Here is a 55,321-nt window from a genome sequence, read left to right as displayed (position 1 = left end):
GAAGGAGGTCCGCAAACATAGCCCTATATCGTTGGCCCATGCTAAGCAGTTCAAACGGCTTAATGAAGACCATGGCTTCACTCAAGCCGACATGGCACAGCGCGTCGAATGCCCGCTCAGGGCCATAGAGGTCCGCGAAGTATTGGAATATGGGCACGCCCTCGGGAAGAGGAACCAATGTGCGAGATTGTCGTAAACTAGGTCCTTCCGTGGCCGCTCTGGTCAGCCCCGGTGCCATTTTCGCGTTGGAAAGAGCTTGCAGGAGAACCGACTTTCCTGCACCGCTGGCGCCCGTGATCAAGGACACCGTTCCCCGGGACAGTGAGATATCAGCTGGTCCAACTAATCTCATCGAGATCTTATTTGCCTCGATTCCAAAGCTATCCATTATCAGCCGAACGTAGGGAGTAAGTGGTATCTTGTAATTGACCGAGACCTCAATCCCCTTATAGTCCAGGGAATCCGGGATTGCCGCATTCAGTTTTCCGATTTTCCTCTTAAGCGCACTTTTCGATTTATTTTCCGTCTGTGCACTTAGCCCATCGAGTATATAGGCATCTGACTCCTGATCCAAGCCGCCCAAGAAATAGGGAATTGGAAAGCGCAGAATTTGCCGAAATGCGAGCCATTCGTCTGATGCCATCTCTGAGCGCGGATCTTCGGCGCTCAACAACTCAGAGAGGACAAGTCGAGCCTCGCTGAAGCTGCGACCCGTTTTTTCGCAGTATGCTGTAAAGGCAGCGTGATACTTCCGCTGCAAACTCATTATCCCCGACTTCCCGCTTGCGCCATTCTCAATGCTACGCAGATCCTTCGCGATTCGCTGGAGATTCCCTTCAGTATGGCCAATGAAGTGAAGGCCCGCGCGGGAAACAAAGTCCATATAGCGCAACATTTCTGCCGAGATTTCGAGAAAGAGGGGGCGGGCTCCCCCGATGTGCCACCTTTCTGCGCAGAATTTCTTCGCCTCCTCTACAAGAATTGTAGACAGGCCAATCCCCCTAAATTCAGGGTCTACTACCACCCTGGCGATCCGCGCAATCCGATTGACATGCTGTTGCCCATCTCCGAGCCAAGTTTTCCAGCTTACGCCCTTGGCTATATTTTCGAACGGACGTGAAAAGAGGTCGTGCCTCGGTTTGCACATCAGCAAGGGCATTTGGATTTCGATGTAGCCAACGGCTCTTGAGACTCCATTCTTGCTGAACAACGCCAGAATAATTGCTTTCCTGCCCCCAGTACCTTTAAGGCTAGCGTCCTTGGATTCGCCCGCCTGCAGGTCCACCCCCTTGTAGTGAAACTGCCCAAGCCTTTGGTACTCGCGTAGTTCGGCTTCGTTGCTAATCTCAGTGAAGAGTAGGCTCAAACGATCCGCCCCGAATCGCATCTCGCGATGGCTCTCGAACCGTGGAAGTACAATGATTTCGTCGGTGGTCGACTTCGGACGGACAGTGAGCTTGGGGCTGGCCGGAGCACCCGCAATATGTATGTCGTCTCCGGGCCCGAGCATGGCAAATCGGTGCACTGCCAGCGAGGACACCGTTCCTTGTCTGTTGGTGAGCACGAGGTGCTTCCGGCACTCTCGCACGCTCGTCGCTCGTATCTCGTAAACCGCCATAGCATGAACTTCTCGTTTTTTCATGCGCGATTGTACCTGCCGCCCTCAGAGGGCGTCCAGGCGACCCTACTTCATGCGCGCGTTGGGATGCGGCCAAGTCCGGGTCGGCGAGCTGAGCAACTTGAGCTGCGTCCGCACACTTTCTGCTCGGCCTAGACAGGGTGGCGATTTGGGCGAATGGCGTAGCTACGTACGTAATCGCGTCCAGCCTGCAGGTGCAGCGCCAGACCGGGACCTAGTGCTAGGCACTTTCTTCTTCTTCGCCTCGAACGCGATACTTGGAAATTTCGCACTGACATCTCCTCCAAAGAGCGGGGATGGCGGATTAAAAAAAGGAAAAGGGCTCGTGGGAAAAAAGATTGCGGCTTTGATGTTCGCCTCGTGCTTTATGCACCCGATAAGCTGATCCAAAGAATTTCGACACCGCTCCACTACCCGGGCGTCAAAATACCCGGATCCATCGGCTAATTATGACGCACCTTTCGACTCGTCAGAGATACATCGCACTGCGCCTGCAGACACATTCATCTCCGTCAAGCCGCACGTCGAAGCGAATTTATCAACAGATTCTATCAATCCGTGATAGTCAACATCGAGCAGTTTTAATGGCCATTGAGGGTGAAACGTAAACATTTGATTCATTGATGTCAGTATCTGAGTCAAATCAATTAATCGACCGACCGGACGATTGATAATTTTAGGCTAGATTAATCAAACCGATTGAATGATCTTACCTTCAGTCTACGCGAATTGATTCATTTCAATGAACACGGCGAACGTTTATTGGCGAAAATCAATCTGTTCGAACTGACTTACACGTCAGATATTTCCCAAAACTATTGGGGTCTCCTACAGCCGTCAGATTGACTGCCCCTGCCTTCCTGCCCGTAATTCGGCGAAGTGCTCAAAAAAAACCGACCCTTGTAGGCCGGCCTTTTAGTTATGCGATGCGCGCCCAGCGAAGGTGATCCTGCATGTTCCTTCGCTACGCTAGCAGGCGTCAAACATCAATATTCCGAGCCACCAACGCATTACTCTCAATAAAATTCCTACGCGGCTCAACCTCATCCCCCATCAGCGTAGTAAAGATCTGATCCGCCGCAATAGCATCCTCAATCTGCACCTTCAGCAGTCGGCGCTGGGTTACGTCCAGAGTAGTCTCAAACAGCTGCTCAGGATTCATCTCCCCCAGCCCCTTATAGCGCTGACGAGACACCCCACGCTCGGCCTCAGACAACAACCACTGCATGGCAGCATGGAAGTCATTCACCGTCTGGTCGCGCATCTTCTCGCCCTCGCCACGGCGCACCTTGGTGCCTTCCGCGATCAGGCCCTGGAAGGTCTTGGCGGCCAGCGACAGCGCGGCGTAGTCCGCGCCGTGGACAAAATCTGCGTCCAGGTGAGACAGGCGCACATTGCCATGATGCCGGCGGGCGATCATCAGGCGGTGCTTGTCCGTCTTCTCGTCAAACTGCGCATAGACATCGGCCGTGCCGTCGTCATTCACGGCGGCGCCCAGCAGGGTCTTGGCGTGCATTTCCGACAGCTTGGCCTTGAGCGCGGTGGCTGAGGCTTCGGCGGCGGCGGCGCTGTCCAGGTCCAGCTCGATGCCGTCGGCAATGGCGCGCAGGGCGTCGCTGTCCACGATGCGGGCCAGGCGGCCGATCACGGCTTCGGCCAGCTGGTACTGGCGGGCCAGCTCGGTCAGGGCGTCGCCGGCGACTTCGCTGCCGTCGGGGTTGACCAGGGCGGCCTTTTCCATGGCCAGGCGCAGCAGGTAGGCGTTGAGCTCGTTGTCGTCCTTGATATAGCGCTCTTCCTTGCCGTGCTTGATCTTGTACAGCGGCGGTTGGGCGATATACACGTGGCCGCGCTCGATGATGTCGGGCATCTGGCGGTAGAAGAACGTGAGCAGCAGCGTGCGGATGTGGGAGCCGTCCACGTCCGCGTCGGTCATGATGATGATGCGGTGGTAGCGCAGCTTGTCGAGGTTGTAGTCGTCCTTGCCGATGCCGGTGCCCAGCGCCGTAATCAGCGTGAGCACTTCCTGGCTGGAGAGCATCTTGTCGAAGCGGGCGCGTTCCACGTTCAGGATCTTGCCCTTGAGCGGCAGGATGGCCTGGAACTTACGGTCGCGGCCTTGCTTGGCGGAGCCGCCTGCGGAGTCACCCTCCACCAGGAAGAGTTCGGACTGGGCCGGATCCTTCTCTTGGCAGTCGGCGAGCTTGCCGGGCAGGCCCATGCCGTCGAGCACGCCTTTGCGGCGGGTCATTTCGCGGGCCTTGCGGGCGGCTTCGCGGGCGCGGGCGGCGTCGACGATCTTGCCGCAGATGATCTTGGCGTCTACCGGGGTCTCGAGCAGGAAATCGCCGAGGGCCTTGGCGACGAGTTCTTCCACGGGCAGGCGCACTTCGGAGGAGACGAGCTTGTCCTTGGTCTGCGAGCTGAACTTGGGCTCGGGCACCTTGACGGAGAGCACGCAGGCGAGGCCTTCGCGCATGTCGTCGCCGGTGGTTTCTACCTTGGCCTTTTTGGCGATCTCGTTTTCTTCGATGTACTTGTTCATCACGCGCGTCATGGCGGCGCGCAACCCGGTCAGGTGGGTGCCGCCGTCACGCTGCGGGATGTTGTTGGTGAAGCAGAGGACTTGTTCGTTGTAGCCGTCGTTCCACTGCATGGACACTTCTACGGCGATACCGTCTTTTTCGGTGTTGGCGTAGAAGATGTTGGGGTGCAGGGTGCTCTTGCCGCGGTTGATGTACTCAACGAAGCCTTTGACGCCGCCGGAGAAGGCGAAGTCTTCTTCCTTGCCGGTGCGTTGGTCGGCCAGGCGGATGTGCACGCCGTTGTTCAGGAACGAGAGCTCGCGGATGCGCTTGGCGAGTATCTCGTAGTGGAACTCGACGTTGGTGAAGATTTCTTCGTCGGCGAGGAAGTGGACTTCGGTGCCGCGCTTGTCGGTGGGGCCGATCACCTTCATCGGCGAGACTTCCACCGGCTGGCCGTCGGGGCCGGTCACGGTTTCCACCAGGCGGTTCTGCACGGCGCCTTGGGCGAACTCGAGCAGGTGGGCCTGGCCGTCGCGGCGCACGGTCAGGCGCAGCCACTTGGAGAGGGCGTTGACGCAGGACACGCCTACGCCGTGCAGGCCGCCGGAGACCTTGTAGCTGTTCTGGTTGAACTTGCCGCCGGCGTGCAGCTCGGTCATGGCGATTTCTGCCGCGCTGCGCTTGGGTTCGTGCTTGTCGTCGAACTTGACGAGCGGGGGAATGCCGCGGCCGTTGTCGGTGATGGAGATCGAGTTGTCGCTGTGGATGGTGACGGTGATTTCCGTGCACCAGCCGGCCAGGGCTTCGTCGATGGAGTTGTCCAGCACTTCAAATACGAGGTGGTGCAGGCCGGTGCCGTCGGACGTGTCGCCGATGTACATGCCCGGACGCTTGCGCACCGCCTCCAGGCCTTCCAGGATCTGGATCGAGCCTGCGCCGTAGCTGTCTTGCTGTTGCGGTTGCGATTGCGGTTGTTGCTCTTCGGTCATGTTCTCTTACTCACGGCGAATGCGGCGATCTCTCGTCACGCCCGGATGGGCGCGCCCGGATCGGGCCGCATAGCGGGTTACATAAAAACGGCAAAAGGGGCGGATCTCGACGATCCGGCCCCTGGTGCGGCGGGTCTTGCGCGGGGCCCCTGGGGCTGCTGCGCAAGCCGTGGTGTGCCGTTAGATGCTCCGGTTTTGCGTATCTTGTGGTCCTTGTTACCGGCTCATCAAATGCGCATCGGCATGACGACGTACTTGAAGTTGTCGTCTTCCGGCACGGTGATCAGCGCGCTCGAATTGGAGTCGCCGAGGCTGACCTGGACTTGCTCGCTCTTGAGGTTGGCGAGCACGTCCAGCAAATAGGTGACGTTGAACCCGATGTCGAGCGCGTCGCCCGAGTAGTCGAGTTCGAGCTCTTCCTGCGCTTCTTCCTGATCCGCGTTGGTGGAGCTGATCTTGAGTACGTGCGTATCCAGGATGCAGCGCACGCCCTTGAACTTGTCGGTGGTCAGGATGGCGGTGCGTTGCAGGGCTTGCTGCAGCTTGACGCGGTCGATGGCGAAGGCGTTCTTGTAGCCCTTGGGGATCACGCGCTGGAAGTCCGGGAACTTGCCTTCGACCAGCTTGGAGATCAGCTCGATATTGGCGAAGGTGAACTTGACCTGGTTGGCGGCCAGTTGCACTTGCACGGGATCGTCGTTGTCTTCCAGCAGGCGCTGCAGCTCAAGAATGGTCTTGCGCGGGATGATCACTTCCTGGCGCGACGGGGCGCCTTCGCCACTGGTGGCTTCGGTGTCCAGCTCCACGCCGCAGTAGGCCAGGCGGTGGCCGTCGGTGGCGACTGCCATGACCTTCTTGCCGTCCACCACCAGCAGCATGCCGTTGAGGTAGTAGCGGATGTCTTGCTGGGCCATGGCGAAGTGAACCATGGCGAGCAGGTGCTTGAAGGTCTTTTGCGGCAGGCTGACGGACGCGCCGAACTCGCTGGCTTCGGCGACCGTGGGGAATTCTTCGGCGGCCAGGGTCTGCAGCGCGAAGCGGCTCTTGCCGGACTGCACGGTCATGCGCTTGTCGTTGAGCGACAGGGCGACTTCGCCGTCGGGCATGGCGCGCAGGATGTCGAGCAGCTTGCGGGCGGCCACGGTGGTGGCCACGGTGTCGCTGCCCACACCGCATTCGGCGTGCGTGGTGATCTGGATCTCGATGTCGGTCGAGAGGAAGGATACGTTGGACCCGGACTTGCGAATCAGCAGGTTGGCCAGGATCGGGAGTGTGTGGCGGCGCTCCACGATGCCGCTCACGATTTGCAGCGGACGCAGCAGATTGTCTCGCGAGGTTTTGACCAATTGCATTGAATTTATCCTTCGTCGTTTGTAGTAAGCGACCGCGGGTGCGCACTGACTGGCACTAACTTGCTGCGCAGTTTCCAGAACTGCTTCCAAAACGCTTTGGAATCAACAAGTTAATTCGCCATTGTACCAAGGATAAGCCGCTGCGGTGAAGCGGGAGAAGCGCGATCGGAGGATGAAATTGTGCGCAAAGCGACACAAATTCAGACTTCTTCGGTGGCTGGCGACTGTTGTCGCTGGCCGCCCCCTCCGCCCGCTCGTCCCGACTCACCGCAAAGCCTTAGCCCAGGCCGTTTTCATGGCAATGTTCCGCAATGCCCCGGTGTTGCTTTCCGATTGATTCATGCGCCGGATCCTGCCCGGCGCGTACCCTACAGTATGCCAGCCCCGCGTGACGGGGCTGGCAAATGCTGCTTCATTGCTGCTTCACTACTGTTTCACTACGATTTGACGCTCGGGGTCAGCCCTTGAGCGTCTGTTCCAGCACGTGCAGCTCGTGGTTGAGCTGCGCGTCCTTGCTGCGCTCATCGGCGATCTTGCGTACCGCGTGCAGCACGGTGGTGTGATCGCGCCCGCCGAACAACTCGCCGATTTCCGGCAGGCTTTTCTGCGTGAGTTCCTTGGCCAGGTACATGGCAATCTGGCGGGGCCGCGCGATATTGGCGGGCCGCTTCTTGCTGTACATGTCCGCGACCTTGATGTTGTAGAAATCCGCGCAGGTTTTCTGGATGTTCTCGACAGAGATCTGGCGGTTCTGCACCGTCAGCAGGTCCTTCAGCGCTTCACGGGTGACATCGATGGTGATGTCCTTGCCGTGGAAGTTGGAGAAGGCGAGGATCTTGCGCAGCGCGCCTTCCAGCTCGCGCACGTTCGATCGCAAATGCTTGGCGACGAAGAAGGCGACTTCCTCGGGCACGCTCACGTTCTCGGCGGCGGCTTTCTTCATCAGGATGGCGACGCGCATCTCCAGCTCGGGCGGCTCGATGGCAACCGTGAGGCCGGAATCGAAGCGCGAGATCAGGCGATCGTCGATGCCGCTGATTTCCTTGGGGTAGGTATCGCTGGTGATGATCACCTGCGCCCGGTTGGCGATCAGGGCTTCGAAGGCGTAGAAGAACTCTTCCTGCGTGCGGTTCTTGCCGGAGAAGAATTGAATATCGTCGATCAGCAGCAGGTCGAGCGAGTGGTAGTAGCGCTTGAACTCGTCGAAGGCTTTGCGCTGGTAGGCCTTGACCACGTCGGAGACATATTGCTCGGCGTGGATGTAGCGGATGCGGGCGCGCGGGTTCTCCAGCAACATGAAGTTGCCGATAGCGTGGATCAAGTGGGTCTTGCCCAGGCCTACGCCGCCATACAGATAGAGCGGGTTGTAGGATTTACCCGGGTTGTTGGCCACCTGGATGGCGGCGGCGCGCGCGAGCTGGTTGGCCTTACCGGTGACGAAGTTGTCGAAGGTGAGGATGTGGTTCAGGCGCGAGCGCTCGTGCACCGAGTCGTTCTGCTGCTGGCCGCCATGCTGGTTGCCGGGGTGGCCTTGGTGGCCTTGTTGGCCCGGATGACCTTGATTGCCCTGATGCCCTTGATGGCCGCCCTGGTTACCGGGGTGGCCGCCCTGCATGGGCTGCTGCGACGGCTGCACGCGGTAGGAGCGGGCGCTGGCTTCGGCCGGGTCCAGCTGCGGCACGTCGATATCGACGATCTCGCCACCCATGCCGCCCATATTGCTTTGGTTGGCGCTGCCGGGGTAGTTGCCGCCGTTGCTGCCGTTGCCGCCAATACCCGGGTTGCCAGGGTAGGGCGCTTGCCCGCCGCGCTGGCCGCCTTGGTTCATGGGGCCGTAGCCCTGGCCGCCCTGGCCCGGCTGCATGCCGGGCTGGCCGAAGTTTTGCGACAGCGGCTGGCCGGACGGATAGCCGGGGCCGGCGTGCTGGGGCGCCATGCCGGGCTGGCCCGGCTGGCCAGCCTGCTGCGGGTAGCCAGCGGCAGCCCGGCCCGAGGCGGCGGGGTCCAGGACAAAGTGAACGCTGACGTTGGCTTCCCAGTATTCGCAGGCGAGCGCGGTGATGCGGCCGGAAAACTGGCTTTTTACCCAATCGAGCTTGAAGCGGTTGGGCGCGGCGATCCGCAGCGCGTGCGCGTCCTCGTCGAAGGCGACAGGCGCCAACGGCTTGATCCAGGTCTTGAACTGTTGCGGCGTCAGTTCGCGCTCGAGTTGCGCGGCTGCTGCCTGCCAGAAATCTTGCATTGTTTTGTTGTTCGGTGTTCGCCACGGTGCATGGACGGCCCGGCCGAATGGACGACAGGCAAGGATCGGTGAGGCATCCCTGCCGTGAGTTCATGCAACCAGAACGCGATCGCTAAGCGATCCGCAAATGACCCCGCAGCCCGGGCCCCATGGTGATCGACGCGACAAGCGGGAGCCGCTGACGAGCGAGGCGACGAAATCGTCGCTTGCCCGTTGCGCGTCCGTTGTCCGGCATGCCAGGGGTGTTGCCCGGGTTGCGCTTGCGCCACGCAGCCCGTGTGGTGTTTGGACCCGGATTGTACCCCCCGCCCCAAGTTATCCACAAAGGATAAGTCTGTGGATAAGTTGTGAAAAAGCAGTGGATTGTTGTGCACAACCCTAGTTCTGGCGCGGGTTTCCGGGTAGCCAAAACACGGGAAAACCTAGTCGAAACAGTGACTTCGCTCACCTTGGCCAACCCCGGGTGGCACCCCCGAAGAAAAAAAACTTACCCACTGGCGATTGTGGACAATGAAATACAACGGCCTGTTGCGTGTTTTTGAGGCAGGGGTGCCTCACAAGGCTCTAATCCATCTGTAGTCTTGACACGTCGCGCGAAACTCAGTTAAATGGCGGGTTCTGCGATGCCGCAGGGGATCACGTATGCGCATCGCCGGGTCTGACCTGTTCCGTGCAAGACTGGTGCGAATCCTTGGTGTTTGACTAAGCTGAGACGCGCCGGAAACAGCTGGATTGGCCGGAACAGGCAGCGGGCCGGGCAGGCTGATGGGGTTGGAACGGATGGGTTGGTTTTACGCTTCCGCTCCGGCAAGATTCCCTCCCACAACTGCTTCGCGCGGCGTCGATGTCCGATTCGTCGGTGCCATCGATTCGCGAGATACACGGCCGGCAGCAAGATCACCATAGCAGTCGGCAACACCGCAAACCGCGGCAGCCCCATGCGAACCATACGCGGCGGCGCCCGGCTTAACGCCGGAAGCCGGGCGAGCCCAGATCAACCAGAGAGTGCAACATGAAACGTACATACCAACCTTCCGTTACCCGCCGCAAGCGTACCCATGGTTTCCGCGTGCGCATGAAGACCCGCGGCGGCCGTGCCGTCATCAACGCGCGTCGCGCCAAGGGCCGCAAGCGCCTGGCAGTCTAAGGGCCTGGCGACCGGCCACGGCGGTGCAGCAGCTTGCGCCGCCTTGGCCACTCGCCTCGCCTTTTGGACGGCCGGTAGCCAGCAGCCAAGCACAGCTTTTCCGCTCGCTTTGCCTAGCGTGACTACCTTTGCCTACCCTAAAGCCGCGAGGCTCACAAAAACGGATGAGTTTTCATCCGTTTTTGCATTGCGTCCGCGCCGACGCAGCCAGCATTTCGTGCTGTACGTGGGCGAGAACGGCCTGCCGCAAGCCCGCCTGGGTGTCGTGGTTGGCAAGAAGTTCGCAGCGCGTGCCGCCGAGCGCAACCTGGTCAAGCGCATGGTGCGGGAACTGTTCCGCCAGCGGCAGGACAAACTCGCGGGCCGCGATGTGTTGCTGCGCCTGCAAGCCAAGTTTCCGCGCGCGGATTTCGCCAGCCGCACCGCCATACGCCGGGTGTGCCTGGCCGAGCTGACCGGCTTGTTCGAGGTAGCGGTGAAGCCGCTTGCCCCGCGCCCTGCTGCCCCTTCCGGGGTGTCGCCGCCAACGTCCGCCGAGGCTGCGCCCACGGAAGTCCCGCCCTCGGGCGCTCCTGCCTGACACCGGCCCGCTGCCATGAAGCGAATCCTGCTTGCCCTGCTGCGTATCTACAAGATCGCCCTGAGCCCGTTTTTTGGCTCGCAGTGCCGCTTCCTGCCTACCTGTTCCGATTACGCCCGCGAAGCGATCCTGTGCCATGGCGCAGGGCGCGGCAGCTGGCTGGCCGCTTGCCGGCTATGCCGTTGCCATCCGTTCACGGATGGCGGGTATGATCCGGTGCCACCGGCATCGGCAACAAAGCAAGACCGGGCTCGCCCCGCGACTGGCCATCCAGTCACGATCCGGCTACCCCGCCCCTGATTTCCCCCGACCACAGCGAGACATGGATATCAAACGCACCATACTCTGGGTCATCTTCTCGATGGCCCTCGTGCTGCTCTACGACAACTGGCAGCGCGCCAACGGTCACCAGTCGATGTTCTTCCCGAGCGCGACGCAGCAGGCTCCGGCAACCGCAGGCGGCGCTTCGGCCCCGCAAGGCGATGTGCCCAAGGCCAATGCAACGGCCGGCACCGCCGCAGGCGCTCCGGCGTCCGTCCCGGTCGCCGCGGCCCAGCCGAGCGGCGAGAAGATCGTGGTCAGCACCGACGTGATGCGTGCCCAGATCGATACCGCCGGCGGTATCCTGACGCGCCTGGAACTGCTGAACCACAAGGAGCATGACGGCAAGCCGGTCGTGCTGTTCGAGCGTGACCAGACCCGCACCTACATGGCCCGTTCCGGCCTGATCGGTGGCGACCTGCCCAACCACACCACGGTGTTTACCGCTTCGGCGGGCCCGCGCGACCTGGCTGGCTCGGACAAGGTGTCGTTGACGCTGACGGCGGAGAAGGACGGGGTCAAGCTGGACAAGACCTATACCTTCCACAAGGGCAGCTACGTTGTCGACACGAAATTTGCCGTGACCAACGACAGCGGCAAGCCGATCTCGCCGACGCTGTACATGGAACTGACGCGCGACGGCAGCAAGGTCGAGCAGTCGCAGTTCTATAGCACCTTCACCGGCCCGGCCATCTACACCGACGCCGACAAGTACCACAAGATCACCTTCGACGACATCGGCAAGGGCAAGGCTTCGGTCCCCGCGGCCGGTACCAGCGGCTGGGTGGCGATGGTGCAGCATTACTTTGCCTCGGCGTGGATTCCGCAATCGGGCAAGGAGCACAGCTTCTACGTCGAGAAGATCGACAACAACCTGTTCCGCGTGGGCGTGCAGCAGCCGCTGGGCGCCATCGCCCCGGGCGCCACGGTGAGCACCGATGCGCGCCTGTTCGCCGGCCCGCAGGAAGAGCGCATGCTCGAGAAGATCACCCCGGGCCTGGAACTGGTGAAGGACTACGGATGGCTGACCATCCTGGCCAAGCCGCTGTTCTGGCTGCTGGAAAAGATCCACGGCTTCCTGGGCAACTGGGGCTGGTCGATCATCGGCCTGACCGTGCTGATCAAGCTGGTGTTCTTCCCGCTGTCCGCGGCTAGCTACAAGTCCATGGGCAAGATGAAGGACCTGCAGCCCCGCATGACCGCGATGCGCGAGCGCCACAAGGGCGATCCGCAGAAGATGAACCAGGAGATGATGGCGCTGTACCGCACCGAGAAGGTCAACCCGCTGGGCGGCTGCCTGCCCATCGTGATCCAGATCCCGGTGTTCATTGCGCTGTACTGGGTGCTGCTGTCTTCGGTGGAAATGCGCGGTGCGCCTTGGCTGGGCTGGATCCATGACCTGTCGGTGCCGGATCCGTTCTACATCCTGCCGGTGCTGATGGCCGTGTCGATGTTCGTGCAGACCAAGCTGAACCCGACCCCGCCGGACCCCGTGCAGGCCAAGGTCATGATGATCATGCCGCTGGTGTTCTCGTTCATGTTCTTCTTCTTCCCGGCTGGCCTGGTGATGTACTGGGTCACCAACAACGTCTTGTCGATCGCGCAGCAATGGCAGATCAACCGGATGCTGGGCAAGAACAAGGCGAAGACCGCCGTGGTGGCCAAGGGCTGAAGTTGAAGTTGGGCCAGCGGGTGGCAAACCCGCGCCGGCCCGGCACGTGCACCAAAGAGGTCGCTCAAAGCGTCAATGGCGGCCTCTCTGAAATCCCCCGCAAGTTTCGGCTTGCGGGGGATTTTGCTTTTCCGGAGCGTGCTTCGCCAGGTGACGTTGCCGTGGCAGCAAGACGCCATGCAGAAAGTTTGCCAAATTTTGCCAAACTCGCTAGCATGAAACCATGAGCACAATGAATATCTCTCTGCCTGACACGCTCAAGGCCTTTGTCGATGAGCAAGTCAACCAGCGCGGCTACGGCACCAGCAGCGAGTACGTGCGCGAGCTGATCCGCAAGGATCAGGATCGCCAGCACCTTCGCGGCCTGCTTTTGGCGGGTGCCGGTTCGGCGCCGACTACGCCGGTGGATAGCGACTACTTCGACGCCCTGCGAGCGCGGGTGCGCAACGCTCGGGGACGAGGGCCAAGCCTGTCATCCCGAGAGCGCTTGCCAGGCGTGATGTCGAGGAAACGGTCAGCTACTATCTGAACGAAGACGCTGAGCAGGCAGCACTTGGATTCATTGACGCGCTGGAGCAGGCCTACGTGCGCATTGGCAAGTATCCAGCCTCCGGCTCACCCCGCTACGCACACGAGCTTGATCTTCCGGGCCTACGCACCTGGCCTCTGGCGCGCTACCCGCACATCGTGTTCTACGTTGAGCACGACGACCACATTGATGTCTGGCGCGTCCTGCATGGCATGCGAGACATCCCCGCCTGGCTGCGTGACAGCGACGAGGTTCCTCGTTAACGCTTGCACAGGCGCGGCTCGGCGCAAGCGACCATCGGACCGTCTCGCCAATCCAGCCGATTGCCCGCCGTCTCCCGCACCATCGCCAGTCCCGCCAGCGGCAGCCTTGGCACCGTTGCGGCGTAGCTGGCCATGAAGTGCAGCACGACGTGGCTGGCGCAGGCGCCCCCATATCACTCAGGCGCGTGGCACACCGCTTCGATATTGTGGCCGTCCGGGTCCAGCACAAAGGCGCCGTAATAATTCGGGTGATAGTGCGGGCGCAAACCCGGCGCGCCGTTGTCCCGGCCGCCGGCCGCCAGCGCGGCCTTGTAGTAGGCATCCACCTGTGAGCGCGAGTCCGCACGAAAGGCGATATGCAGCGGTGGCTGGTTGGGCATGCCGTTGCTGATCCAGAACTCGGGCTTCTCGGGCGGGCCGAAGCCAGCCACGTCGGTGTGGCCGGTCACACTGGCGGGAAACTCCATGTTCTTGATGAAGCCGAGCGCGGCCAGCGCGGCGGTGTAAAAGGCCCGGCTCTTCGCGAAATCGCTGACGACAACGCCTGTGTGGTCGATCATCTTGCAGTGTCTCCTTGGGTGTTTTTTGTAGCCCGGCGTTGGCTCAGTATTTGCTCAGTATTGGCTCAGGCCAGGTCGAGCACGCTCATGGTGGCGTTGAAGCGGCTGACCAGCACCGCCTCGCCGTGCACGCTGGCGAAGACATCGGCCTCCACCACGATGATGGTGCGGCCGGATTTCAATACGTCGGCGCGGCAGGTCAGGCGATCGCTGCGGGCGGCGCGCAGCAGGTTGATCTTGAATTCGGCGGTGACCACATGGCGCCCGGCGTCGAGCATGGTGCTGGCGGCCGCGCCGGCGGTGTGGTCGGCGATGGTGGCTTGCACGCCGGCATGCACGATGCCGCCGTGCTGCAGGTGGCGGGGCGTGACCAGCAGTTCGCTCTCGCACCAGCCCGGCCCGCAATCCACCAGCCGGATGCCGACGTCCGCGACAAAGGCAGCCTGGCGAAAGCCGGCCTCGATGGTGTCGCGCAGCAAAAGCCGTTCTTGTTCGGTGGACATGGCGCTGCTCCTCGCACTGGTGGTGATCGGGTACGGCCTTGTGATGGCTGGCCGGCTGGCGTTGCCAGCACGCATTGCAACCCGAAGCGCGCAGGCTGTCAATGGAGTGCGGCGCAACCGGCACAATCGCCTACACTGATTAGACGTGCCCGGAAACATGCCCTGAAGCTGGCCTCCGCAAGATCGGGCTGTTCCGGTAGCTATGCCCACGCCGATACGTTATGCGCGCCGCCAACCTTCCCATGCAGTTGCAACCCCGCATGCGCGCCATCGATGCCTTCATCGCGCTTGGCGATGCGGGCCTGGTGGCGGTTGCCGATCAGCTGGATGCCTTGCACCGGCGCGACCATCCCGATGATGTGCATGCGTTGCGCGTTGCGGTGCGGCATCTGCGCGCGGTGTGCTGGGCATTTGCCCCAGCCCTGCCCAAGGCCATCCGCGCACGCTGGGATGATTGCCTGCGCAAGCTGGCGCAGGCCGCCGGCGATGTGCGCGACTGGGACGTGTTCATCAGCGAGACCTTGCGCCCGGCGCTGGACTTGCAGCCTGAGGATCCGGTGCTGCTGGCGGTGCATGACACCGCGATCACGCGCCGCCACTACGCACGCGCCACCATGCTGGCGCAGCTCGCCGAACACCAGCACTGGCCGCTGCCCGTGCTGCACCGCGACCTCACGCATCTGGGTAATGGCGGCACGCAGCGGGCGGGCCCCGCCGCGCAGGAGCGGCTGGCGGCGTTCGCGCGCCGGCGGGTGCGCCGCGCGCGCAAGCGCGTGAAGTCGCTGGCGCGCGCAGCGCGCTCGGAAGACCTGGCGCGCGTGCATCGCTTTCGCATTGGCAGCAAGCGGCTGCGCTATGTGATCGAAGCCCTGAAGCCGGTGCTAGCCAAGCGCTATGCCAAACGCCTGCACGGCAAGCTTGTGAAGCGGCAGGGCAGCCTGGGCGGCCTGATCGACGGCGCGGTGGCTCGCCGCCTGATGATGGCGTGCCTGGACATGCCTGCAGCGGATGCGCAGGATGTGCCGAATGCGCCAGGTGCCACGGTTGCGCCGGATCGATCTGCGACAATATCGCCATGACTGCCACGACCGCCATGACCGCAACCCACTCCCTCCAGCCTCGCTCCGCTCGCGCCACGCCCATCGCCGCCATTGCTACCGCGCCCGGGCGCGGCGGCATCGGCGTGGTGCGCGTGTCCGGCCCCGACGTGAGCGCGATTGCGCAGGCCGTGTGTGGCCAGGCGCTGAAAGCCCGCCACGCCACCTACCTGCCGTTCCTGGATGCGCACGGCAAGGCGATCGACCATGGCCTGGCGCTGTACTTCCCCGCGCCGCACTCGTACACCGGCGAAGAAGTGCTGGAGCTGCAGGGCCACGGCGGCCCGGTGGTGATGCAGATGCTGCTGGCGCGCTGCCTGGATGCCGGCCGCGAGATGGGCCTGCGCGTGGCCGAGCCCGGCGAGTTCACGCGCCGCGCCTTCCTGAATGACAAACTCGACCTGGCCCAGGCGGAAGCCGTGGCCGACCTGATCGAGGCCAGCACCGAAGCCGCCGCGCGCTCGGCCGCGCGCTCCATGGAGGGCGTGTTCTCCGACGCCATCCGCGCGCTGGTGGAGCAGGTGATCCATCTGCGCATGCTGGTGGAAGCCACGCTGGATTTCCCCGAGGAAGAGATCGACTTCCTCGAAGCGTCCAACGCGCGCGGCCAGCTGGCCAATATCCGTGATGCGCTGGGTGGCGTGCTGGCGCAGGCCAAGCAGGGCTCGCTGCTGCGCGAGGGCTTGTCGGTGGTGCTGGCGGGCCAGCCCAATGTGGGCAAGTCGTCGCTGCTCAACGCGCTGGCCGGCGCGGAACTCGCCATCGTCACGCCGATTCCCGGCACCACGCGCGACCGCGTGCGCGAGACCATCCAGATCGAAGGCATCCCGCTGCATATCATCGACACCGCCGGCCTGCGCGAAGACGCCACCGACGAAGTCGAGCGCATCGGCATCGAGCGCACCTGGGAAGCCGTGGGCCGCGCCGACCTGGTGCTGCACCTGGTGGACGCGGCCGACTACGTCGAACACGGCTTGTCGGAGATCGACGACGCCATCGACGACCGCCTCTCCGGCCACCTGCCGCCGGGCTCGCCAATCCTGCGCGTGGTCAACAAGATCGACCTGGCGCCCAAGGTAGGCGAGCGCCACTTCGGCGCGGATCGTCCGCACGTGGTGGCCGCCATCGGCCCGAACCCGGCCGAGGTATGGATATCAGCACGCACCGGCGCTGGCATCGACCTGCTGCGCGGCCAGTTGCTGCGGCTGGTGGGCTGGCAATCCGGCAACGAAGGCACCTTCCTCGCGCGCGAGCGGCACCTCACCGCGCTGCGCAACGCGCAATCGCACCTGGACCTGGCCGAAGAGCGCGCGGCGCAAGAAGCGCAGGCGCTGGACCTGTTCGCCGAAGAACTGCGCCTGGCGCAGGACCATCTCAACAGCATCACCGGCGAGTTCAGCAGCGATGATCTGCTGGGAACGATTTTTACGCGGTTTTGTATTGGCAAGTAGGCCTTTGCCCATGGTTTCCCAAGGTTGCCCACCGATTCCCCTAGAGGCCAGAAAAATCAATGAAAAATCGCCCACGGATGCCCAAGTACGCCCATCGACTGCCACGATTTTTTAGTACACACTAAAGTACACATCCGAGACCACCTCAAACCTTGTGTACTAAAAATGCCGCGCACCGCCACTCCCCTTAACGACACACGCATCAAAGCGCTCAAGCCCGCCTCCGTGCGCCGCTTCGTTTCTGACGGGGGTGGCCTCGTGCTTGAAATCATGCCGTCGGGGTCAAAAATATGGCGCTTTCGTTACTCCCTGCATGGAAAGCAGCAACCTTTGCTGACCATCGGCGATTACCCAGCGGTGGGCCTCATGGCCGCGCGGGAGCGTGCGCGCAAGTACGTGGAGATCGTGGCGCAGGGCGTTTCGCCCGTCGCCGATGCGAGGCAGGACCGGGGGGCCGTCAAGGTGGTGGATACGCTCAGCGATTTCTCCGAGATCTGGCTCGCGGCAGAGATAGATACCAAGTCTGAGAGCTACCGTCGCACGACCCGTCGCGCCATGGAAAAGGATGTGCTTCCAGCGATAGGCAACAAGCGCCTGGCGGACGTGACGCCGGGAGACGTGCTTGCCATCTGCGACCGCATCAAGGGCCGTGGGGCGCCTAAGATGGCACTTACCACCAGAAATGTCGTCAAGCGTCTGTACGAGTACGCCATTGCGCGTCAGATGGCCACGACCAATCCAGCGCTCTCGCTGGCAGCTCGTTTCATCGCGACCCAAGAAAGCCGCACGCGTGTGCTGTCGCCTGCTGAGATCGGGACGATGTTGCGTGCCGTCTACGCCTCAGACATCCGCCGGCCGCTAAAGCTGGCGCTGCACCTCCTGGTGCTGACGATGGTACGCAAGTCCGAGTTGATTGAAGCCAAGTGGGAACAATTCGATTTGGAGAGTCCGGTATGGCGTATCCCGGGCGGCTCCATGAAGATGGGAAAGGAGCACTGGGTTTATCTGTCCAGGCAGGCAGTGGAGATCCTGCGAGAGCTGCGCACGATCGGCGGAAGCGTCTACGTGTTCCCATCTTCCCGCGGACGCTTGGAAGCCCCGATAGCGAAACCCACGCTCAATACCGCCGTGAAGTCCTTGGGACTCGATATGGAGCACTTTGTCTTGCACGACTTCCGGCGCACGGCATCCACCCATCTGCATGAAATGGGGCTACCTTCCGACGCCATCGAGAAGGCGCTTGCGCATGAAATCAAGGGCATCAAGGGTGTGTATAACCGGGCTGAGTATGCCGGCGAGCGCAAACGCATCCTTCAGCTCTGGGCCGATTTCGTGGAGACTCAGATTGAGGAAGGCCGAAAAATCGTCGTTGGCAACTTTGGACAGGCGGCCTGACGCGTGTGGAGATACGCGGTACCCGCTGGGTTTGTACAGAGTGACGCCACTGATCAACGGTGCACACCAAACGGGTTGCGGGCCATTTCGCAAAGTGATGCAGTTCAAAGGGGCGCGCGCAGATTAATCGTCGCCATACGGCCGCCTGAGGCGCTTGCAATCCATAAAACTGGCGCTTATCATCAGCATCACATTTCGCCTCGAAGAGGCATCGACATCGCTGTGAAGTTTGGCAGCCATCCCTAGAAATTCCCGCCCCGCCATGGGGCCGGGCTGCGCAGACCTGATCGTCTCGCCTTCAATGCGCGCGTGGTAGCTCCGCTATCGAGTCCGCATTGCTTCAGCCATTCCCAGCCAGCAATTCCCGCAGTTTCCTGCACTACTCTCATTTCGGCCCGCAGTCACACTTCCACCAGGCAGCCGTTCGCTACCCGTTTCATGCGCCGGTTCGCGTCCCATCTCGACGCCACACCCTTCCTCGTAATTTGCTCTCCGCTTGGAGGCCAGCAGTTTCGCGGCTACGGGTTTGGCGCCCCGTGTCGATCGACAAGCCAACTCACGAAAGCAATCGGAGAGAAGTGATCTCCGGCGACGACCGGCGCCCCCAATTCGGGGCTGCTGGATCTCGCTGGCTGAGTCGGCTTGCCGGCTCAGAACACTCCTGACCTCACCAGACTGAGGCTCGTGCTCTCCCTTTGCTGCTCTCCGCGGCGCATTGCGCCGTCTTCTTCGTGAGTTTTCGGAGGGCATCCGAGCTCGAGCTTCTAACCTGGCTAGTTGGAGTGTGCATGTCCCAGAATTCACTAACGGCTGACCTGTGCCGTGCCGCGCGCCGAGCGCGTGGCAAACAGGCAAACCTCACTGCCAAGGGCCGAGAACAGGCGTTGGCGCGATTCGCGTGCTTCCTTTGGGGCGCGGGGTACCAGCTGCACCTGACTGGTCAGTTGAAGGAGAAGCATCTGTCTGCCTGGGCCGATGCCATGCGGTCCAGAAGCCTATCGGCGCGCACGATCGCGAATAACCTGGCGCATGCGCGCACGGCGCTAGAGGGCATCAACCGCCGGCCATTCGCCAACAAGATGAGCAATGCCAAGCTGGGTGTTGTCGGAGCCAGCCGCGACGGAACCAAGAGGCCGATGCCAGGGAGCGTATTTGAGATCTACCTGGCTGCCGCGCGAAGCTTGGACGCAGGCGTGGCCGCCGTGCTCGAGCTGGAGTTCGAGTTTGGGTGTCGTGCCCAGGAGGCCATCATGTCTCCAGAGTCGCTGAGTGGCTGGGAACGGATCCTGGCAAATCCGCTGACGGATGGGTTTGCCGAAATAGTCCGCGGCACGAAGGGCGGCAGATCGCGACGAAGCCCGCCGCTTGACCGCATGCGTGCGCTAGGCGTAATCCGCAGAGCCATTGCCTTGTGCGATGAGCGCAGGGGCGTCCTGATTCAAAAGCCGAGTCTCGCCCAGGCGATGAATCGCTACCACTATGTCATCCGGAAACTCGGCATGGTGGGACAGTGCGCCCCGCACAGCTTGCGGTACGCATATGCCACCACGCACCTTGAACAGATGAAAGCAGCGGGCGTTCCAGCCTCAGCAGCTGCGTCGGCAGTCTCCACTTACCTCGGGCATGGGGATGGTCGTGGCAGATGGGTCGCGCGGGTCTATGGCCGCGAAGCACTGACCTCAGCGGAAGAATGACATGCATGGGCAAATCAACACTCTCCCGTGCGACGGACATTCTCGCTGGAAGCAAATCGCCCCATTCGTTGGGGTATCGCGCGAGACCTGGCGCAAGCTCTGCCTCACCGACCGGGCGCCAAAGCCCGTGGCACTGTCAGCCCGCTGCACCGTATGGAAGAACAGCGAGATACACGCCTACTTGAGAGACCCTCTGAACTACAAAGTCAAGTCCGGGCAGTTTTCATCGAATTGGTACAGCACCAGCGAAAATGTTAGTCTAATCACGCCGCGCCTAGATCGACGGATCGAAATGGGGTTCCCTTACCCCGCTGGCGCGGCCTCCTCCATAAGGGCATTGCGTATGAGGGTGCGCATGAAGAGTCTTTCAAAGCTCAAACAGTGGTACACGGTCGCGCAGGCCGCTGAAGCGATCAGCCGCTGCACGGGCGACACGATCTCAGAGGATGACGTTGTAGAGGGAATCAGCACCGGCGAGATACCGGCCTGGTGGAACCTTCATGGGCGATACGCGCAGACAGTCTATCCGGCATGCCACTATCCGCTAACACCCGCGCAGAAGGCGTCGACAATGGCCCCCCCGGAATGCCCAGGCGATGAGCAGATCCATTTCATGCTGCGAGATCACGAGACGTTGGCGTCGTTTCTAGGAGCGCCGGTAGTTGTCTTGACGGAACGCCATCGCCTAGTTGTCATGCCGCGCCTTGACACCCTTGTCGTCCCCGGGGAGGCGCAGGCAGAGGTTGTACTGCTCAATGGCATGCTCGTTCGCGAGAACGACGGAGAATCTCTACTTCGGATCGTCAAACGCAGACCTGGCGCGCCAAGTGATTCCGCGCATGCGCTGCATTTCCAGCCGGAAACAGAACATCCAAGACTGGCAGAGCTACTCATTCGGTCTGATGACCTGCAGGCACTCATTGACGAAGCCTCCTCGCAGCTCGAGCAGCAAGTCGCAGGCACTTCAGTTCGCGTGCCGCCTGGCAGTGAGGGGGCGAACGGCAGTGAGTCGCTGCGAAAACGACGCAAGGTGTGGACCACCGAGGAAAAACTACAGCTCCTAGCGGAGTCTAAACTGCCCAGCGCTACGCATCAGCTCCTAGCTGCCAAGCACGGTTGTAGTCGACAGCACATCAGCAAGCTTTGCAAAGAGGCGGAGGAACTTGAAAAAAAGCCAGCAAACGTTTCCTGGATGCGCAACTGACCCCGGTGGCAACTTGCCTTAAGTTGCCACGCAAGTTGCTGCAACTACCCGGAGAGCCGCGCCAGACATAGAGCAACTGTTGCGCATTGCTTGCCATCAGTTGCCTTCCTTACGCTTCAGCCATCGAAACCCAAGCGCCCACATAGGGCTATAAAGGACTACCGATGGCTAGCGATGCCCATGCCCTTCACGACGGGGCAAAACTACCCAGGGATGGCGTTTCCCGCTTCGAGCAGCTGAAGCCCTATATCCCATTGGGCCGCGAGAAGTGGCGTCAGCTCGTGCGAGATGGCAAGGCACCGACGCCGATCCGATTGAGCGCGCGCTGCACGGTCTACCGAAACTCGGATGTTCACGCCTGGCTGGCAGACCCGGTGAACTACCGTGCCGAGGTGCCGGCATGAGCGCCCTGTCAGCCCCTCACCTGCAGCCGGCACATCGCGCCGGCGCCGAGGCCGCACTGTCGTTCCTTCGTGACCACGAGGAGCGTGCCTGCAATCTGGCCGATTTCGCCCCCGGCGCCCTCCATGTGCAATTGGTGAGGCTGGGCGGCCTGCACCGTGGAGAGGCCCGCGCGTTCCTGCACGTGGTGGGTTTGTTTCTCTCCCTCTCCATGATCGGCCATGCGCCGTACCTGGACACTTGGGACGCCGTGGCCGCGCTGGCCGGGATGGAGGGCTAACCCGTGAGCGCAGAAAAGAAGAAAGCAGCGCACGATGACGAGGCCAAAACGAACAAGCTCCCTGAGCCCAGGGCCGATCATTCATCCGCCGCACGGCCGGCAAACGGGGCTGCTGCCCCACTCGGATTCCTGGAAATTCAGCGGAACAGCCGCGAGCGTCTACGCGTACAGGTCAAGACATTCAAGGGGCTCGAGTATGTCGACTTGCGCGTGTGGTTCGTCGGCCAGGACGGCGAGTATGCACCCAGCGCCAAGGGCGTGATGTTGAGGCCGTCTCAGGTAGTCGAAGTGGCGCAGGGTTTGCTGCTAGCTGGCCAGGCGATCGATCCGCAGAAAAGGCGCTGATGGGATTCCTCAGAAAGTGCTTGCCAAATAGGACCAATGGTCCTATCGTATGCATCAGCGGCTGCGAATTTACGCGGCCCACCACAGCCGAGAGGATCCCTACCATGACGCACCCATCCCGGGCGGTGCTCGACCGTCCCACGCCCAATGAGATATATCCCACCGACTCCGGACGACCTGGAGAACCTCAAGCAGGAACTGAAATTGAGCAGTGCGCAAATGGCAGAGCTGTTTGGGGTGCAGGGCGGCCGTCAATGGCGCAAGTACACCGGCGGCGAGACTCCGCGCGAGGTGAGCCCGCATCTGCTGTTTTTCGCGATGGCTCGCTTAGAGCTGGATGCGGAGACGATAGAGCGCGTCCTTACGCGGATGCGCTCCGTCGGAGCAACGATCGAGATCGACAAGGCGTAGTCCCCCCTCGCCCCGGGCAGCCCAACCCCGATCAATTTTCTGTCGTCCTGCGGCAAATGACCGGCCTGGCCGGATTCATGTTCGACCCTGACGGCGATGCGTTTGATTCGCTGTCCGAGCAATGCAAGACCGAGCTGCGCCAGGCATTCGATCGGCTCAACGCAGAATTGCAGCAACTGGCAGTGAAGGGGGTGGCCCGTGGCTAAAGTCCTCGCGTTCCCCCAGCTCGTACAGCAACCAGTTGTCCAGACTCGCGGCCCCGGCCGGCGCCCGAAGTCTATCTCTAACATCCGGCGAATACTGTTTGATCGGAAGCTGGCCGAGACTCACGCGCGAGTCGATCGGGAGCTGGCAGAGCGACGGGCAAAAGCCGAGCAGGCGGACCAGGAGCTAACCAAGCGCGTCACTTTAAATATCTTCCTTGCACGTGATCGGATGATCATCGAGGATCGAGGAGATGGCACTTGGGGGATTTCTCTAGAGGGTATATACGCCGCCGACCCTGAATTGGCCTGTCGAGTACTGAAGCAGAGTGCGCCCGACATTGAGAAGGCGTATGAGATCGAACGCCCAATGCTCTGCCAAGTGCATCCCTTCGTCGTAAGCGGCCGGGAGGTGCGCCATGGATAAGGCACTGGCAGCGGTCCTCTCCCATCCGGCCTTTGACCGCGAACCGGTCAAGAACGACGCCCGACGCGGCCGCCCCGCGGGCGCTGTAAGCCTCGCGGCGCGCCGGCGTCAGCTCGATCAGGAGCGACGCTCAACTACGCCTCTGCAGGGCAACGCCATCACGATCAGTCTTCTCGCAAATGGCGACATCGACTACAGGTTTGGCGGCCGGTTCCGGGAATCGCGCCGCGAGACCGCTGCGGCTCTGGCGAGGGTCCTGCTCGCGGCGTTGGAGGATTGAAGATGAAGATCTTTCCTCACGTCCGCCGCAGTGCCCTCGGTGGCTACTGCGCAAGTAGGTACTACAACCGCCGCCGCGCCGCTCTGCGACGCATTGCTGCTGCCTTCTGGCAGTTCCTGGGAGCGTAGCTATGGCGCGAGGTAAGCGCTATAGATCCTCAGACCGGGATGCCGGCGCGTTTTGTGCGATCCCGTGGGCGGTACTAGACAGTCCCGCCTACCAAGGGTTGTCGCACCCGGCACGCTCGCTCTTGATGGAGATTGCGCGTCAGTACCGCGGTAACGACAACGGCCGCATGATCGTGACGCTTGCTTATCTGAAACCCCGAGGCTGGACGAGCAATGACACGATCACGCGAGCCAAGGGCGAGCTGCTGGATGCCGGACTGATCTTTGAAACGTGCAAGGGGCATAGGCCAAACCGTGCAAGTTGGTACGCCGTTACCTGGATGGCACTGAGCAAGCTCGATGGATTTGACGCCGGAGCGGAGAAGGGCTTCGAAAGGGGCGCATACAACGCGGAAAAGCGCGTAAAAAACGTATCGCTTATACCGTCTCACGGTGTAGGCAGACGATCTATTGCACCGTGCGACGGTGTAGCGGCATGAAGGATTGCACCGCCAGACGGTGCAATCGGGGGTAGTTTGGCGCGCCCCTTATACCGCCAGACGGTGACCCTCTAGATAAGCCATCTGAACCGATGGTTTTGACTGGGAGTCATCACGGTTGTGTGATGTGGGGTGGTCATGTGAAAGGGTGCAATTCAGAGCATGAACGGGTGCCAAAAGAGGTGGGGTTAGGCCGCGACCCCAAATTCATGCGTCAGATTGCACCCTTTCGTCTGGCGGGGCTGTGGATAACCTTCCACTCTCTGCGCAGTTATCCACAGATGGGTAGTGAGAGTGCGTGTACATGCTTTGCGGCGGGGCACCGCCGATTTAACGGAGATCAGCATGGGGCCTCGAACGAAGGAGGGCGCGATGAGACAGCCGATCTTGATCCTGGCGAGCTCATGCACGATTGTGGCGGTGGGTTTGTCTGTAGCGGGGGCCTGGCAGCGGGCGGGCCTTCCGATTGAGCGCGCTCTGTTCGCCGCCCTTGCTGTGTTGCTGACCCTATCTGCTCACGTGCTGCCGGCTCTGTGTCGGGGAGGCTCAGGGGGCGCCGTTCGGGCTGGCTGGGTGCTATGGGGTGCCTGTCTGATCTCCGTGTGTTGGGGGCACTTGGCATTCTTCTCCGCGGCCGAGCGCCATGCCGGCGTGTTGCGCGCCGCTGAGCTGGCACCGGTGCCGATCCTCGATCATGCGTCCGGCATCGTTGCGCGCCCGTTGACCCAGGTGGCTGCCGACCGCGCCCGGGTGATGGCGGACGCCGAGCGCCTGCGGGTGGTTGTAACGCGCTGTCCTGATTGCTTGGCGCAACGATCCCGCCTGCTGGGTTTGGAGGCGCAGGTGGTTGCGCTCGAGGCGGAGGAGCAGGAGGCTCGGCGGCGGATTGCGCTCCAGTCCGAGGCCGTTGCTGCAACGACACTGCAACGGGCGGCAGAGAGCGCAGCCGCGACCGATCCGGTTGCCAGCCGGGTGGCTGCACTATTGGGGCTGACTCCGGATGCCATCGCGCTCACCCTTGCCGGCCTCAGTGCTGCCACGCTGGAGCTCGTTGGGAGCCTGCTGTGGTGGCGGTACCGGGCAGTCACCACCTCCAGTAACGCCCCAGTCACGGTACCGGGCGCATCGGTAGTACCGGAGCCACCTGCCACCGTAGCGCAGCCAGCGCAGCAACCCGATGCCTTGGCTGATGCCGTACGCCGCGGGGAACTGCGGCCCACCGTTGCTGCCATCCGGAAATTCCTCGGCTGTTCCCAGACACGTGCCACCGAGGTGCGGCGGCGACTCCTGGCCGAGTTGGCCGGCACAGCGGGCGGCGCAGAGCCAAATTGGACTAGAGGTCGAGAATGACTAAACACAAATCCCTAGCGCCAGTTGGCGCGCTGCCGGCCGCTGTTGTCTCATGGCTCGCCGGACTTCCGTGCTCGCATGCTCGCTATGATCGCGCGCAACGCTTCGTCGACTACTGGATGAGGGATTCAGCGGGCGTCGGGGAACTTGAGCGCGCCTGGTCGAAGATTGAGCGAGCGGCCCTCAGCGAAGACGCACTAATCAGCCTGTTTTTGAGTATTCCAGATGCGCCGCGCGCTGAACCATATCCCGGAATCTTGGGTCGTCGAGACGTTGACGCGGGGGAGGAAAGGCGCCGGAACAATGCCAGCCGCAAGCATACTTCGGAATTGAGGGCTTCACTCAGCTATGAAGCGTTGCAGAGGTACGCGGCTGATGCAGCCGCCTCCGGCCCAGGGGCGGTTCAGGCGTACCGGGATCTCACTGGGCAAGTGCGCGAGCTGCTGACGGGTCTCAGTGCACTTGACCGCATGCTCGAACTGATAGACCCAACTGCGAAGGTCGAGACCAAGCACTATGCCTCGCCAGAGCTGGCCCAAAAGAACTATCGTCGCGCCGTTGCCGGCCTCAATCGTTTCCTGGACAAACCGCAGCATGCTGCGCTGTCATTCATCGCTGCAGTGAACTGCCCAGATTATCCTGTCCCTCGGAATACGCTCTCGAAAATCTGGCGGCGTAGCGAGGACAACGGCGGTATCTCTCTTTAATAGTTTGTCCCCGCTGCGCCCCCTGATTTCGCGCCAAATGTCTAAGCTGTGCTCAGGCTGCTTCATACGCAACCATTTGAATTGTGTGAAGCCCTGACGCCCCTTCTGTTGCAGCCTGCGTCAGCTCTTCGTATGGAGGCTAACCCATGGCTCGCTGCCCCACCCCAAGCGGAATCCCGCGGACGCTCGCCCAGTTTGGCTCCCTTCCAGATGAAGCGTACGTAGACACCTCCACGGTCGGGGCATTGCTCGACATGTCGCGCGCGACGATCGCACGTCGCGTCCAGGCGGGGGATCTCCCGGAGCCGAAGCGGTTCGGACGCACCCCACGATTCAACGTCGGGGCGCTTCGCCGCGCACTGGGGGCATAAGCATCGTGAACTGGAGACACCGCATCGCCCATCTCCTAGGCCTGTCCTCCTATGGGGACAGGCGCAAGGAGAAAGACGCCCCTGCTGAAATTTCTCGGACTCGCGGAGCCGCCGCCGAAAAAAAATCCCGGCCGCCCACGACTCAACAAGTCGCGCGGAAGGCAACTACGCCACCCAGTATGAGGCGATCAGCTAGGGAACCTGCCTTACGGCCTGGAAGAGATCCGTACTCTTACCTAGGCCGGCTCAGCGCGTCCGAAGTGGCGGCTTTTCAGCGAGCCTGCAGCGAAGGATCAATCGACGCAACCCCTTACCACCAGAGGTTCATATGACGAATCGCAAGACCGAAGTGCCCAGAGCCGCGAAGGCAGCCGAGCCGGCGCCGTACGTGCTCTCCTCCGAAATGCAGGCCGCCATTCAGGCTGTCCACGACGCGTTGGGGCGCCGCAAAACGCTGGACGAAGCCGTGAACGAGGTTCCAGGACACATCGCATCGCTTGAGCAGGAGGCTGAATGCCTGCGCGGGGAATTAGGCACGGCTGAAGCTGACATCGTCCTCGCCTCTGAAGCAGAGGTGGGCCGACTCGAGCGGCACATCGAGGACCTTAGCGGGAAACTGAGCACCAAGGAGGTAGCAATTCGCCGCGCGCATACCCGAGTCGCTGCGCTTGAAGCGAGAGCACCGGAGCTCGACGCGGCAATCGAGGACGCGGGACGGACCTTGAACCTTGAAGTGTTAATGTTTGGAGAAGACCTCAAGGCACAAATCGGTGTGGAGTTGCGGGAAGCCGTGAAGCCGGTTTTGGCCGTACTGCGCAAGGCTCGTGCGTTTGGCTTAAGCCAGTTCAATGACTTCTTTGTCGCTGCCTACCTACCGGACCCTGTGGGATTTATAGGATCCGCCGTGTCGTATAGCAGGAATATCGGCGTCAACCTGCTGGCCGAGCGCGACGTCGACGAACAGATTGCGGCGGTGCTCGCACCCGTCAATGCCGCATTGAACGCTCTCCGTGCGCATCGGGCCTATGTGCCGCTAGCGAAGCGGCCGAAGCCCTATGTCCGAAAAGGTGCATGGGATGGCCCAGGTGGGCGAACCGAGCGGCCGCTAGAAGTGGAGGAGCCACCCGTACCGCGCAAGACCATGGAGGAAGCGTTGAAAGAGCCGTACACCATCAAGGGCGACTCAAGTGGCATTCGGACATGGAAGGAAGCGCAGCGCCAGGCCGCCGAAATGGATATTGGACGCGCCATGATGGCCGCCGCGGATTCAGCCGACCTTCCGGGGAACTAGACATGGCAATTGGAAAGCAACTCAAGGACTTCGATGCAGCCGGCGCGCTCTCGGACGCCGACATCCTCTATGGTGCGCAGTCCGGCGCGGAGAAGAAGGTCACCCGGGGCGCCGCAGCGGCCTCCCCGTACTACCCCACCTTCGCCGCGCTGTCCGCGGCACTGGCAGCCGGCCAGGTCACCCTGCCGCGCCTGGTCATGGTCACCGCTGACGAGACCAAGGGCAGCGCGCCGGCCATGTATTTCATCGACGCCAGTGGCCTCGGCTACTGGGGCGCCTTTGTGCGGAGCTTCTAAGACATGACGACCACAGTATTCTTCCCGGCCGGTGCACCGAATCAATCCGTCGGTGGCACGCTGCAGGCGCTCAACGATGCCGTCACGCTCGCCACCGATTCCCTTGGCTCGGTCGACTTCGCGCTGGCCGGCACGCCCGTAGGCGCGACGGTCGCTTTCGAGGGTACCTCAGACGGGACCAACTGGTATGCCGTGAAGGCCTACCCGAAGGTGCCTGGGGCTGCTGGCGGCACGACGGCCAACGCCGCCGGCAGCTACAACGTCACGGTCGGCGGCGCGGCGAGGGTGCGTGTGCGGATGATGGCGATCACCTCGGGTTCGTTCACGGTAGTGGCGAACGGGACTGCAGGGGTGGCGCATGCGGGTGCCAAGAATGGGAATCCGGCAGACCTTCTGACACAGTCCGTTCCGGCCTGCATCACGCCGACGGATCGCAGCGGTTCGATTGCCGTAGGCGGCACCGCCCAGCAGCTCATGCCGGCCAACGCAGCGCGGCGTGCCTGGTCGATCCAGAACACTTCGAGTGGGGACCTGTGGGTCAATGAGATCGGCAGTACCGCCTTGGCGGCTAGCCCGAGTATCCAGGTCCCTGCCGGCGCGCTCTATGAGTCGCCAGCGTCCTTCGCCTCGCCGTCCGCTATCAGCATCATCGGTGCGACGACCGGCCAGACTTTCACCGCTCGGGAGGCTTGACCATGCCGATGTCTGGAATCATCAGGGCAAGTGGGGGCGCCGTGGTTTCTGGTTTGGTGGGAGTGGCCGGAGATTCTCGGGCATCCTTCGCCGGATTCATCACAGGTAACGGGCAAGGATGTGCGGTTGCCTATCACAATGGCTTTTTCAAGCAACTGACGGCGCTAGCTGGTGGCGCACTCGCAGCGTATCCGGTGACCGCCTTGTCCGGGCAAAAAACGGCGCACTTGCTGACGGTCCAATTACCGGCCATTCTTGCCGCTAGTCCGCGCCCTCAGGTGGTCTTTGACATCTGTGATGTGAATGATCTTTATTCCGGTTCATATACTGCGGACTATGTTATCGCCCAAAAAATGCAATTTTGGCGGGCTTTGGCTGAGGCCGGCATTGTTTGCGTGGAACTTAACTCTACCCCATACGGCAGCAGCGCCATTAATTACACAACGGCCAGGCAAGCCGAGCACATTAAGTATGTTAAATGGGTGAATGCCAATTTTTCCCGACTCTTCCCATCTCATATCCTGGTGGATAGCTACAGCATTGCGGCTGCACCGGATTACACACTGGTAGCGGGCTGGAGTTATGACGGCGTTCATCCGAACTACATCTATGCGCGCGCCATCGCATCGGCAGTTATGGCGGCGATCAAGAATCGCCTAATCTTCAGCAATGTGGTAACGCCGCGATCCTCGTCGCCGTTGGATAATCCGTCGGGCGGCCTAAGCATTTCAAGGAATGCATTCAGTAACACCGCAATACCAGGGGTGGTTGGGCAGACTAGCCTGCCTGGCGCATGGTCAATATCCACGTCTAGTAATTGCACCTGGGCCTTCTTGCTGAAGGCCAATCCATATGGCCCAGGAAACCAGTTGCAATGCACGGTGACATTCAGCGCGGCAGGCAACTTCGGCATTCTGGCTACAGATACATTCGCGGCGGGCACACGCATTCGCCCGTCAGACATGTGGATTCCTTCGGCTGTTATCGATGTGGAGTCGGGGCAGCCAATCGTCAGCGGAATGAACATTCGCGCAGCGGTGTCCGACCCAACGAATGTAAAGTATTCGTTTGGCGGAAGTGCCTATTATCTGGATACGTCCGGAGTATTCGCCGCGGCTAATCTGTCGCAGGAGTTGCTGATGGGGCCGCCCATGTCGTTTTCAGACACGATCAACGGCGGCGGTACATCGATTACAACTGACGCCATAACGTCCTGTTCCGTTCAAGTGAGTGTATTCGCAAAACAAGCCGGCACACTTGTGTTCGATATTGCAGAACCTAGCCTATGGTTAATCCCACCTGTTTCAATGGACTTGTCCGGCGTGGTTGGTAATGTGACCTGTAACACCATGGCGGGGCGCTGTTCGGTTGGGGCTGGCGCAACTTCAATCGTGGTGACAAACAACTTAGTGAGCGCCAGTAGCCGAATTTCCGCGATGGTTGCAACCAACGACGCAACAGCATCGATAAGAAGCATTGTGCCAGCGGCGGGCTCATTCACGATAAATCTGGCGGCGCCTACTGGCGCAACGGTAATTAACTGGAAAATAGAGAGATAACCATCATCTCGCATTAACCAAACGAGCCACAGCCCGCCCCGAGCGGGCTCCCCAACGCACGTTATGAACAAGCCGATCCACCCCGAGTGCTCAGAGAGCAAATCCATAATCGATGTCGTTCAGTACTACCCAGCAATCTACGTGTGCGACTTCGCAACCGCGCAGGCAGCGTTGGGAAGCCTTGGCGTTACCGGCGATGAGGCCGACTTTGTAGCCTCAGGCGTCACCGATGACAGTACGACGCCGCATGTAGTCGAGTGCGTCTTGACCGATAAGGCCGGGGATATGTCCCGGTCCGCAATCGTCCTGCTGAAGCGGCCGAGCGGTTTGATCGGCATGTGGTTCGGGTTGTTTGCGCATCTGCGAGAGACCCCGGACGACGCCATCGGCTCGCTTGTTGACGAACTGCTTGCCGGCGAGCCCGGCGATCCGCCGACCGTCGATGTGTTCGAGTGGACGCCCCCGCAATGCACGTTCCAATGAGGAGATGGCCATGATTGAACTGGACGTTAGGTTCGATACCAAGGGCATCACAGCTTCCCTTGACCGCTTCGTCGCCAATCAGACGAAGGCTATTGCCCGGGCGCTGAACAAGACCGCCGAGCAGGCCCGTACAGAGGCAGTGAAGAACGTTCGGGCCGAGGGCTACAACATCAAGGCATCCGCCATCCGCAAGAGCTTCCGCATCAAGCGGGCTACGAACGGCAACCTGGTGGTGCGGCTTATCGCCACTGGCGAGCGTATCGGCCTCATCAACTATGGCGCCAAGCAGACGAAGAGCGGCGTCAGCGTGCAGGTCAAGAACGGCCGTCAGATCCTGCGACACGCGTTCATCGCGACAACCCGAAGCGGCCATCGAGCCGTGTTCGAACGCACCGGCCTGGCTCGTGTGAAAGGAGCTAGGCAGCGCATCGGGGGCAAGACTGTCCGGGTCAACCTGCCAATCAAGGAGCTGCTCGGGCCGTCCATCCCTCAGTCGCTGGCCAATGACACTGTCGAGAAGGCAATCATGGCGAAGATCCGTGAGAAGTACCCGAAGATCCTCAGTCACGAGCTGGCGTTCCTGGCGGCCAAGAAATGACCGGAGTGACACCCATGGTTGCCCGGATCCCTCCTGGCCCTCCCTGTAATGCGGGAGCGACGACGCGCGGAATCCGCCCAGCTATGAACCTCCAAACTTGGGTAACAAACTCCGGAAAGGTAACAATAGGGAAAATCTATGGCGCTCGTGAAGCAAGCTGAATTCGCGCTCATGTGCAACGTCTCGCGCAAGACCGTGACGAAGTGGAAAGCCGAGGGAAGGCTTGTCCTGCAAGGGAATTTTGTCGATGTCGAAGCAACTGAAGAGCGCATGCGCCGCCTTCGCCGCGGTGGCTCGCCCGTGCAAAAAGCGCCGACGAAAGTCGTTACCCCAACTGTTACCCAAGCGGCCAAGGTAACAAAAGAGGGTAACAAATCCGTTACCCAAACGGCGCAGGGTAACAACGCGGCGGGCGAGGGTAACAGCTCCAACGCCCAGGTGACTCTACCCACCGACGAGATCCTGAGGCGACTGAGAGCACTGGATTGGACTCAACGGTTCGACTGGTCTCCTGAGGCAATGAACGAAAGGGCGCGCCTGGCCGCGACATGCATCGGATGGGAAGCGGTCACGTCCCCCCTGCGGGACGATGGCCATTGGGGGCAATTTCAGTTGCGGATCCCAGATCTGATACGCAGCACGGGCGAACTCAGGTCCGATGGTGTTGCTGCTGGCTTTGGCTTCGAACTTGATCCTTGGGACGTGATCAAGGCTTGCCGGAACGAACTGGAGCCGCTGTACGCGGACGAAGGAGCGACGGTGCGGCTAGACCTGTTGCACCTCTTGGCGCACCCATTTTCCGACCACGACAAGCAGCGCAATACATGAAAGCCAGCCCCAGCGGGCGGTGGGCAGAAACACCCGCATTTTGCCGACGAAGTGTAAGCGGGGCCTCTCCTGGCTCAAGCCGGGCCAACCCGCGACGGGCGGCAATCAACCATCGAAATCTAACCGCGCTCCAAAGTGGGCGCACGCAAATGGGAATTACATGACGCTCTCTGAGGCAAGCCAGCCGATCACCGCTACTCTCGACGAAGGCCATGGTGCTGGCGCCGCGGCATCGCCTGCGGATGCTCATTCGCTACCGATCAAGGAGCGGAAGCAGCAATGCTACTGCTGCGGCCACGCGAACCCAGCGGCGGCCTGGGAGTGTGAGAAATGCTATGTGCGGCTGTAGCAGCCGGTAGTCCCGGAGGGCCTCCGAGGATTGCGGCCTCAAGCCCTAGCATGGGTAGCCGGCCCGATCGCCCCGCTTGTTCCGCGACAAGGCGGGATCGCGCAATGAGCGAAACGTGAGGCAACGAGCTAACTGCCGCATTACACTGGAGAGCCATTTCTTCTCCGGAGCCGCGAATGGCGGACGCGCTGGTAACGCTGGCAAGGCAGGATCTGTACGAACTGGTTTGGTCCAAGCCCATGACAAAGGTCGCATCCGATCTCGGTATCGCTTACCGAGAGTTCCGGCAGGCCTGCAAGCGGCTCGCGGTGCCTTGTCCATCCAGTGGATACTGGGAGAAAGTGCGGGCGGGCAAGCAGATGTCTCGCCCGGGTCTTCCCGAGTTCATTGGTCCACAGTCCATTCAAGTACCCAAGGCCACAAATTCTCCCTCGCCCGCCCCCCTACAGGTGGTCGTAATTCAGGCGACGCGTCTAGAACGTCTGCACCCCCTGGTTGCCCTGACCAAGAGGCTACTGGATCCGGCGTCACGTAACTCGTCGCACTTCCTTAATCGGGGAAGGCTCAGGCTATACAGAAGCAGCAACGCATTGAACTGCACAGTCTCTCCTGAGCAAAAAGACCGCGCGCTTCTGATCTGGGAAAGCATCATCAGAAGCGGCGAGGTATCTGGGCTTGAGTTCAATGTCTCCCACGAACGTTCGTATGTTTCCGGATGGGGGATTCAGATGTGGGCGCGGCTATTTGAGTCCGTACGATCCGAGCCAGACCCGCCAAGCAGATGGCCAAAGGACGTTCTCACGGGAAATCTGAGGTTCCTTTGCAGCGGGCCTTACAGCGCGAACTGTCGATTTTCGGATGCCCCCGACAGCCCGCTCGAGAATCAAATTGAGCAGATTATTGGTCGGATTGTGAAGACGCTGAAGGGTGCTACGGCTCAGAAGGAGAAGTTGGATCTGAAGTTGGCCGAGTACAAGAAGCAAGAGATTACCCGCCTAGAAGCGCTGGCCGAGCAAGAGGAGAAGCGCAAGCAGCGGATCGAAGCAGAGAAACAGGAGGCGGCACGCAGGGAGGAACTCCAAGAAGAGGCGTCTAGATGGATGCAAACTCGACAGATTCGGGACTATGTCTCAGCAGTCGTTGTAGCGGGCTCGGCGGATGGTGACGTCCATGCTGACAGCTTGATACGTTGGGCGGAATGGGGGAATAGGGTCGCTGCAGAAATTGATCCGATTCCCAGGCGGATGAAGGTACTTAGTGAGGCCCCAAGAGGCGACTCGCACTCGTCCACAGATAGCGCGACGCTCTGATTGCTCAATCGTACACATTGCCAAAAAACGATCATTCGGTAGATTGTTTCGATACTGAAGACTTAGGTGAGCGTGCTAGGCGCACGCTTCTGCGCAGCAACGCGACGGGCATTGCATTGACGCTGCGTCGCCAGCTCCTGAAGAATAAAAAACTCATCCTCGACTCCGATGCGAGAGACGATCGGCAGGTCGCGTAAGCAAGCTTAGGAGAGAGGCGGGGCTTGTAGGCCTTGCGACGCCCCTTGTTCGGTGGCGGAATAGTGAGAATTCATCGGTTCCACGGTTGAATCCACAGTTGGAAGTGAACGAAATTCTCTTGTGGGCCGCTGCCCGCCGGAACATGGTCGTCGACTCTAGCCTGGCATGTGGCCCCTGGAAGGACGCCGGCGCGCTTGGTCTACGACGCTTATCGAATTGACGCGCTGGGTATGGCGGATTGGAGGGAAGGAATGAGCATGGTAAGCGCGCTGTATCTTCTGGTCGGGCGGTTTTGCTCGATTTCGACCAGACCTGCGAAGCCTTGGCATTGACGAAGAGCTGGGGCTACAAGCTATCGTCCGCCGGCACGTTCCCCGTGCCGCTGCACAAGTTGGGCACGAAAATGTATGCCGACATCCGGGATGTTGCCTCCTACCTGGACAGCGAGCGGGACAGAGCGGAGGCTGAATTTAAGCGTTCGCGAAGGAAGTGATCGTCCGGCCGGAATCCACCTGCGAGAATCCGTGCTATCCGCCAACGCTGCCCCGTTACGACTTGGCTTTCTCCCAGGTTTCGTGGCCTAGCTCTTTTTCGTCAGTAACCGCTCAATCGCGTCAGGAAGAGCCACGAGTTTGGGAACAACTATTGCCCCCCCAGGAAGCTTTGCGGAGGAGACCGCGTTTGCAACGAAGCCGTCTGCTCGAAAGATGTCCACGTACGGCAGATATGTCGCATGCAAAATATCTCCCAAGTCACTGACTTTAGGTGGTCGCCTTGTCTTTGGTACGAGTGCGGTGAGCTTACCCAACTGACACGCGATCAACGTCGTCGTCATCAACGCCTTGGTTTTGTCCCACGAGCAAACCAACGCATCGACCGATGGCATGGAAAGCGCGCTCGCCATTTTGCGTGCAAGGTTGTTCGGAACGCTTTCCACTGTGCGAGCGAAGATTTCTCGAAACTGGTCTTCGATAAACTTTGGTGAACCACCGTCGGCCATGTGACTATCACAGAGGCTGCCTATTGTATCCGCACAGCCTTGTAGGGTATGGCGCAATATTTCCCCGGAATCACGAAGCTTCCGTGACAAAGGCGCAGTGTGCTCCCACTGCTTCTTGTACCAATCCGAGAAGCACTCCAAATCGCTCAACGACGCCTTTATTCCGCGAATCAAGTTCTCCTTAGACCCGTTACCTTGTCGCAGGTATCGGCCAAATTCGCTAAGTGCGCTTGAGTTCAAAGGATATAGTTCAGCTGCTTGCCGAACCACGGCTTCTGCGAATGCACTAACTTTTGGCAGTGCCGCGCGCCGGAACGCGCCTTTGCTGTCGAAGTAAATCTGCTCTGCCTTGCGCCGAGCAGACCGGTTCATATGCTTCGCGTCCAGATCCTCCCGAATCAAGGCGGAGAGAGATGGTAGTTCCCCGACCGCATCAGCAAACTCCGGCATCCAGCTTCCATCGGATCGATGAAGATCTAATGCATCGAAAGCCTCGATCTCGCCGACGGCCGAGCGAAGTTCGAGTTCAAACACGGAGAACGGATCCTGAAAGCAGTTCTTGCCGCACAGCCGCTGAATGCAGACGAGGCGCCGTCGCGCCATCTCCAAGTCTGATGGGGCTACAGGCGCTGCCTCTATAACATGAGCATAGCTGTATCTAAGTTGAATTTCCCCAGATTGCTGCCAGGCCAATAGCCTGCGTTCAACTTCACGATACCTTGCTGCGTCGGCCCTCTCATCTGAGAGCACCGAAAAATCACTACTATCGAGATAGACCTGCAATGGTCTTTCGCCACGCTCATAGCTCATGTCGCCAGCCCGTACGGTAGGTATAGATGAGTCCTGGAACTACGATGAACAAGTCTTTGTGGACTTGCTGATCGTCCCATCCTTGCAGACGAACTTGCTGCCGCTGCAGTGCGACACCCCGCCCTTGCCGCCTGAACAGGGCTCCCTGCCGCGGGCCTCGGCGGCCTGGCCGACCGCCATCAGGCCGACCCAAAGTATTACCAGAATCTGGCGCATATTTATTCCTGAATGAGGTGCAAGAGCCTCCCGTATTTCCGGGAGGCTTGATTGCTTACTTGCCCAGATACTTGCGTACCGCGTCGGCCATGACGCCAACTTTGGCCACCGCGTCGCGGAGTTTGGTCTCGGACACACCATAGTGCTTGGTCCAGTACTCCACTTCCCAGCGCTCGTTGACATTGATGCGCGATCGGTCTGCGGGTCCCCGCAGATTCAGGTTGTCTGCCATGTCTCTCTCCATTTTGGTTTGCCAGGTGGCCGTAGGATCTTCGGCGATAAGTGGGGAACCGCTCACCCCACAGGGGTGGGGCATAGCAGGCAACTTCTTATAAGCTCGCTCGAACATGCCCCTCCGTCGTGGGGCTGGAAAGTGACCAGCAATGCGGCAAAGTAGGGCTACTCAAACTAGACTGAATGCCATGCCCAGGCGCCGAGTTCGCCCAACGATGCAGCAGCTCCAGAACCGGTTCTTTTGGGAATCGGTGCGGTGGTGGCTATGGGCCGTTATAGCGCTCATTGGCGCCTACGTTGTCAACACTGTTCCCTGTATGGCAACGAGCATCCTGCCAGGCGCTGTCGCATGTGAGCCACCGCTCCCGATCGCGTATGCCGCCTGGCCAGTGCTTGCACTCATTGGCTGCGCAATGGGCGGGTGGCGCTTCTATCGCGACTACTATTGCGGCGATATAGCGCGGGACTTCGACGAATAAGCTTCCACGCGATCTCGATCGATATGCGGTGGGCCGTACGTTGCGCCCCCTGTGGCATCAGGGGGTGCGTGGGGAATACTGCTATGATCTTCAGATAGCCACATATGGTCATCCCAGCAACGCATCGGCATGAGAATCGCATCGAACGAGACAACACTTGTAATCGCCGGTGCATGGAACCCGGCGATTCTTACCCCCGAGTGGATGCTACGGCACCCGCTGGGCAGGGCTGCGGGTGAACAACACCAAGTGCGGGTCGCAATGCCCGTTGGGGTCCTTTTTGAGTTTCCCCGATATGAAATGGATGGCATTTCATTTTCGGCACGAAATGATTCCCTGATTTTGTTCCCCGCGACCACTACCGTTCCGGCCCTCGAACACATCGAAGGGATTGGGGCTCGAATTCTCGCCGAACTGCGACACACACCGGTTACGGGGTTGGGCCACAATTTTGAGTTTCGCGATGAGAATCCGGATCCTGAGACACTGAACGTTTTCACAGCGGCACGTCAACGTGTAGTAGATTTCGCTCCAGAGGGGTTTGATGTCGCCGGTGACAAGATTGTTACAAGTTTGCGACGAGACGACGTTATCATAAATCTCGACCAGACCTTCGATGGCGCCAGCTTAGTCGTGAAGTTTAATTTCCACCATCCGATCACGCAGGCATCAGATGCAGTCGAGATTCTCAACGGCCAAGGCCGAGGATTGCGAATTACGGAAAGCCTGCGAATTGCCCGCGAGATGATTCAGAATATCTTTGGAGACCTGCAAGATGTCCAAGACCAGCAATAAGGGATTCGTCCGATCCTCCACGAGTTTTAGCTCGGGAACGATGCAAGTGGTCGCAGGTACGCCAAAAATGGTGAGCTTACGCGTCGACACCCTGCGCACAGGGGACGTGAATTTGATTGAGGGTAAATACCTAAAAGCAACTGCAGAGGGTAGGCCTGGAAAAGTGCTTCTTTCCGTTGATCCGGCCTCCATATCACGCGCGGAGTTGATTCGAAACATCAACGGCGAACTCCAAGGTGTTACCCCTCTCCAGACCAATACTACTACATTGGCGCGCTAAAAACGGGAACCCCGCCTCCTCAACAGAGGTGCATCAGCTTAAGCAGAATGACCGCCTCACACTTTACCTACGCGGAGAACCCGTCGAAGACGGAGTTAATGCAGGGTGATATTCTAAAGCGGACAGAAGCTATGGACGAGTTACTAAAACTCGTCCATCCGCACTTCTACAACAGCCCAAAGAATGAGTATTTTATGGTGCTCACCCAGAGTTGCGATCTCGTTGAGCGCCACGGTGGAGTTTGCAAAGCACCATATATAACTATCGCTCCCGTTCGGCGACTCCAACACATATTAGACAAACAGGTCGCGGAGCTTACTGATTCAAACCTAAACACTGTTCTCCCGGTTGGGGTTTCCAAATCCAAGGGAAAGCTGACGGAATTTTTACAGCGCCTTTATAACAATAACGAATCTGGACTATTCTTTTTGGAGTCCTCTAGCACAGAATTACATCACGACTATTGCGCTATTCTTGGCCTTTCAATTGCGATCAAGGCTGGGGAGCATTACAAAAAATGCCTTGATGCTAAGCTATTGGAACTAAATGGTGCGTTCCAAGCAAAGCTCGGATGGCTTGTTGGTCAAATGTACTCCCGTGTTGGTACTGAGGACTGGGAACAAGCAAAACTCCAAGAAAAAATCAAGAATACACTCAGGGATTCTGCGATATGGGTTCCCGATGACAAGGCCCTGACATTTCTACGCGAGCGTCTGACGTTGGAGGAACCGGGGGGTGAAGCAATACCGGAGTCAAGAATTAATCAGATTATCAAAGAAATTCCGCTCCATAAGAAGACTGTTCTCGACCGAGCGCTAGCCGTGGCATCGGAGATATTCACGGATGAGGCTGAAGTCAAAAGACTGAAACGTCGACTCGAAAATGACGCGGCGCTTACCCAACTATTGAAAAAGTAGGGCGACCCACTGCTCAGCCAACAGTAGCAGGTCACCAATGGTTGGTGTGGATAGGTAGTGGTATACGTGATTTTTAGTACACAGGTAAGTACACAATCCGCCACGGACGTCAGAAATCGCTTTGTAGTTCAACCACTTGCGGTACGTCGCTAGCTTCTGTATTGTAATCGAATAGCAAGGGTTCCAAGCGACGCCAATGATGGGCCGCCAAACCCTTGTGCGGCAAGGTGCCCGGCTCATGGCCCGGGCAGATCTTTGCGCACACAATGCCGAACGCTATGAGGTTTCCCCGACAACCTTCCGCGGTTTGAGGGGGCGCCATCAACACCTGCGTATCGGGATGTAGGCGCGAATAAACAACCGGCCCTGCCCGCGAGCCGTTGGCGGATCCTCGGCATCATGGATTCCCGGCGGGTACTTCCGCGCCCGCCGAGGCGGCACGAAGTCATCGGGAATGGATGCGATACCGTCGAACAGGGACGTCTGCAGCTTCACCATGTACTCTGCCCGCCGTAGTCGTCGGCGAAGGGTGCAGGCCGCAATCGCAAAGTGGTCTGCGATGGCTGCTCGGTCGTCCCCCATGTTCGCGAAGACCCGGAGGTAGGCAACGGCCTCGGCAAACCGGCCCAGTACTTGCTGCTCCTGCGAGCGCCACTCCTCTCGCGCGGCCAGAGCGAAGGACGGGTCCGAAGCTTCTGGCGCCGCCAGAGCGGTTGCAATAGGGTTCTCTCGCATCCCGCCGTCGTCGTCCTCGCGCTGCTCGTCCAGGCGCACCGCAAAGCGAAATCGCTTGTCGGCGAACTTCACGAAGCGGTTGTAGAGCCTCCCCAGGATCTGCTGATGAAATCCTGTGTCCCCCGCGTCCGGAGGTGGGTCGCGATCCCTGCTCAGTTCATTCGCCACCAGCCAGGCCTCGGCCTGCAAGTCCTCAACCGTCGTTTCGCCGCGGGAACGACTCGCTATTCTGCGCAGGTCGGCGATGATCGAGGGAATGAGTCTGGCGAAGAAGGTGCTGGCGGAGCGGACTGACATGGATGGCGGGCAGCAAGGACAGCCGGCAAGAAAGAAGAAGAGGCGATGGCAAAGCGAGGGGACTTAGGGACGTACCTGGATCGTTCACTGGTCGAGCGCTCCGGCAGTCTGCCGAGTGGGCGTAGCCCGGCCAGGCTATGCATCGTGAGAAACCGCGACTACGCTAGCGGATAGCCTGATCACCCCAAGGATGGATAACCATCAAACGCTTCAATCTATCTCTCCAAGACCGCCTGATCATGACCTCGAGAATATTCTCTCTATCCAATCCTTGGCTTCCATCCCCAGGAAATACAAAGCAAGGCCAATTATGATAGCGGGAAGATACCCGGCTATCATCCCCACACAAACCTCAAACAGGAAATAAATCAGGGATCCAATGACGGTCTTTAGTTTTTCCAAGGGAATCTCCCAAAGAGTCGGCGAGACTACAATGTGGGGATTAACCTTCCCCCAACATCATCCCACCCCATACAGCGGCGGGGAACACCGCACCATCGGTTTCCTTCATTTCCTTGGCAGGCAAAGCTGGCATAGCCGATCCGGCTCAGATCGATCAGTTCTTGACAAATCTGAGGAATATGGAGAAGAGGGTCGTAAGAATAAGTGCGCAGAACAACATGGAAATGGCCTGTGCCATCAAGACTCCGCAGAGTGAATAAATGCGAGTCACATTTTCCATGGTCGTACTTAGAGCCTCCACGGCAATCAAGATCGAGTACAACCAAACCACAAGCATGACGACAGGCGAATCAATAAACAAAAATAGTACGCCTGAAATAATGCCAGAAAACAAAGTGGCGGCTGCCAGAAGATTAAACAGGTCCCCTTTGCCGTCCCAGCGAGCACCGCGCCGAACCCACCAATTGAGAATTGCGTAGATAAGAATAAAAGCGGCCCACGATGCAACGATGCCTGCGGCAATAGCTACTGGAAGAGGGAGGTTTTCTGCGTCGGCCGTCCCGTTCTCTGCGAGCGACAATCCAGTTAACAATCCGACAAAGGTGACAGCAAGCACTGATTTCCACCGGGGGAAACCAAAACACTGGATTGGCAGTTTACGAAGCAGAACCAAGCCGAAAGAATGGCGGATCATTTTGAAACCTCCGATAGTTGAAAACCAAGGAACCGGCAGCAATGGCTTGAAATATGCACAAGCCATTGAACCTGGTTTCGCTTCCGTCCCGGCCCGAAGCGTTGCTCCTGAATGTGAGATTTGTAGCGTCTTCCTTCGCAAAGACCATATCCGGCACCGAGCAATAGATCTGCGTGTTAGGCCTGCTGAGGTAAGCGCTTATCGTTGGATAACCTAACGCTCAGATAATAAATGCGAATCGCACTCATTGTCATTGCGAAATTTCCCATTTTTTGCATAGAACCTGCTGAACAACGGCGTCGCCACAGCAGCGGTGACGAACGTGACGATTTCCTGCGGCGCAGTGCAAGCGCGGGTGTCCACCCTGGCGGGTTCCACAACGGCGGGCTCCGCCGACGGCACCGGGACCGCCGCTTCGTTCAAGAACCCGTTTGGCGTGGCGCTCGATGCAAGCGGCTACCTGTACGTGGCCGATAGCGGAAATTCTGAAATCCGCATGATCACCCCGGCAGGCGTCGTTACCCCGGCGCGGGGGGAATGTCCGCGCGCGGAAACAGGCGTGCCTGTGCGGTGCGCGTCAGCCCTGCTTCACCGGCATGCAGATCCGCGTCTGCAACTGCGCGGGCGGCGTGGTGCGAGGATCGTTCACGTACTGCTCGAACATGGGAAAGTCCGCCGGCACGACCCCGCTGGTCGGCAGCCATTCCGAGAACATCCAGTTGTACGCCTTGCCCATCTCGTTGTAGGGGCCTGTGTAAGTCAGTATCGCGCAGCGGCCCGCCGGGATGTCGAATCGCTCTAGTTCCTCGCCCAGGTCGGCATCCGGCGCAACCGGCATGCCGGCCAGCGAGCGCAATTGCGCTACCGGCACCTGCTCGGGATCGCTGAAGTACACGCCAAAGCCGATGGCGTCCGGGCTGGCAAGGCCCCGGCTGGCCGCCAGCATGAAGACGCGGGTGAACACCGGGCCGATTTCCTGATAGCTGCCACGATGGGGCAGCGTGGCCAGAACGGTGCCGGGAAAGGTTTCGATCGTGATGGGATACATGCCTAGCTCCTGAGGGTTGAAGGGACCGGAGCGGGCTGCGCGATAACGCCCCGGCGGTATGCCGAAGGCCGCGCCAAATGCCCGGTTGAACGCTGCGTCCGACTCGTAGCCGGCGCGCAGCGCCACATCACGCAATGAAGCTTCGGTACCCGCCAGCGCGATTGCCGCACGGTGCATGCGGATGCGTTGTACCGTGGCGTTCACCGTTTCTCCCATCATGGCGCGATAGACGCGATGGAAGTGATACGGCGACAGGCAGGCCAGGTCGGCCAGTTGGTACAGCTCCGGGTCGGCGTCGGGGTGGCTTGCCAGCCACCGCAGGACGGGTTCCATGCGTTGGGCGTACTGGATTCGGGTCTCGGGTTTCATGTGGTCTCCATGGCGTGCAATCTACCGGCAGCCGGTTTGCAGATTTTGCGGTTTTTTTGTGGCTTGGCTAGCGCAAAGTGCAGGTGAGCGCATGCGGGCCGGTTCCGGCAAGCTGCAGCGCACAAACCGGTCAGCGCTCCCCCCCAACGAGTCCGCACACCCTCCTATACTGAAATCCCACCCCATCTCGCCCGCCGCTGGTCCACGCGGCTGCCAGCGCGCGAGCCAATAGCAGAAGTGCCGCGCGGCAAGCCAACCAGGCAAAGCAAGCACAGGAAGCAGGGGCCTGAATCCCGGACGGGCATCGACGCCAGGCGTGTAGCGTGCGGCGCGGATGTACGCGGGGGTTCACACGAGAATTCGCACGAGAATTCGCACGGGCTCCTGTCCATGCAAGACCGGCAAGGAGATCATCATGACCAACGCGCAAGGACAAATCGTCGGCACCCTGAACCACCTGATCGAGGTCGGCAAGGACGGCGAGCTCAGCTGCACGACCGGCGCCCGCGAGGTGCATAACCCCGAGATACGCGCGATCCTTACGGGCACGGCGGAATCGTGCCGCGCCTCGGTGATGGAGTTGCAGGCACTGGTGACATCGCTGGGCGCGGAGCCCCGGGATCGCGGCAGCATGGGCGGCACGCTGCATCGCGGCTGGATGGAAGTGTTGCACGTGATCGCACCGCACAACGACGATGCGGTGCTGCAACTCTGCGAGCGCGATGAGGAAACGGCAAAGCGCGAGTACCAGTCGGCGCTGATGAAGGACATGCCGCCCGAGATCCGCGCGGTGGTGCAGCGCCAGTACGAGGGCATACAGTGGCATCACGATCGCATCCACGCCATGCGCGGGATGCAGATTCACTGAGGCTGCGATGCGCTGATCGTCGGCAATCCGCTGCGATCAGTAGCAAAGACCGCGGCAAAGACCGGCTGCCTGCCTGACGCCTGACGCCTGACGCCTGACGCCTGATGAGCTACCAGACGAACGGGACCAGCCGGTATCGCACCCGGGCCGCATAGGCCGCGTAGCCCTTGAGGCCGCGCTGCAGCTCGCGGTCTTCCATTGCCGTGCGAAACACGATGGCGCCAATGAGCACCAGCGATGCGGCCACGCCGTACCAGGAGCCGAGCATCAGCGCATTGGCCGGCAGGAACACCAGCATGGTGGCGTAGAGCGGGTGGCGAACCACGGCGTAGGGGCCGCTCGACACCACCCGGTGCCCACGCTCGGCCTGGATCCTGACCACGGCCGCGAGGAAGGTGTTTTCGTGAAACACGCGGTCGATCAGGAGAAATGACAGCACCAGCAGTACTGCGCCCAGGCACTGCAGCCACAGCGGCATCGCGGACCAGTGAAAGCGCACCGCATCCAGGCCCATCAGCACCATCCAGGCGATCCACGCCACGAGCACGAACGGCAGCAGGATCTTGTCCCAGAACGGCTGGCCGCGTTGCAGCGGCATCTTCATGCGCTCGGCGAGCAGTGCCGGATCGTGCCGCGCCAGGCGTTGCGTGAGCCAATAGCCGCCGCCAAAAAACAGGATGAGATAAGTCCAGGCGGCGGGCCAGGCCAGCGTACCCGCCGCGCCAAACAGCAGGGCCGCAAAGAGCAGGCCCTCCGCCGCCAGCGCCATTCCGACCTTGAATCCCATGGCGCCTGCCTCCTTGCCGCCGAACCGGTAGCCGCGCGTTTGTCATTCCTGCACGTTAGCACGCACTTGGTATGCCGGCGCACAGAGCGCGCCGGCGGGGCAAGCTAGATTCATTCCGCATGCTCACCGGTTGCGCGCGCCGCGCGCGGCCACCGCGACGCCGCAGAGCGTTGTGGCGCGGCGGCAAGCGAGGGGGGCATGGCAGAGTACCGCGCCCCCCGATACCTTGAGGGGTAGGAAAAATGAGCCGTCGCGTTCTAGAGCTGACCGGGCTTCGCAGCGTCGCGGTCATGCTGGTGGTCATCAGCCATGCGGAGCACATGGCCAAGGGGGGGTACACGGGATTGCTTGTGCCACTGCGGTATTTCGCGAATGGCGGCGTCGGCGTGTTCATCTCGTTCGTGTTGAGCGGTTTCCTGATTACGGAGCTGCTGCAGGCTGAGTGGCGCGCCTGCGGCTCCATCAAGCTGATGCGTTTCTATGGCCGCCGCGCGCTGCGCATCTGGCCGGCTTTCTATGTCTACCTGATCGCGCTTGGCCTGTTCGGCATCGTCGGGCTGATCGATGTGGATGCGCGGCAGCTCCTGTTTGCGGCCGCGCACCTCTGGAATTACTCCGAGTTGCTCGGGCTGGGCAACGTCAACATGGCGCATCCCACCGGCGCGTGGCTGCTCGGCCATTTCTGGACGCTGGCGCTGGACGAGCAGTTTTATTGGCTGTGGCCGCCGGTGCTGTTGCTGCTGCTGCGCGGCAAGGACCCGCGCTGGCTGGTGCTGGTGATCTTGCTGATGCCGCTGGTGCGGGTGCTCTGCTATTTCACAACGCCTTCGTTGCGCGGTCAACTGGGGTTGATGCTGCACACGGGCGTGGACCCGGTGCTGATGGGATGCTACATCGCCCTGGACCGCGAGCGGCTCAAGGCGCAGCTGAACGCACGCTTCGCCGGCGCATTCGTGCTGCCGGCGCTGATCCTGGTACTGCTGCTTGGCCTGCCGGTCATCGGCACCCTGGCCGGCGGCATCTGGACGGCGACCTATGGCCCGGTGGCGCTGGCGGCGGCGGTGGGCCTGCTGATCCTCGCTGTGGTGGAGCGGCCCGAGTTGTGGATATCGCGCCTGCTCCGGAGCAAGGCCTTTGTGTTCGTGGGCACGATCTCGTTCAGCTTGTACGTCTGGCAGCAGCTGTTTACCAGCACGGCGTCGCCGCTGGCGCTGCGCTTCCCCTATTGCATCCTGGAGGCACTAGCAGCCGCGGCGCTGAGCTACGTGCTGGTCGAAGCGCCATTTCTGCGGCTCAGGAGCTGGCTTGGCAAACGAGCGCGGGCAACAGCCATGGAGGCGGGGAGCGAGGAGGGCGGCGCGCCCGCGCGCAGCGTCGAGGCCGAACCGCTCCAGGACTTGCCGCAGCAGGCCTTGTAAGCGGGCGTTGCACTGCTGGCCTGTGTGTTGGCCTGGGTTGGGCTGTGTTGGCTGCCACACCAACGCAGGCCAGGCCGCGCGGTACCTTTTGACATTGCACCACGGCAGCCCGGTGGGCCCGCCCGCGCCGGGCGTGGCCATCCCAGGCAGGGAGTGAACATGAACCGAGACGGTACGCACGTTTGCGCGCTCGACGGTGTGCGGGGCCTGGCGGTCCTGATTGTCATGCTCTATCACTTTGCCCATGTGGGCCTGGTGTCGGACCTGCCGCTCGACCGCCTGTTCTACCAGTTGTCGATGACGGGGTGGATTGGCGTGGATATCTTCTTTGCGCTGTCGGGATTCCTGATCACGGGCATCCTGCTGCGCACCAAGGGCGCGCCCAACTTCCTGCGCGCGTTCTACGGGCGCCGCGTGCTGCGCATCTTTCCGCTGTACTACTTCTATCTGGCCGTCCTGTTTCTGCTGCTGTTCCCGCTGATCTCGCACCGCGTCGGCGCCTTTGAGCAGGCCAAGCTGGAGGCGGTGCAGGCCAGCTGGCCGTGGTTCGTGCTGTATCTGTCCAACCTCAAGCAGGCGCTGACCGGCACGTTCTTCGGCGCGGGCGCGGGGCATTTGTGGTCGCTTGCCATCGAGGAGCAGTTCTACGCCGTGTGGCCCTTGCTGGTGCTGCTGCTGCCGTTGGCCGCCATGCGCCGGCTCTGCCTGGTGCTGCTGGCGGGAACGCTGGCGGTGCGTGTCGGCATGGTGTTGCAAGGCTTCAGCGCGGACGCCATTTCGGTGTTCACGCCGGCCCGGCTGGATGGCCTGGTGGCGGGCGCGTTGCTGGCGATGGCGGTCCGGCGCGGATTGCACTTCAAGCCCTGGCTGGTGAAGGCGGCGCCATTGGCGCTGCTGGTGCTGGCGGGCGGGCTGGCGGCCATGGGTTCCCGGCTGGAATCCAGCCCGCTGATCTACACCGTGGGCTTCTCGGTGGTTGCCATGGTGGCGGTGGGCCTGATCTACGCGGCCTGCGCCACGGACCGGCACGTCGTGTTCAGCAACCGGTACCTGGTGTTCCTGGGCAAATACAGCTACGCGCTTTACGTGTTCCACCCGATCATCCGCGTGGTGGCGGTCAAGGCGTTCGGCGAGCCGCGCCTGTTGTTCGGCAGCCAGATCCCGTGGCAGCTGGGCTTTTCGGCGGCGTGCCTGTGTGCCTCCATCGCAGCGGCCTTGCTGAGCTGGCACCTGATCGAAAAACGCTTCCTGGGGCTCAAGGACATGTTGTTCCCCGACCGGACTCCCACGCCAGCGCCGCCCCCGCCATCCGCCGCCTTGCCGACGCGGGACGCATTTGGCGCCGACCCCGCCAGGCGCGAACGGCCCATCATCTAGGCGTGCTGATCCGCGGCGGGCGGCGGCCTGGCAATGCCGGGCCGCCGGCCCACCGATGAATCGCATGCGGGCACGGCCAACCGCTACAATGGGCCGTTTCAGCGAACGAGCCCCTGCCATGACCGATCATCCCCGCTTTACCCTCAATCGCTCGCTCGTCGTATTGGTGCCGCAGCAGCCTTTCTTCGAATGGATCATGGCCGTGGATATCGACCCGGTAGCCACGCTGACCCTTGAGCATGTACGCGAGGACCAGAGTGTGTTCCTGGTGCCGGACGATGTCTCGACCACGTCGGAAGCGCTGCAGTGGGTGGAACAGCGCTGGCGCGCCTTGTTCGAATTCATGCTGGGGGAGTGGTTCGACGAAAGCCTGTGGCCGCAAACGCTGACGCTGCAGCAGTTCCGTGACTGGTTCACCGTGCAGCACCACTCGATGGTGTTCGACATGGCGCCTGACACCCCGGTCGAACATGAAGACTGGGAAGACGAGGACGAAGACGACGACGAAACCGGGCTGCGGCACCTTCATTGATCGCGGCTTGCCGGTTGCAGCTTGATGCGGCGCAGCCAGGCAGCCCCGTAGCAAGCCAGCCTTACGTCACGCCATCGCCATGAAGTGCATGCGCATGCCCGCCCGGATCCCCACACGGCACCCCGCCCAGGCTGTGGACAAGTCTGTGGAGAAGACCGAACAACCCTGTGGGCAAAGCTGTGGGCAACTTTTTTGGCAAGTCCCGCCCGAACACCTGGCTTGGCACCGCCAGGCCTTGCCACAGGCGGGCTGGCAGCCGAGCCGAGCGTGCCGGCGCACAGTGCGCGCGATCGATGCGCGCAGCCGGTGCCTGACAGCGCAATGGCCCATTTCTATCGCAGGAAACCCCGGATGTTGAACCGTACCCAGCAAATCCTTATCGGCGTTGTCGCCCTTGCCGTCCTTGGCATGTTGTGGCTCACCGGCAACCATGAAGAGCAGCAGGAAGAGCCGGCCCCCGAGCCGGTCGCGGCAGCGTCCGCGGCGGTGCCAGAGCCCAACGCCGGCGCGCGCGGCGTGCCCAAGAACGGCACGCTGGACCCGATCAGCATCGACCCGAACCGCTCCACCGACATCCTGCCGCAGTACCAGGCGGACACCCTTGTCGACGATTACCAGGAGAACGCCGGCGCGGCCAACGACCGCTACCTGGGCAAGTATTTCATCGTGGAGGGCGTGGCCAGCGGCGTGCGGCGCGAGGGAAACGACACGGTCTTCCTGGATATCCGCTCCAATAGCCCGACCCTGGTGGTGCGCGCCAAGCTCCTGCCGATCCAGATCTGCGGCCCCGCCGGGCGCACCTGCGAGGTGGAAGCGCGCGGCACCATGGTCCGGCGCGGACAGAAGGTGGCCGTGGAATGCACCGGCGCGGGCCAGGTGGAAGGCTCGCCCGTCCTTGAAGATTGCCTTGTGCGTGGCGGCGCCAACTGAGCGCGAGCACTGACTTAGCCAGATTTACCCAGATCGACATCCAGCATGCAAACCCTGCTTTCCGTACTCGCCCTGACCATCCTGATCGTCACCGTGGTGGGCCTGGTCTCGCCACCGTTCATCAGCAACGCCTTCCTGAAGGGCCGCCCGGTGGGGCGCCTGCAGATCCTGCTGGTGGGGGTGTTCCTTGCCGCGATCTGCCTGATGGTGGTGGGCACGATGGCCAGCGGGGGGGCGGCAAAGGCCTGAGGCCACCAACCGGGCCAAGACCGCGCGCCATGACGACGGCTGTCTCCCCCCCTCCCCTCGGTTAACCAGTACGCCAATCGCCACTCCGGCGGCATGTAGGACACATCCCACAGCAGGATCGGTGCGCTATCGATAATGGCGCGTTCCGGCGTTGTCTATCTTTCCATCACGATACGAACAAACGTCAACGACGGGACAAGGCAAAGCGGCCCGAAGCTCCCCCGGAGCGAGGGCCGCGCTGAATATCATGATGGAAGATCTCTCCCGGGGCACGCTGCCTGCCCGCCAAGTCCAGCAAGTCCAGGCTCTCGCCAACATTCTCGCCATCACGCGCCGCGAGTGGCGGGTGACCGGGCTCGGTCGCCTCGCCGTGGATCATGGCCGCCCGGGCGGCCGCCGCGACCAGCTCGCGCAGCGCGCGGCCCGCGCCTTCGAGGCGCAGGTGATGGCGCTACGCTGCCGGCAGGCCATTGTGCTCTGAGGCTAACCTCGGGCGAGCCACAGAACCGCAGCAGAACCGGCGCTGGACCGGCACAGGACCGGTTTACCCGCTCTGTTCCAACGATTGCCGCCGCCGCAATGGCCTAAAGTTGCCTGGAGCGCATGCCGACAACACGGTTCGGCACCCTTGCACCAGCGTTTCCAGGAACATCATGAAAAAAGCACTGCTAGCCGCCAGCCTAGGCTTGCTGGTCACCGGCTGCGCCACGTACCAGGCTGTCGTCCCGGTCGACCGCGGCGACCGTATCGCCTCCATGCAGCCGGCCGACGGCACGCTGTTTTGCGTGATCGCCAACCCGGGCAGCGGCGGCAATGCCTATGCGGAATTCATCCGCGACGCGGTGCAGCAGCGCGGCTTTGAGTTCAAGATGCTGTCGCCCGGCTCGTCGGTGGCGTCGTGCCCCTATACCGCCACGGTTTACATGCAACGCCAGACCTACTGGCGCGATTTCCTGAGTACGGCAGAGATCATCGTCTATATCAACGGCGAGCGTGCCGGCAAGGCGAACTACGACGCCCTGCGCAGCGCCGGCGGCATCAACCTGAGCAACCTGGTCCCGCCCGAGATGAAGATCGACGAGCTGTTCGAGCAATTGCTGCCCGGCATGCGGCCAAAGCCGTCCACGGCAGGCACGCCAGGTGCGCCGGCCGCCCCGCAATCGCCAGCTACGCCAGCCTGAACACCGCCGCCTTGACGACAGCGTACCCATTGCAGCGATAAGTGCGCATCTGCGCACTTAAATCAGCCGCTCAGCCTACCACCTGCCCCAGCCGCACTACGGTCACGCCCGGGCGCAGTTGCCGCAGCGACGGCATCACCAGCACACAATCCGGATACGGTGTGACCACCGGCTCGCCGTCGCGCCAGCCGATCACGGTGCCGGCTTCGGCGAAGGTTTCCAGCCCGGTGTATGGGCCGGCGAAGCGGAAATCCATGCTGCTGGCGACCACGGGCTCGGTCACGCGTACCACCCGCTGCGGCGCCACGGGCAGGAGCCAGCCGGCAGGCACGTCACCCGCATCGATCACGCCGGCATGGAGCAGGAAGCGCGCGGTGCTGTCCTGGGCCACGCCCACGGCAGCGGTTTCCCAGTGCTGGCCGCATTCGATCAACAGCGCGTTCCTGGCGCTGGCCGGGTCGCCAAAGCCTGCGTAGTCGCGCATGCGCCGTCCTTCCGGATGGCCCTCGTCCACGATCACATTGGCGGGCGCGCCCACGGCGCGCGACAGGGCGATGCCCTTGTCGAGCGGGCCGGACACGATCAGCGGCAAGCTCTTCTCGTGCATGGAGTGCAGGTCGAGCAGCAGGTCCACGGTATCGATGACCGGGCGCATGGCGCGTGCGCGGCGCAGCTCGGACGAGTCACGGGTGGTGTCGTCGAGCACGGCGGCCGTCCACACGCGGTTGAAATCCTGGTCGACATAGCGCGACGCATCCGGGCGGGCGGCATCGAAGCTGTGGTACGCGTCGACGTTGGCAAAGGCCAGCGTCAGGCGGCCGCGGCGCGGGCGCAGGCCCAGGTCCAGCAGCGCCTTGACGGTGATGGCGCCGCACACCTCGTTGCCGTGGGTCAGCGCATTGACCATCACGTGCGGGCCGGGCACGCCGCTGTCGAAGGTGTGGACATAGGGCACGCCGGCGTTGCCGGTGGCGTAGGCGGAGATATCGGGGAATTCGACTTCAACCGGGTATGCGTCGAAGCTGGGGGCAGTGGTCGTCATGTTTTTTGATCGGCAAGATTGCCAGTGATAGCGACTGAACAGCGAAAGAAGCAGGGAAGGCGGGCGGGCGGCAACCGCCGGCACCGCCACTTGCGACAAGCAAATGGTACGCCTGCCGCCGTCCCCTTATTCGTGAATGCCGGCAGTCTGCACGATGCTCTTGTACTTCACCGTCTCGCGCTTGATAAAGCTGGCGAACTGGCCCGGGCCGCCCGGCGCCACTTCCACGCCGGCCTCGGCCAGCTTCTTCTTCACGTCGGGCATGGCCAGCACGGCCTGCATCTCGGTGTTCAGGCGATCGACCACGGCGCGCGGCGTATTGGCCGGCGCCATCAGGCCAAACCACACGCCCATGTCCACGCCCTTGAGTGCGCTGCTTTCCGCCAGCGCGGGCACGTTGGGCGCCACCTGGGCGCGGTGCCCTTCGGTCACGCCGTAGGCCTTGACCCGGCCAGCCTGGATATGCGGCAGTGCCGAAGACAGCACCATCACGGCGAGGTCGATCTGGCCGCCGAGCAAGTCGGTGGACATGGCGGACGCACCCTTATAGGGCACATGGGTGATGTTGACCTTGCCTTGCTGCTTGATCAGCTCGCCGGCCAGGTTCAGCGGCGTGCCCACGCCGGACGACGCATAGGCCAGCTTGCCCGGCTGCGCCTTGGCCAGCGCGATCAGCTCGTCGGCGTTCTTGGCCGGCAGCGCGGACTTGCCCACCAGCACCATCGGCTGGGTGCCGACGAAGGTGATCGGCGCCAGGTCGCGCTCGCCGTCGTAGCGCACAGCGGGGTTGGTCAGGCGCGCGATCGAGACCTCGCTGCCCGAGCCCATCAGCAGCGTGTAGCCGTCGGCGTCGGCCTTGACCACCTTGGACGCGCCGATGGTGCCGCCCGCGCCGCCCAGGTTCTCGATCACCACGCTCTGGCCCAGGCGCTTGCCCAGTTCCGGCGCGATGGTGCGGGCCACCAGGTCGACGCTGCCGCCCGCGGTGTAGCCCACCACCAGGGAAATCGGCTTGGTCGGCCAGCCCGAGGCGGCAGCGCCGCCGGCAAGCAGGCAGAAGGATGCGGCAGCAGCCGCACGCAGCAGTTTGTTCATGGCAGGTCTCTCCGTTTTTAGATTTGCGCCGTATGCAGACAGGCAAGGTATGCAGGCATGCGGCGATCTTAGAGAGCGTGCGGGCGCAGCAACGTGCGGCTTTGGCAATGGCGCTTGCCGTTTTGGCAAGGGTGGGGGATCGGGGGCTGGGATCAGGCGCCAGCCACGCCAAGGCGGACCCAGCGCGTGGCGCTGGACAACTAGCCCGCCACCGCCGCATGCCAGAAGGCCTCGCCCAGCGCCCGCATGGGCGCGCGCGGGCGATACAGCAGGATCTGCATCACGAGATCCGTTTCGCCGCCCACCTCCAGCCCGGCGCGCACCAGGCGACCGGCGTGCAGGTCATCGGCGATCAGCCGCGCGGGCAGCCACGCCAGGCCCATGCGCTGGCGCACCATTTCATGCACGGATTCGGCGAAATCGCTGACCGCGATCACGTCGAGCCGGCTGGCCAGCCCGCGCCGCGCGATCTCGCCGTTGACCATGCGGCCCAGGGTCAGCGTCTGCGCGTAGGCGATCATCGGCACCGGGGCGCGCTGGCCGCGTGCGAGCAACTTGTACTGTGGCCCGCCACCATCCGCCGCCGCGCTCACGCAAACGAGGCGTTCCTCGCCCACAAGGTGGTATTGGTAGCGCGCGCCGTCCAGCGTCACCGGCTGCTCCGGCGAGTTGTAGCAAAGCAGGAAATCCGCGTCGCCTTCGGTGAAGATCGCCAGCGCGTCGTGCGTGGGAAAGGTGGAAAGCCGCGTGCGAAACCCCGCGGCCGCCTTGTCGTTGCGCAGCGCATGGCGCAGGCCGGCCAGCCACGCCGGCACCATCGAGCGCGCCAGCGTCTTGCCGGTGACGATCACCACGGTGCTGGCATCGGCCCGATGCGCCGCGCGCAGCGACATGCGCGTATCGTCCAGCGTGCGCAGCGCGCTCTGCGCGGCCTCCAGGAACTGCCGCCCCTCATCGGTGAGGCGCACCGGGAACACGCTGCGATCGATCAGCGGCGCACCCGCCCAGACTTCCAGCGCCTGCATGCGGCGCCCGAATGCCGGCGGCGTGACGTTACGCAGCTCCGCCGCGCGCGCCAGGCTGCCGGCCTGGGCCAGGCACACAAAATCCTCCAGCCAGCGGATATGCATAAGGACTCGCGCCAGGGCGCGCGCAGAAGTTGAATGGGGACGATCCAGGCAAATGCCGCCGCCGCGAAGAGCGGCGCTGCGAATATTGTAGCTGTAGCTGTACGTGCCCCGGCGCGCAACGCCCGGCATGCGACACACGGCAGCCGCACGACTCGGGTAGAATTTTTGCCATGGCCTTCTTCAAGCGCAGCACTGCGCCCACCTCCTCGTCGTCATCGGCGTCCGCCGCCCACGATGCCGCCGGCTCCGGCAATGGCAATGGCGCGCCGCCGGAATACACCATCGACGAACTGGCGCGGGCGGCCGGCACCACGGTGCGCAATGTGCGCTCCTACCAGGACCGCGGCCTGATCGATCCGCCCGAGCGGCGCGGCCGGGTGGGCATCTACACGCAGACGCACCTGGGCCGGCTACGGCTGATCAACCACCTGCTGGCGCGCGGCTACACGCTGAACAATATCCAGGAGCTGCTCAAGGCCATCGTGGAAGGGCATGACCTGCGCTCCATCCTCGGGCTGGAATCCGCCATCAGCAGCCCGTGGACCGATGAAGTGCCGCGCCACTACTCCTACCTGGCGCTGGCCAAGCTGTTCGGCCGCGCGATATCGCGCCCGGCGCTGGCCAAGGCCATCGCGCTCGGCCTGCTGGAGCCGGACGGCATGGGCTACCTCGCACGCAGCCCGCGCACGCTGGCTGCCGGCGCGGAGATCGCGCGCGCGGGATTTCCGCTGGAAGATGTGCTGTCCATCGTCGAGCACGCACGCGGGCACTTCGAAGCCGTATCGGACCGGATCGTGGCCATGGTGGTGCGCGAGCTGGACCGCTTCGGTGAAGGCAAGCTGCCACCGCCGCAGGACGTGCCGCGGCTGGTGGATATCCTCTGGCGCATCCGCCCGCTGGCCATGGTGGCGGTAGAAGCGGAGATGATGCGGGCCATGGAACAGTCAGCCAATAAATACCTCGGCGACCGCGTGGCGGCCATCATCGAGCACTTGCACGACGCGCCGGAGGACGGCGGCGCGGGCAACGCGCCGAAGGCTGGGCCGCGCAAGGCCAGGCGCTGATACAGGTACGTACCCGCTCTAGCCCGCTAGCTAAAGCGCCACCATCTGGAAATCCCCCTTGCGCATGCCGCAATCGGGGCAGCTCCAGTCTTCCGGCACGGCACTCCATGCCGTGCCGGGCGCGATGCCATGCTCCGGCATGCCAGCGGCTTCGTCGTAGACCAGCCCGCAAATCTCACACTGCCAGACCTTCATGCCGCGGCCCTCACCGAGGGCGCCCGGCTGGATACGCCGGCGCGCGCGGAGGTGGCCTCGATCTCCGCGATCAGCGGCTCGATGCGCGCCAGCTGCGCACGGTTGTCGTGATCCCACGGGTGGAAGCCCGGCCGGAAATAATCGAACCACTCCGGAATCATCTTGCGCAGCACGCCAGGCTTGCCCCACAGGAAACGCACCACGCCGCCAAAGCCGCCGAGCTTGTTGCGGCACTCGCGATCCGCCATCACCAGCCGGATGTGGAATACGAACACCATCGCCCAGAACGTCACCGTGGTGGTGAGCATGGTGAAGGTGCGCAGCAGATAGCGATATAGCCCCGGCTTCATCACGGCATTCCACACGTCGTAGGCCACCGCCTTGTGCTCGGTCTCTTCCAGCGCGTGCCAGATCCACACCTGGTGATAGCCGGGCTCGGAGCCGCCCATCTGGTCCGGGTCCGCCAGCAGCCCGCCGGCAAGCATCGCGGTGTAGTGCTCGAGCGCGATGGTGTGCGCAAGCTGCCATGACTTGGGCAGTATCTTGCGCAGCACGTTGAGCAGTTTGCCGACGAACCGGTCGAGCGGCTCAGCGGGCAGGCCCGCATCCGTCATCAGCCGGTTGTAGAGGATATGCTCGCGCGTGTGCATGGCCTCCTGGCCGATAAAACCCGCGATGGCGCGCTTGAGCTCGGGGTCGGTCACGTCGTCGCGATAGGCGCGCACGCTGTCCATGAAGAAGCGCTCGCCCGCCGGAAAGAAGATCGAGAGCGCGTTGACGAAGTGGGTGACATGGCGGCCCCGCACGTGCCAGTCGCCGATGCGGCTGGCGGGCAAGTGGGGATGCACATCGCGTCGGACTGGCATCATGATGAGTACTCCTGTCGATTCGTGGAATGCGTCGGGTGCGTCGGGTGCATTGCGTATGTCGGCGATGGCCTCAGCGCCCGTCGAGAAAAGGCAGCAGGTCCGCCGCCACGCGCTGCGGATCCTCTTCCATCGGGATATGGCCCAGGCCTGCGTA

General features: G+C 61.7%; 61 protein-coding genes (2 of these 61 cut by a window edge). 42 read left to right on the top strand and 19 right to left on the bottom strand.

The window, feature by feature from the left end:
- The 4 genes from AC07XB_RS06750 to dnaA all read right to left on the bottom strand — a co-directional run.
- Positions 1-1,642 carry the 5' portion of a GNAT family N-acetyltransferase gene (locus AC07XB_RS06750; RefSeq protein WP_492827479.1) on the bottom strand. 254 nt of this gene lie to the left of the window's left edge, so 1,642 of the gene's 1,896 nt are visible here — the first part of the coding sequence; its start codon is at positions 1,640-1,642; the stop codon falls past the left edge of the window.
- Positions 1,643-2,618: 976 nt separating this feature from the next.
- Complete coding sequence (gene gyrB / locus AC07XB_RS06745) at positions 2,619-5,156, bottom strand: DNA topoisomerase (ATP-hydrolyzing) subunit B (RefSeq protein ID WP_150985333.1); 2,538 nt, start codon at positions 5,154-5,156, stop codon at positions 2,619-2,621.
- A gap of 227 nt (positions 5,157-5,383) precedes the next feature.
- Complete coding sequence (gene dnaN, locus AC07XB_RS06740; protein ID WP_174424425.1) at positions 5,384-6,508, bottom strand: DNA polymerase III subunit beta; 1,125 nt, start codon at positions 6,506-6,508, stop codon at positions 5,384-5,386.
- Positions 6,509-6,965: 457 nt separating this feature from the next.
- Positions 6,966-8,750: a chromosomal replication initiator protein DnaA gene (gene dnaA / locus AC07XB_RS06735; RefSeq protein WP_492827481.1), complete on the bottom strand. Its 1,785-nt coding sequence runs from the start codon at positions 8,748-8,750 to the stop codon at positions 6,966-6,968.
- A gap of 1,012 nt (positions 8,751-9,762) precedes the next feature.
- Here dnaA and rpmH point away from each other — a divergent pair.
- The 6 genes from rpmH (at position 9,763) to AC07XB_RS06705 (ending at position 13,262) form a co-directional block, all read left to right on the top strand.
- The gene (rpmH, locus tag AC07XB_RS06730; protein ID WP_006578231.1) at positions 9,763-9,897 is read left to right on the top strand and encodes a 50S ribosomal protein L34; all 135 of its coding nucleotides are present in this window, start codon (positions 9,763-9,765) and stop codon (positions 9,895-9,897) included.
- 118 nt (positions 9,898-10,015) lie between these two features.
- Positions 10,016-10,477 (top strand): ribonuclease P protein component, encoded by a 462-nt coding sequence (rnpA, locus tag AC07XB_RS06725; RefSeq protein WP_492827483.1) that lies wholly within the window; start codon positions 10,016-10,018, stop codon positions 10,475-10,477.
- Between the two features lie 15 nt (positions 10,478-10,492).
- Positions 10,493-10,777: a membrane protein insertion efficiency factor YidD gene (gene yidD / locus AC07XB_RS06720; RefSeq protein ID WP_082054956.1), complete on the top strand. Its 285-nt coding sequence runs from the start codon at positions 10,493-10,495 to the stop codon at positions 10,775-10,777.
- Between the two features lie 22 nt (positions 10,778-10,799).
- Complete coding sequence (gene yidC, locus AC07XB_RS06715) at positions 10,800-12,470, top strand: membrane protein insertase YidC (protein WP_492827485.1); 1,671 nt, start codon at positions 10,800-10,802, stop codon at positions 12,468-12,470.
- A 223-nt stretch (positions 12,471-12,693) separates the two neighbouring features.
- The gene (locus AC07XB_RS06710; RefSeq protein ID WP_492827487.1) at positions 12,694-12,999 is read left to right on the top strand and encodes a type II toxin-antitoxin system ParD family antitoxin; all 306 of its coding nucleotides are present in this window, start codon (positions 12,694-12,696) and stop codon (positions 12,997-12,999) included.
- Positions 12,945-13,262: a type II toxin-antitoxin system RelE/ParE family toxin gene (locus tag AC07XB_RS06705; protein WP_494752788.1), complete on the top strand. Its 318-nt coding sequence runs from the start codon at positions 12,945-12,947 to the stop codon at positions 13,260-13,262. The genes AC07XB_RS06710 and AC07XB_RS06705 overlap by 55 nt, the downstream gene beginning before the upstream one ends.
- A 173-nt stretch (positions 13,263-13,435) precedes the next feature.
- On the opposite strand, the gene AC07XB_RS06700 is transcribed toward AC07XB_RS06705, so the two are convergent.
- Both AC07XB_RS06700 and AC07XB_RS06695 read right to left on the bottom strand, forming a co-directional pair.
- Positions 13,436-13,822, bottom strand: a complete 387-nt coding sequence (locus AC07XB_RS06700) for a VOC family protein (RefSeq protein WP_492827489.1) — start codon at positions 13,820-13,822, stop codon at positions 13,436-13,438.
- Positions 13,823-13,887: 65 nt separating this feature from the next.
- A complete protein-coding gene (locus tag AC07XB_RS06695) occupies positions 13,888-14,325 on the bottom strand; it encodes a PaaI family thioesterase (RefSeq protein ID WP_441639335.1) in 438 nt (145 codons plus the stop codon).
- A gap of 242 nt (positions 14,326-14,567) precedes the next feature.
- On the opposite strand from AC07XB_RS06695, the gene AC07XB_RS06690 reads away from it, so the two are divergent.
- The 24 genes from AC07XB_RS06690 to AC07XB_RS06575 all read left to right on the top strand — a co-directional run bounded on the left by AC07XB_RS06690 (position 14,568) and on the right by AC07XB_RS06575 (position 34,647).
- Entirely contained in the window at positions 14,568-15,404 is an 837-nt protein-coding gene (locus AC07XB_RS06690; RefSeq protein ID WP_492827491.1) for a CHAD domain-containing protein, read from the top strand.
- A gap of 14 nt (positions 15,405-15,418) precedes the next feature.
- Positions 15,419-16,873: a tRNA uridine-5-carboxymethylaminomethyl(34) synthesis GTPase MnmE gene (mnmE, locus tag AC07XB_RS06685; protein WP_492827643.1), complete on the top strand. Its 1,455-nt coding sequence runs from the start codon at positions 15,419-15,421 to the stop codon at positions 16,871-16,873.
- A 165-nt stretch (positions 16,874-17,038) separates the two neighbouring features.
- Positions 17,039-18,268 carry a tyrosine-type recombinase/integrase gene (locus AC07XB_RS06680; RefSeq protein WP_492827493.1) on the top strand — a complete coding sequence of 410 codons (1,230 nt, stop codon included), beginning with the start codon at positions 17,039-17,041 and terminating at the stop codon, positions 18,266-18,268.
- 788 nt (positions 18,269-19,056) lie between these two features.
- Positions 19,057-19,962 (top strand): integrase domain-containing protein, encoded by a 906-nt coding sequence (locus AC07XB_RS06675; protein WP_492827495.1) that lies wholly within the window; start codon positions 19,057-19,059, stop codon positions 19,960-19,962.
- 355 nt (positions 19,963-20,317) lie between these two features.
- Positions 20,318-21,166, top strand: coding sequence for a transposase (locus AC07XB_RS06670; protein WP_492827497.1), 849 nt, complete (start codon positions 20,318-20,320; stop codon positions 21,164-21,166).
- 164 nt (positions 21,167-21,330) lie between these two features.
- A complete protein-coding gene (locus tag AC07XB_RS06665; RefSeq protein ID WP_492827500.1) occupies positions 21,331-21,570 on the top strand; it encodes a helix-turn-helix transcriptional regulator in 240 nt (79 codons plus the stop codon).
- Positions 21,567-21,848, top strand: a complete 282-nt coding sequence (locus AC07XB_RS06660) for a hypothetical protein (protein ID WP_492827502.1) — start codon at positions 21,567-21,569, stop codon at positions 21,846-21,848. The genes AC07XB_RS06665 and AC07XB_RS06660 overlap by 4 nt, the downstream gene beginning before the upstream one ends.
- Before the next feature lie 3 nt (positions 21,849-21,851).
- Complete coding sequence (locus tag AC07XB_RS06655) at positions 21,852-22,193, top strand: transcriptional coactivator p15/PC4 family protein (protein WP_492827504.1); 342 nt, start codon at positions 21,852-21,854, stop codon at positions 22,191-22,193.
- A 147-nt stretch (positions 22,194-22,340) separates the two neighbouring features.
- Complete coding sequence (locus tag AC07XB_RS06650; protein WP_492827506.1) at positions 22,341-22,604, top strand: XRE family transcriptional regulator; 264 nt, start codon at positions 22,341-22,343, stop codon at positions 22,602-22,604.
- Between the two features lie 56 nt (positions 22,605-22,660).
- Entirely contained in the window at positions 22,661-22,810 is a 150-nt protein-coding gene (locus tag AC07XB_RS06645) for a hypothetical protein (RefSeq protein ID WP_492827508.1), read from the top strand.
- Positions 22,803-23,234: a hypothetical protein gene (locus AC07XB_RS06640; RefSeq protein ID WP_492827509.1), complete on the top strand. Its 432-nt coding sequence runs from the start codon at positions 22,803-22,805 to the stop codon at positions 23,232-23,234. The genes AC07XB_RS06645 and AC07XB_RS06640 overlap by 8 nt, the downstream gene beginning before the upstream one ends.
- On the top strand, positions 23,227-23,514 hold the full coding sequence (locus AC07XB_RS06635; protein WP_492827510.1) for a hypothetical protein: 288 nt from the start codon (positions 23,227-23,229) through the stop codon (positions 23,512-23,514). The genes AC07XB_RS06640 and AC07XB_RS06635 overlap by 8 nt, the downstream gene beginning before the upstream one ends.
- A 253-nt stretch (positions 23,515-23,767) precedes the next feature.
- Positions 23,768-24,121: a hypothetical protein gene (locus tag AC07XB_RS06630; RefSeq protein WP_492827512.1), complete on the top strand. Its 354-nt coding sequence runs from the start codon at positions 23,768-23,770 to the stop codon at positions 24,119-24,121.
- Between the two features lie 615 nt (positions 24,122-24,736).
- On the top strand, positions 24,737-25,471 hold the full coding sequence (locus AC07XB_RS06625; protein WP_492827514.1) for a hypothetical protein: 735 nt from the start codon (positions 24,737-24,739) through the stop codon (positions 25,469-25,471).
- Positions 25,468-26,178: a hypothetical protein gene (locus AC07XB_RS06620; protein ID WP_492827516.1), complete on the top strand. Its 711-nt coding sequence runs from the start codon at positions 25,468-25,470 to the stop codon at positions 26,176-26,178. Before AC07XB_RS06625 ends, AC07XB_RS06620 begins: the two co-directional genes overlap by 4 nt.
- Positions 26,179-26,877: 699 nt before the next feature.
- Entirely contained in the window at positions 26,878-27,840 is a 963-nt protein-coding gene (locus tag AC07XB_RS06615; RefSeq protein WP_492827518.1) for a hypothetical protein, read from the top strand.
- A gap of 2 nt (positions 27,841-27,842) precedes the next feature.
- A complete protein-coding gene (locus tag AC07XB_RS06610) occupies positions 27,843-28,136 on the top strand; it encodes a hypothetical protein (protein WP_492827520.1) in 294 nt (97 codons plus the stop codon).
- Positions 28,137-28,139: 3 nt separating this feature from the next.
- Positions 28,140-28,829, top strand: coding sequence for a hypothetical protein (locus AC07XB_RS06605; protein WP_492827522.1), 690 nt, complete (start codon positions 28,140-28,142; stop codon positions 28,827-28,829).
- A gap of 2 nt (positions 28,830-28,831) precedes the next feature.
- Positions 28,832-30,388: an SGNH/GDSL hydrolase family protein gene (locus AC07XB_RS06600; RefSeq protein WP_492827524.1), complete on the top strand. Its 1,557-nt coding sequence runs from the start codon at positions 28,832-28,834 to the stop codon at positions 30,386-30,388.
- Positions 30,389-30,451: 63 nt separating this feature from the next.
- Complete coding sequence (locus tag AC07XB_RS06595) at positions 30,452-30,871, top strand: hypothetical protein (protein ID WP_492827526.1); 420 nt, start codon at positions 30,452-30,454, stop codon at positions 30,869-30,871.
- Positions 30,872-30,881: 10 nt separating this feature from the next.
- The gene (locus AC07XB_RS06590) at positions 30,882-31,469 is read left to right on the top strand and encodes a phage tail protein (RefSeq protein ID WP_492827528.1); all 588 of its coding nucleotides are present in this window, start codon (positions 30,882-30,884) and stop codon (positions 31,467-31,469) included.
- Positions 31,470-31,607: 138 nt separating this feature from the next.
- Complete coding sequence (locus AC07XB_RS06585) at positions 31,608-32,297, top strand: hypothetical protein (RefSeq protein WP_492827530.1); 690 nt, start codon at positions 31,608-31,610, stop codon at positions 32,295-32,297.
- 525 nt (positions 32,298-32,822) lie between these two features.
- Positions 32,823-33,956, top strand: a complete 1,134-nt coding sequence (locus AC07XB_RS06580; protein ID WP_492827532.1) for an ATP synthase subunit B family protein — start codon at positions 32,823-32,825, stop codon at positions 33,954-33,956.
- 490 nt (positions 33,957-34,446) lie between these two features.
- Positions 34,447-34,647, top strand: coding sequence for a hypothetical protein (locus AC07XB_RS06575; protein WP_492827534.1), 201 nt, complete (start codon positions 34,447-34,449; stop codon positions 34,645-34,647).
- An 87-nt stretch (positions 34,648-34,734) separates the two neighbouring features.
- Here AC07XB_RS06575 and AC07XB_RS06570 read toward each other — a convergent pair whose 3' ends face one another.
- The 3 genes from AC07XB_RS06570 to AC07XB_RS06560 are packed head-to-tail and all read right to left on the bottom strand — an operon-like array spanning position 34,735 to position 36,412.
- A complete protein-coding gene (locus tag AC07XB_RS06570; protein ID WP_492827536.1) occupies positions 34,735-35,964 on the bottom strand; it encodes a hypothetical protein in 1,230 nt (409 codons plus the stop codon).
- 39 nt (positions 35,965-36,003) lie between these two features.
- Positions 36,004-36,180 carry a YdcA family protein gene (locus AC07XB_RS06565; protein WP_492827538.1) on the bottom strand — a complete coding sequence of 59 codons (177 nt, stop codon included), beginning with the start codon at positions 36,178-36,180 and terminating at the stop codon, positions 36,004-36,006.
- A 55-nt stretch (positions 36,181-36,235) separates the two neighbouring features.
- Positions 36,236-36,412 (bottom strand): DUF3606 domain-containing protein, encoded by a 177-nt coding sequence (locus AC07XB_RS06560; protein WP_492827540.1) that lies wholly within the window; start codon positions 36,410-36,412, stop codon positions 36,236-36,238.
- 610 nt (positions 36,413-37,022) lie between these two features.
- Between AC07XB_RS06560 and AC07XB_RS06555 the strand changes: the two genes are divergently transcribed.
- The 3 genes from AC07XB_RS06555 (at position 37,023) to AC07XB_RS06545 (ending at position 38,885) form a co-directional block, all read left to right on the top strand.
- On the top strand, positions 37,023-37,688 hold the full coding sequence (locus tag AC07XB_RS06555; protein WP_492827542.1) for a hypothetical protein: 666 nt from the start codon (positions 37,023-37,025) through the stop codon (positions 37,686-37,688).
- Entirely contained in the window at positions 37,669-37,968 is a 300-nt protein-coding gene (locus tag AC07XB_RS06550; RefSeq protein WP_492827544.1) for a hypothetical protein, read from the top strand. The genes AC07XB_RS06555 and AC07XB_RS06550 overlap by 20 nt, the downstream gene beginning before the upstream one ends.
- Before the next feature lie 131 nt (positions 37,969-38,099).
- Positions 38,100-38,885 carry a hypothetical protein gene (locus tag AC07XB_RS06545; protein ID WP_492827546.1) on the top strand — a complete coding sequence of 262 codons (786 nt, stop codon included), beginning with the start codon at positions 38,100-38,102 and terminating at the stop codon, positions 38,883-38,885.
- Between the two features lie 321 nt (positions 38,886-39,206).
- On the opposite strand, the gene AC07XB_RS06540 is transcribed toward AC07XB_RS06545, so the two are convergent.
- The 3 genes from AC07XB_RS06540 to AC07XB_RS06530 form a co-directional block, all read right to left on the bottom strand.
- Positions 39,207-39,917 carry a hypothetical protein gene (locus AC07XB_RS06540; RefSeq protein ID WP_492827548.1) on the bottom strand — a complete coding sequence of 237 codons (711 nt, stop codon included), beginning with the start codon at positions 39,915-39,917 and terminating at the stop codon, positions 39,207-39,209.
- A 556-nt stretch (positions 39,918-40,473) separates the two neighbouring features.
- On the bottom strand, positions 40,474-41,013 hold the full coding sequence (locus tag AC07XB_RS06535) for a hypothetical protein (RefSeq protein ID WP_492827550.1): 540 nt from the start codon (positions 41,011-41,013) through the stop codon (positions 40,474-40,476).
- 577 nt (positions 41,014-41,590) lie between these two features.
- Positions 41,591-42,430 (bottom strand): AraC family transcriptional regulator, encoded by an 840-nt coding sequence (locus AC07XB_RS06530; protein ID WP_492827552.1) that lies wholly within the window; start codon positions 42,428-42,430, stop codon positions 41,591-41,593.
- A 415-nt stretch (positions 42,431-42,845) separates the two neighbouring features.
- Here AC07XB_RS06530 and AC07XB_RS06525 point away from each other — a divergent pair, with 415 nt between their 5' ends.
- Positions 42,846-43,298: a PA2169 family four-helix-bundle protein gene (locus AC07XB_RS06525; RefSeq protein ID WP_006162538.1), complete on the top strand. Its 453-nt coding sequence runs from the start codon at positions 42,846-42,848 to the stop codon at positions 43,296-43,298.
- Positions 43,299-43,407: 109 nt separating this feature from the next.
- On the opposite strand, the gene AC07XB_RS06520 is transcribed toward AC07XB_RS06525, so the two are convergent.
- Positions 43,408-44,085 (bottom strand): methyltransferase family protein, encoded by a 678-nt coding sequence (locus AC07XB_RS06520; protein ID WP_492827554.1) that lies wholly within the window; start codon positions 44,083-44,085, stop codon positions 43,408-43,410.
- 242 nt (positions 44,086-44,327) lie between these two features.
- Here AC07XB_RS06520 and AC07XB_RS06515 point away from each other — a divergent pair, with 242 nt between their 5' ends.
- From AC07XB_RS06515 to AC07XB_RS06485, 7 genes are all read left to right on the top strand, one after another.
- On the top strand, positions 44,328-45,503 hold the full coding sequence (locus AC07XB_RS06515) for an acyltransferase family protein (RefSeq protein ID WP_492373231.1): 1,176 nt from the start codon (positions 44,328-44,330) through the stop codon (positions 45,501-45,503).
- Between the two features lie 159 nt (positions 45,504-45,662).
- The gene (locus AC07XB_RS06510) at positions 45,663-46,880 is read left to right on the top strand and encodes an acyltransferase family protein (protein WP_492827556.1); all 1,218 of its coding nucleotides are present in this window, start codon (positions 45,663-45,665) and stop codon (positions 46,878-46,880) included.
- Between the two features lie 118 nt (positions 46,881-46,998).
- Positions 46,999-47,412: a hypothetical protein gene (locus AC07XB_RS06505; protein WP_416050059.1), complete on the top strand. Its 414-nt coding sequence runs from the start codon at positions 46,999-47,001 to the stop codon at positions 47,410-47,412.
- Between the two features lie 351 nt (positions 47,413-47,763).
- Entirely contained in the window at positions 47,764-48,342 is a 579-nt protein-coding gene (locus AC07XB_RS06500) for an OB-fold protein (protein WP_492373233.1), read from the top strand.
- A 45-nt stretch (positions 48,343-48,387) separates the two neighbouring features.
- On the top strand, positions 48,388-48,591 hold the full coding sequence (locus AC07XB_RS06495; protein ID WP_174424410.1) for a hypothetical protein: 204 nt from the start codon (positions 48,388-48,390) through the stop codon (positions 48,589-48,591).
- Positions 48,592-48,838: 247 nt separating this feature from the next.
- Positions 48,839-49,072, top strand: coding sequence for a hypothetical protein (locus tag AC07XB_RS06490; protein WP_492827558.1), 234 nt, complete (start codon positions 48,839-48,841; stop codon positions 49,070-49,072).
- Between the two features lie 172 nt (positions 49,073-49,244).
- Positions 49,245-49,772 (top strand): hypothetical protein, encoded by a 528-nt coding sequence (locus AC07XB_RS06485; protein WP_492373235.1) that lies wholly within the window; start codon positions 49,245-49,247, stop codon positions 49,770-49,772.
- A gap of 70 nt (positions 49,773-49,842) precedes the next feature.
- Here AC07XB_RS06485 and AC07XB_RS06480 read toward each other — a convergent pair whose 3' ends face one another.
- The 3 genes from AC07XB_RS06480 to AC07XB_RS06470 form a co-directional block, all read right to left on the bottom strand.
- On the bottom strand, positions 49,843-50,814 hold the full coding sequence (locus AC07XB_RS06480) for a M14 family metallopeptidase (protein ID WP_492827560.1): 972 nt from the start codon (positions 50,812-50,814) through the stop codon (positions 49,843-49,845).
- Positions 50,815-50,940: 126 nt separating this feature from the next.
- Entirely contained in the window at positions 50,941-51,909 is a 969-nt protein-coding gene (locus AC07XB_RS06475) for a Bug family tripartite tricarboxylate transporter substrate binding protein (protein WP_416050054.1), read from the bottom strand.
- A 200-nt stretch (positions 51,910-52,109) separates the two neighbouring features.
- A complete protein-coding gene (locus AC07XB_RS06470) occupies positions 52,110-53,039 on the bottom strand; it encodes a LysR family transcriptional regulator (RefSeq protein WP_492373237.1) in 930 nt (309 codons plus the stop codon).
- Positions 53,040-53,209: 170 nt separating this feature from the next.
- On the opposite strand from AC07XB_RS06470, the gene AC07XB_RS06465 reads away from it, so the two are divergent.
- A complete protein-coding gene (locus tag AC07XB_RS06465) occupies positions 53,210-54,103 on the top strand; it encodes a MerR family transcriptional regulator (RefSeq protein ID WP_492827562.1) in 894 nt (297 codons plus the stop codon).
- 30 nt (positions 54,104-54,133) lie between these two features.
- Here AC07XB_RS06465 and AC07XB_RS06460 read toward each other — a convergent pair whose 3' ends face one another.
- From AC07XB_RS06460 to AC07XB_RS06450, 3 genes are all read right to left on the bottom strand, one after another.
- On the bottom strand, positions 54,134-54,298 hold the full coding sequence (locus AC07XB_RS06460) for a rubredoxin (RefSeq protein ID WP_253929397.1): 165 nt from the start codon (positions 54,296-54,298) through the stop codon (positions 54,134-54,136).
- Positions 54,295-55,167: a metal-dependent hydrolase gene (locus AC07XB_RS06455; protein WP_492373240.1), complete on the bottom strand. Its 873-nt coding sequence runs from the start codon at positions 55,165-55,167 to the stop codon at positions 54,295-54,297. The genes AC07XB_RS06460 and AC07XB_RS06455 overlap by 4 nt, the downstream gene beginning before the upstream one ends.
- A gap of 70 nt (positions 55,168-55,237) precedes the next feature.
- Positions 55,238-55,321 carry the end of an alpha/beta fold hydrolase gene (locus AC07XB_RS06450; protein WP_492809232.1) on the bottom strand. 879 nt of this gene lie beyond the right edge of the window, so the window shows 84 of its 963 coding nt (coding positions 880-963); its start codon lies off the right edge, out of view; its stop codon occupies positions 55,238-55,240.

Source organism: Cupriavidus sp. GW821-FHT02F09, assembly GCF_059421605.1.
Note: the sequence above shows the minus strand (reverse complement) of the source record. Positions and strands in the feature narration are given on the sequence as shown.

Bases quoted from the DNA above. Each gene is read 5' to 3' on its own strand.
- gyrB (WP_150985333.1), bottom strand. From the start codon at position 5,156: ATGACCGAAGAGCAACAACCGCAATCGCAACCGCAACAGCAAGACAGC.
- dnaN (WP_174424425.1), bottom strand. From the start codon at position 6,508: ATGCAATTGGTCAAAACCTCGCGAGACAATCTGCTGCGTCCGCTGCAA.
- dnaA (WP_492827481.1), bottom strand. From the start codon at position 8,750: ATGCAAGATTTCTGGCAGGCAGCAGCCGCGCAACTCGAGCGCGAACTG.
- rpmH (WP_006578231.1), top strand. From the start codon at position 9,763: ATGAAACGTACATACCAACCTTCCGTTACCCGCCGCAAGCGTACCCAT.
- yidD (WP_082054956.1), top strand. From the start codon at position 10,493: ATGAAGCGAATCCTGCTTGCCCTGCTGCGTATCTACAAGATCGCCCTG.
- yidC (WP_492827485.1), top strand. From the start codon at position 10,800: ATGGATATCAAACGCACCATACTCTGGGTCATCTTCTCGATGGCCCTC.
- AC07XB_RS06710 (WP_492827487.1), top strand. From the start codon at position 12,694: ATGAGCACAATGAATATCTCTCTGCCTGACACGCTCAAGGCCTTTGTC.
- AC07XB_RS06700 (WP_492827489.1), bottom strand. From the start codon at position 13,822: ATGATCGACCACACAGGCGTTGTCGTCAGCGATTTCGCGAAGAGCCGG.
- AC07XB_RS06695 (WP_441639335.1), bottom strand. From the start codon at position 14,325: ATGTCCACCGAACAAGAACGGCTTTTGCTGCGCGACACCATCGAGGCC.
- AC07XB_RS06690 (WP_492827491.1), top strand. From the start codon at position 14,568: ATGCAGTTGCAACCCCGCATGCGCGCCATCGATGCCTTCATCGCGCTT.
- mnmE (WP_492827643.1), top strand. From the start codon at position 15,419: ATGACCGCAACCCACTCCCTCCAGCCTCGCTCCGCTCGCGCCACGCCC.
- AC07XB_RS06680 (WP_492827493.1), top strand. From the start codon at position 17,039: ATGCCGCGCACCGCCACTCCCCTTAACGACACACGCATCAAAGCGCTC.
- AC07XB_RS06675 (WP_492827495.1), top strand. From the start codon at position 19,057: ATGTCCCAGAATTCACTAACGGCTGACCTGTGCCGTGCCGCGCGCCGA.
- AC07XB_RS06670 (WP_492827497.1), top strand. From the start codon at position 20,318: ATGAAGAGTCTTTCAAAGCTCAAACAGTGGTACACGGTCGCGCAGGCC.
- AC07XB_RS06665 (WP_492827500.1), top strand. From the start codon at position 21,331: ATGGCTAGCGATGCCCATGCCCTTCACGACGGGGCAAAACTACCCAGG.
- AC07XB_RS06660 (WP_492827502.1), top strand. From the start codon at position 21,567: ATGAGCGCCCTGTCAGCCCCTCACCTGCAGCCGGCACATCGCGCCGGC.
- AC07XB_RS06650 (WP_492827506.1), top strand. From the start codon at position 22,341: ATGAGATATATCCCACCGACTCCGGACGACCTGGAGAACCTCAAGCAG.
- AC07XB_RS06645 (WP_492827508.1), top strand. From the start codon at position 22,661: ATGACCGGCCTGGCCGGATTCATGTTCGACCCTGACGGCGATGCGTTT.
- AC07XB_RS06635 (WP_492827510.1), top strand. From the start codon at position 23,227: ATGGATAAGGCACTGGCAGCGGTCCTCTCCCATCCGGCCTTTGACCGC.
- AC07XB_RS06630 (WP_492827512.1), top strand. From the start codon at position 23,768: ATGGAGATTGCGCGTCAGTACCGCGGTAACGACAACGGCCGCATGATC.
- AC07XB_RS06620 (WP_492827516.1), top strand. From the start codon at position 25,468: ATGACTAAACACAAATCCCTAGCGCCAGTTGGCGCGCTGCCGGCCGCT.
- AC07XB_RS06615 (WP_492827518.1), top strand. From the start codon at position 26,878: ATGACGAATCGCAAGACCGAAGTGCCCAGAGCCGCGAAGGCAGCCGAG.
- AC07XB_RS06610 (WP_492827520.1), top strand. From the start codon at position 27,843: ATGGCAATTGGAAAGCAACTCAAGGACTTCGATGCAGCCGGCGCGCTC.
- AC07XB_RS06605 (WP_492827522.1), top strand. From the start codon at position 28,140: ATGACGACCACAGTATTCTTCCCGGCCGGTGCACCGAATCAATCCGTC.
- AC07XB_RS06600 (WP_492827524.1), top strand. From the start codon at position 28,832: ATGCCGATGTCTGGAATCATCAGGGCAAGTGGGGGCGCCGTGGTTTCT.
- AC07XB_RS06595 (WP_492827526.1), top strand. From the start codon at position 30,452: ATGAACAAGCCGATCCACCCCGAGTGCTCAGAGAGCAAATCCATAATC.
- AC07XB_RS06590 (WP_492827528.1), top strand. From the start codon at position 30,882: ATGATTGAACTGGACGTTAGGTTCGATACCAAGGGCATCACAGCTTCC.
- AC07XB_RS06585 (WP_492827530.1), top strand. From the start codon at position 31,608: ATGGCGCTCGTGAAGCAAGCTGAATTCGCGCTCATGTGCAACGTCTCG.
- AC07XB_RS06580 (WP_492827532.1), top strand. From the start codon at position 32,823: ATGGCGGACGCGCTGGTAACGCTGGCAAGGCAGGATCTGTACGAACTG.
- AC07XB_RS06570 (WP_492827536.1), bottom strand. From the start codon at position 35,964: ATGAGCTATGAGCGTGGCGAAAGACCATTGCAGGTCTATCTCGATAGT.
- AC07XB_RS06565 (WP_492827538.1), bottom strand. From the start codon at position 36,180: ATGCGCCAGATTCTGGTAATACTTTGGGTCGGCCTGATGGCGGTCGGC.
- AC07XB_RS06560 (WP_492827540.1), bottom strand. From the start codon at position 36,412: ATGGCAGACAACCTGAATCTGCGGGGACCCGCAGACCGATCGCGCATC.
- AC07XB_RS06555 (WP_492827542.1), top strand. From the start codon at position 37,023: ATGAGAATCGCATCGAACGAGACAACACTTGTAATCGCCGGTGCATGG.
- AC07XB_RS06550 (WP_492827544.1), top strand. From the start codon at position 37,669: ATGTCCAAGACCAGCAATAAGGGATTCGTCCGATCCTCCACGAGTTTT.
- AC07XB_RS06545 (WP_492827546.1), top strand. From the start codon at position 38,100: ATGGACGAGTTACTAAAACTCGTCCATCCGCACTTCTACAACAGCCCA.
- AC07XB_RS06540 (WP_492827548.1), bottom strand. From the start codon at position 39,917: ATGTCAGTCCGCTCCGCCAGCACCTTCTTCGCCAGACTCATTCCCTCG.
- AC07XB_RS06535 (WP_492827550.1), bottom strand. From the start codon at position 41,013: ATGATCCGCCATTCTTTCGGCTTGGTTCTGCTTCGTAAACTGCCAATC.
- AC07XB_RS06530 (WP_492827552.1), bottom strand. From the start codon at position 42,430: ATGAAACCCGAGACCCGAATCCAGTACGCCCAACGCATGGAACCCGTC.
- AC07XB_RS06525 (WP_006162538.1), top strand. From the start codon at position 42,846: ATGACCAACGCGCAAGGACAAATCGTCGGCACCCTGAACCACCTGATC.
- AC07XB_RS06520 (WP_492827554.1), bottom strand. From the start codon at position 44,085: ATGGGATTCAAGGTCGGAATGGCGCTGGCGGCGGAGGGCCTGCTCTTT.
- AC07XB_RS06515 (WP_492373231.1), top strand. From the start codon at position 44,328: ATGAGCCGTCGCGTTCTAGAGCTGACCGGGCTTCGCAGCGTCGCGGTC.
- AC07XB_RS06510 (WP_492827556.1), top strand. From the start codon at position 45,663: ATGAACCGAGACGGTACGCACGTTTGCGCGCTCGACGGTGTGCGGGGC.
- AC07XB_RS06505 (WP_416050059.1), top strand. From the start codon at position 46,999: ATGACCGATCATCCCCGCTTTACCCTCAATCGCTCGCTCGTCGTATTG.
- AC07XB_RS06500 (WP_492373233.1), top strand. From the start codon at position 47,764: ATGTTGAACCGTACCCAGCAAATCCTTATCGGCGTTGTCGCCCTTGCC.
- AC07XB_RS06495 (WP_174424410.1), top strand. From the start codon at position 48,388: ATGCAAACCCTGCTTTCCGTACTCGCCCTGACCATCCTGATCGTCACC.
- AC07XB_RS06490 (WP_492827558.1), top strand. From the start codon at position 48,839: ATGATGGAAGATCTCTCCCGGGGCACGCTGCCTGCCCGCCAAGTCCAG.
- AC07XB_RS06485 (WP_492373235.1), top strand. From the start codon at position 49,245: ATGAAAAAAGCACTGCTAGCCGCCAGCCTAGGCTTGCTGGTCACCGGC.
- AC07XB_RS06480 (WP_492827560.1), bottom strand. From the start codon at position 50,814: ATGACGACCACTGCCCCCAGCTTCGACGCATACCCGGTTGAAGTCGAA.
- AC07XB_RS06475 (WP_416050054.1), bottom strand. From the start codon at position 51,909: ATGAACAAACTGCTGCGTGCGGCTGCTGCCGCATCCTTCTGCCTGCTT.
- AC07XB_RS06470 (WP_492373237.1), bottom strand. From the start codon at position 53,039: ATGCATATCCGCTGGCTGGAGGATTTTGTGTGCCTGGCCCAGGCCGGC.
- AC07XB_RS06465 (WP_492827562.1), top strand. From the start codon at position 53,210: ATGGCCTTCTTCAAGCGCAGCACTGCGCCCACCTCCTCGTCGTCATCG.
- AC07XB_RS06460 (WP_253929397.1), bottom strand. From the start codon at position 54,298: ATGAAGGTCTGGCAGTGTGAGATTTGCGGGCTGGTCTACGACGAAGCC.
- AC07XB_RS06455 (WP_492373240.1), bottom strand. From the start codon at position 55,167: ATGATGCCAGTCCGACGCGATGTGCATCCCCACTTGCCCGCCAGCCGC.